Below are 57,671 nucleotides of genomic sequence, written 5' to 3'. Positions count from 1 at the left end.
AGCGCGCCAAGGACCTCGGCATCCCCGACACCGAGTCGGTCGTCACCGACGACATGCTGGCCCAGTAGCCGGCGGGCCCCGGCCGGACCGGCCGGGGCTCGACCGGACGGCTCCGGGCGCGGCCGATAGGGTCGTCGCCGATCGCGGCCGCGCGCTCGCGCGGTCGACCGGAGGCGAGAACCGAGCACAGGAGGTCACTGTGACCGTACGGGTGGGCATCAACGGTTTCGGCCGGATCGGGCGCAACTTCTGGCGGGCGGCCGCGGCCAGCGGCAAGGACGTCGAGATCGTGGCGGTCAACGACCTGACCAGCCCCGAGGTCCTGGCGCACCTGCTCAAGTACGACAGCGTGCTGGGCGTGCTGTCCGAGGACGTCGCCGCCGACGGCGACGGCATCAAGATCGCCGGTACCACGATGAAGGTGCTCTCCGAGCGCGACCCGGCCAACCTGCCGTGGGGCGACCTGGGCGTCGACGTCGTCGTCGAGTCCACCGGGTTCTTCACCAAGGCCGACGACGCCCGCAAGCACGTCGACGCCGGCGGTGCCAAGAAGGTCATCATCTCCGCGCCGGCCACCGGCGACGACCTGACCATCGTCATGGGCGTCAACCACGAGAAGTACGACGGCTCGCAGACGATCATCAGCAACGCGTCCTGCACCACCAACTGCCTGGCCCCGCTGGCCAAGGTGCTGCACGACGCCTTCGGCATCGAGCGTGGGCTGATGACGACGATCCACGCCTACACCGCCGACCAGAACCTCCAGGACGGCCCGCACAAGGACCTCCGCCGCGCCCGCGCCGCCGCGCTCAACATGGTCCCGACCTCGACCGGTGCGGCCAAGGCGATCGGTCTGGTCCTGCCGGAGCTGCAGGGCAAGCTCGACGGCTACGCCGTCCGCGTCCCGGTCCCCACCGGCTCGGCCACCGACCTGACCGTCCAGGTCTCCCGCGAGGCCTCGGCCGACGACATCGACGCCGCCTACCGCGAGGCCGCCGCCGGTCCGCTGGCCGGCTTCCTCAAGTACACCGATGCGCCGATCGTCTCCTCCGACATCGTCACCGACCCGGCCTCGTGCATCTACGACTCCAAGCTGACCAAGGTCTTCGGCCCGATGGTCAAGGTGCTCGGCTGGTACGACAACGAGTGGGGCTACTCCAACCGGCTGGTCGACTCCGTCGAGCTCGTCGGCCGCTCGCTGTAACCCGATGCGCTCCCTCGACGACCTGCTCGCCGAGGGGGTGTCGGGCCGGCGCGTGCTGGTGCGCACCGACCTGAACGTCCCCCTCGACAAGCAGACCCGAGCCATCACCGACGACGGCCGCATCCGGGCCAGCCTCCCGACGCTGCAGGCACTGCGCGACGCCGGCGCCCGCGTCGTCGTGGCCGCGCACCTGGGCCGGCCCAAGGGCGCGCCCGACCCGCAGTACTCGCTGGCCCCGGTGGCCGGGCGGCTCGGTGAGCTGCTCGGCACCGGGGTGCCGCTGGCCGCCGACGTCGCCGGCGACGACGCCCGCGCGAAGGCCGACGCCCTCGGCGACGGCGACCTGCTGCTGCTGGAGAACGTGCGCTTCGAGGCGGCCGAGACCAGCAAGGACGACACCGAGCGCGGCGGGCTGGCCGACCGGCTGGCCGCGCTGGCCGACGTCTACGTCGACGACGCCTTCGGTGCGGTGCACCGCAAGCACGCGTCGGTCTACGACGTCGCGCAGCGGCTGCCGCACGTGGCGGGGCGGCTGGTGGCCGCCGAGCTCGACGTGCTGACCCGGCTGACGACCGACCCCGAGCGGCCCTACGTGGTGGTGCTGGGCGGCTCGAAGGTCAGCGACAAGCTCGCCGTCATCGAGGCGCTGCTGCCCAAGGTCGACCGGCTGCTCGTCGGCGGCGGCATGTGCTTCACCTTCCTGGCCGCCCAGGGCCTCGGCGTCGGGAGGTCGCTGCTCGAGGCCGACCAGGTGGACACCTGCCGCCGGCTGCTCGCCGAGGCCGGCGAGCGGATCGTGCTGCCGGTCGACGTCGTCGTCGCGCCGGAGTTCAGCGCCGACGCCGAGACCGGCGTCGTCCCGGTCGAGGAGATACCCGACGGGCAGATGGGCCTCGACGTCGGCCCGCGCACGGTGGAGGCCTTCGGTCGCGAGCTGGCCGGCGCCCGCACGGTGTTCTGGAACGGCCCGATGGGCGTCTTCGAGCTCGCGCCGTTCCAGGCCGGCACCCGGGGCGTGGCCCGGGCCGTGGCCGCCGTCGACGGGCTGTCGGTCGTCGGCGGCGGCGACTCCGCGGCCGCTGTCCGCGTGCTCGGCCTGGACGAGGCGGCCTACGGGCACATCAGCACCGGCGGCGGCGCGTCGCTGGAGTACCTCGAGGGCCGGGAGCTCCCGGGCCTCGCGGTGCTCGCCGACTGAGGAGGCGCAGATGGCACGCAGCAAGCCGCCGGTCCGGCGCGAGGGCCGGCGCCCGCTCATCGCGGGCAACTGGAAGATGCACCTGACGCACCTGGAGGCCATCGGCCTGGTGCAGAAGCTGGTCTTCAGCCTGAAGGAGCACGAGCTGGAGGCCGCCGAGGTCGTCGTCCTCCCGCCGTTCACCGCGCTGCGCAGCGTGCAGACCCTGGTGGCCGGCGACGACCTCGACGTCGGCTACGGCGCGCAGGACGTCTCGGCGGAGGACTCCGGCGCCTACACCGGCGAGGTCAGCGGGGGCATGCTGGCCGCCCTGGCCTGCCGCTACGTCGTCGTCGGGCACTCCGAGCGGCGCGCGCTGCACGCCGAGGACGACGCGGTCGTGGCCGCCAAGGTGCGCAGCAGCCTGCGGCACGGCCTGGTGCCGATCCTCTGCGTGGGGGAGGGGCTCGACGTCCGCCGGGCCGGCGAGCACGTCCCGCACTGCACCGCCCAGCTCGACGCCGCGCTCGAGGGCCTGTCGGCCGAGCAGCTCACCGGCCCGGGCGAGGGCACCGGCATCGTGATCGCGTACGAGCCGGTCTGGGCCATCGGCACCGGTGAGGTCGCCACCCCTGACGACGCACAGGAGGTGTGCGGCGCCCTCCGGTCACGGCTCGCCGAGCGTTTCGGCACCGAGACGGCAGGGATCGTCCGTATCCTCTACGGCGGGTCGGTGAAGGCCGCGAACACGGCCGGGATCCTGGCCGGGCCGGACGTCGACGGCGCACTGGTCGGTGGCGCGAGCCTGGACGCCGACGAGTTCGCGCAGATCTGTCGGATCGCCGCCGAGGGCAGCTAGCAGCCCCGGCGGCCCAGTGGGGGCGGGTGGGTGGACAGCACGCTGCAGGGACCCACCCGCTCGCGGTCCGGTCGCCGGCTGCCCGCGTGGCTGCGCGGCGCCCCCGGCCGGGTGCTCGGCCTGGCCGTCGTCGTCGTCCTCGTGGTCGTCCTGGCGGTGAGCTGCGGCGGCGGGCGCGACTCGGCCACCGCCGTGCCCGTGCTCGGGGACGGTCCCGACGCCGGCGTCGAGGGCGTGCGCGCGGCCTCGGAGCGCACCGGCGGGACGCTGCGCGTGGTCACCGGCGACGTCGACAGCCTCGACCCCCAGGTCTCCTACCAGCCCGGCGTCTGGAACCTCATGCGGCTCTACACCCGCACGCTGGTCACCTACTCCTCCGAGCCGGGCAGCACCGCCGAGCTGGTCCCCGACCTCGCCACGGACACCGGCACGACGGACGACGGCGGGCTGACCTGGACGTTCACCCTCCGCGAGGGAGCCCGCTTCGAGAACGGCCGGGCGATCACCTCGCGCGACGTCAAGTACGGCATCGAGCGCTCCTTCGCCTCCGACGTCGTCGTCGGCGGCCCCACCTACGTGGTGGGCCTGCTCGACGACCCGGCGAACCCCTACGCCGGGCCCTACCAGGACGAGGACCCTGCCCGGCTCGGGCTGGCCTCGGTCCAGACGCCCGACGACCTGACCATCGTCTTCCGGCTGCGCTACGCCGAGCCGGACTTCCCCCACGTGCTGGCGCTGCCCGCGAGCAGCCCGGTGCCCGTGGAGAACGACACCGGCGCCGGCTACGGCGGCGACCCGGTCTCCTCGGGCCCCTACGCGGTGACCACCGTCGACCCCGAGACCGGCATCGTGCTCGACCGCAACCCGCAGTGGGACCCCGCCAGCGACGTGCTGCGCACCGCGCTGCCCGACCGGGTCGTCGTCCGCACCGGGCTGTCCCAGCTCGAGCGCGACCAGGCGCTGCTCGCCGGGTCGGCCGACGTCGACGTCTCCGGCACCGGCGTGCACCCGGCCACCAGCTCCCGGCTGGCCGAGGGCGGCGGGGGAGAGGTGCCGCTGGCCGACCGGGTCGACGACGTGACCAGCGGCGCGGTGCGGATGCTGGCGCTGCCCACCGACGTGGCGCCGATGGACGACGCGAACTGCCGGGCGGCGGTGGCCGCGGCGGTCGACCGCGGCGCCGTCCAGGAGACGGTCGGCGGGGCGGACAACGCCGTGCGCACCTCCCAGCTGTGGCCGCGGGCGGTGGTCGGCGGGCCCGAGGAGCCCGACCCCGGTCCCGACCCCGGTGCCGCGCGCGCCGCGCTCGCCGCCTGCGGCCGGCCCGACGGCTTCAGCACGGTGCTCGCCGTCCCCGACGCGCAGGCCAGCATCGACGTCGCCGAGGAGGTCGCCGACCAGCTCGGCGCCGTCGGGATCGACGTGGAGGTCCGCCCGCTGCCGGCGGCCGGCTTCTACGCCACCGACGTCGGCTCGCCGGACAACGTGGCGCGCAACGGCTACGGGGTCGTGCTGGTCACCTGGCGGGCCGACTTCCCGACGCCGGGCTCGTTCCTCGTGCCGCTGGCCGACGGCCGGTCGGTGAGCGACCCCGGCAACACCAACTACGCCCGGCTCACCGACCCGGCGCTGTCGGGGCTGGTCGACGCCGCCCGCGCGGCCCCGGACCCGGGCGCCGCCGTGTCGGGCTGGCGCGAGCTCGCCACCGCCGCCCGGGCCACGGACGCCTACGTGCCGCTGGTGGAGGCGCGCGTGCAGCTGCTGGCCGGCCAGCGGCTGCACAACGGCGTGGTCATGCAGCCCTACGCCGGCTACGACCTGGCCACCGCCGGCGTGCGCTGAACGGGGGCCTCCCCGGCACCCGCTACCCTGGGGTCGTGTTCGAGATCGGCCTCAACGTGGTGCTGGTGCTGACCAGCGTGCTGCTCGTGGTGCTCATCCTGCTGCACCGCGGCAAGGGCGGCGGCCTGTCCTCGATGTTCGGCGGCGCGGTGTCCTCGCAGCTGTCCGGCTCCTCCGTGGTGGAGAAGAACCTCAACCGGCTCACCGTGCTGACCGGCCTCGTCTGGACGGTCTGCATCGTGACGCTGGGCATCCTCCTCAAGGTCTGAGCGGCCCCTCCCCGAGGCTGAACTGCGAGAAAAGCCGCGAGATCGTGACCGGGAGTACACGCCCCAGGCCATAGACTGCCCGAGCGGTGCGACCGCGCCGTGGCACGGACGGCACGTCGGTTCTGAGGGGACGCTCGTGGCTGGTGGCAACGCGATCCGGGGGACCCGGGTCGGTGCGGGTCCGATGGGTGAGGCCGAGCGCGGTGAGGCCGCGCCGCGCAACCGGATGTCCTACTGGTGCAGCCAGGGGCACGAGACGCAGGTGGCCTTCGCCACCGACGCCGAGGTCCCCGACCTGTGGGACTGCCCCCGGTGCGGACTGCCCGCCGGTCAGGACGAGCAGGCGCCCCCGCCGGCGCCGCGCACCGAGCCGTACAAGACGCACCTGGCCTACGTCCGCGAGCGGCGCAGCGACGCCGACGGCGACGCCCTCCTCGAGGAGGCCCTGGCCAAGCTCCGGGCCCGCCGCGGCGCCTGAGCACCCCCGCGCGGTGATCAGGTGACCTGATCCCGTCGCGTCCACCCTCACGTCCCACGGTGAGGGGGCACGCGCGACGACCAGGTCGCCTGATCCCGGCGCGCCCCGCCGGTCAGCCGGAGGCGCCGGGCAGCCTGCCGGCCGCCGCCGCGTCGAGCAGCCAGCGGGTGGCCCGGCGGCCGCGGGCACCGGCGGCGGGCAGGTCGAGCGGGTCGGCGCCGCCGAGCGCGGCGGCCACCGCCTCGGCCTTGCCCTCGCCGGAGACGAGCAGCCACACCTCCTCGGCGCTGGTGATCGCGGGGAACCCGAGGCTCACCCGCGTCGGAGGGGGCTTCGGGCAGTTCCGGACGGCGACCACCGGACGCCGGTCCGAGGCCGCCGGCGAGTGCGGGAAGACCGACGCCACGTGGCCCTCGGGGCCCATCCCCAGCAGCAGCACGTCGAACCGGGGCAGCGGACCGTCCTGCGCGGCGGCCGCGAGCTCGCCCGCGTACCACTCCGCGGCGTCCTCGGGGGTGTCGAAGCCGGCGTCGGAGGCGGGCATCGCGTGCACCCGCTCGGCGGGCACCCCGACCCGGTCGAGGAGCGCCTCGCGGGCGCCCCCCTCGTTGCGCTCGTCGGAGTCGGCGGGCACGAACCGCTCGTCGCCCCACCAGACGTCGACCGCCGTCCAGTCGACGTCCTGGCCGGGGGCCGGCTCCTCGGCCAGGACGGCCACGTGCCGCAGCACCGCGGTGCCCACGCCGCCGCCGGTGAGCACCACCGACGCCGTCCCGTGCACCGCCTGCGCGGCGGTCAGCCGGGCCACCAGCGCCGCGGCGGCTGCCCGCGCCAGCTGCTCGGCGTCGGGCTCCACCACGACGTCGGGCACCGGCCCGTCCGCGTGCTCGGCCAGCCGCGCGGCGATCCGCTCGCCGGGTGACAGCGTCACCGGACCGCCTCGGGCGCCGTCGGGTCGGGGCTGTCGTGCTCGCCGGCCAGGGCCACCTCGTCGGTGCCCTCGGAGGTCGGCGGGACGGTGGGCGCCGCGCCGTGGGGGCTGTTGTCGCCGACCGACTCGGCGTCGACCGGGCCGTCCGGGCCGTCCGGGCGGCCGTCCTGCTCGGCGGGGTCGACCCAGACGTGCGAGCGCAGCGACGCCCGGCCGGTCAGGCCGGACAGGCCGGTGGTGACCTCGAGTGCCTCCGCGTAGGGCTCGTCGGGGTCGAGCCGGCGCAGCTCCTCGCCGAGCAGGTCGCCCAGCGAGCGGTCGGGCAGCGCCATCGTCGCGTCGGGCCGGTAGGGCTGGCTGATCACCGCGCCGCCGCGGCGGTCGGTGTGCACCCGCACCTCCTCGTCCTGGTCGAGCTGCAGGACGACCGAGTCGACGCCGGTGTCGCCGGGGTGGCGGGTGGCCTGGACGACGTCGATCTCCGCCCCGGAGCGCGAGGACAGCCAGCCGGCCAGCAGCCGGGCGGTGGCCGAGCCGGGGGCCCCCTCGACCCGGCCGCCGAGCACCCGGACGGCGTCGCCGCGACGCCCGGCCACCGAGTCGACCGCGGAGGTCAGCGTCGCCCGCCAGGCGGTGGCGCGGGTCCAGGCGAGGTCGGTGTCGCCGGGGGCGTAGTCCTGCGCGCGGGTGCGCAGGGCGGCGAGCTGGTCGGGCGCCGAGGTGCTGTCGGTGATCCGCCGGTCGGCGATGACGGCGAGCGCGTCGGCGGCCAGCCGCGCCGGCGGCTGGGTGTGCCACCAGGTGACGACGGGCGCGTCGGCGGCCAGCAGCGGCAGCACCACCGACTCGGCGTGCAGCGCCAGCCGGCCGTACATCCGCATGACCACGGCCTCGCCGGGGCCGAGCCGCCCGCCGATGGACACCTCGGCGTCCAGCCGCGGCACCGGCGCCTCGATCTGCCGGCGCACCACCACCAGGATCCGGCAGGGGTGCTGCTCGGCGGCGACGGTGGCCGCGTCCTCGGCCTCGGTCACCCGTCCCTCGTCGGCGACGACGACCAGCGTCAGCGCCACGCCGGAGAGCACCGCGCCGCCGGTCCGCCGCTGCGCGGCCAGCTCCTTGACCACCGCGGATCCGGTGGTGTCCCACAGCGTCGTCACGTCGTCTCCTCGCGTCGGTTGCCGCCGGTCACGGCCGCCGCCACCGGCGGCCCTCGGCGGCGAGCATCTGGTCGGCCGCCCGCGGGCCCCACTCGCCGGCCCGGTAGGGCTCGGGCGTGCTGCCGGCCCAGAACTCCTCGAGCGGGTCGATCACCGACCACGAGGCCTCGACCTCGGCGTTGCGCGGGAAGAGCGTGGCGTCACCGAGCAGCACGTCGAGCAGCAGCCGCTCGTAGGCCTCGGGGCTGGTCTCGGTGAACTGCTCGCCGTAGAGGAAGTCCATGGACACGTCCCGGACCTCCATCACGCTGCCGGGCACCTTGGAGCCGAACTTGAGGGTGACGCCCTCGTCGGGCTGCACGCGGACGACGAGCTGGTTGTTGCCCAGCTCCTCGGTGTCGGTGTCGGCGAAGGGCAGGTGCGGCGCCCGCTTGAACACCAGCGCGATCTCGGTGACCCGGCGGGGCAGCCGCTTGCCGGTGCGCAGGTAGAACGGCACCCCGGCCCAGCGGCGGGTCTCCACCCCGAGCCGGACGGCGGCGAAGGTCTCGGTGGTCGACGACGCGTCGACGCCCTCCTCCTGCCGGTAGCCCTTCGCCCGCTGCCCGGCCAGCCAGCCCTGCTCGTACTGCCCGCGGACGGCGAAGGTGCCCAGGTCCTCCGGCAGCGAGATCGCCCGCAGCACCTTGAGCTTCTCGGTGCGGATCTCGTCGGCGGAGAACTCGACCGGCTCCTCCATCGCGGTGAGCGCCAGCAGCTGCAGCAGGTGGTTCTGCAGCACGTCCCGGGCGGCGCCGGTCCGCTCGTAGAAGCCGGCCCGCCCGCCGATGCCCACGTCCTCGGCCATGGTGATCTGCACCGAGTCGACGTGGTGGCCGTTCCAGACTGGCTCGAACAGCTCGTTGGCGAACCGCAGCGCCATGAGGTTCTGGACGGTCTCCTTGCCCAGGTAGTGGTCGATGCGGAAGACGTCCTGGGCGCTGAACACCGAGTCGACCAGCTCGTTGAGCTCGCGGCTGGAGGCCAGGTCGGTGCCGAAGGGCTTCTCGACGACGACGCGGCGCCACCGGTCCGGGGTGCTCTCGGCCATGCGGGTGCGCTGCATCTGCTTGAGCACGACCGGGAACATCGCCGGCGGGATGGACAGGTAGAACGCCGCGTTGCCGCCGATGCCGTGACTGCCCTCGAGCTCGCCGAGGGTGGCGGCCAGCTCGTCGAAGGCGTTGTCGTCGTCGAAGGAGCCCTGCACGAAGCGGACGCTGCTGGCCAGCCGCTCCCACACCTCCTCGCGCCACGGGGTGCGCGCGGCGTTGCGGGCGGCGTCGCGGGCCAGCTCGGCGAAGTCCTGGTCGCCCCAGTCCCGGCGGGCGAAGCCCAGCAGCGCGAAGTTGGTGGGCAGCAGGCCGCGGTTGGCCAGGTCGTAGACGGCGGGCAGCAGCTTCTTGCGGGCGAGGTCGCCGGTGATGCCGAAGACGACGAGGGCACAGGGTTCGGGGACGCGGGGCAGCCGCCGGTCCCGCGGGTCCCGCAGCGGGTTGGGGATCATGGACCCTCCTGGAGATGGGTGCGGGACGCCCGGCCGGGACGGCTGTCCCGGCCGGGCGTGGGGTCCCGCGGAGCGGGGGTCAGCCGAGGGCTCGCATCAGCTGGTCGACGCCGGCGGAGCGGTCGGTCAGGTGCAGGTGCAGCAGCGGTCGCTGCCGGTCGGCCAGCGCCTGCCGGTCGCCGGCCGCCTGGGCGGCCTGCAGCGTGCCGAACGAGTACGGCCGGTCGGGCACCGGGAGGTCGTCCGTGACCGCGCCGGTGACCTGCAGGAAGGCGCCCACCTGCGGCCCGCCCTTGTGGTACTGGCCGGTGGAGTGCAGGAACCGCGGGCCCCAGCCGAAGGTCACGGCGTGCTCGGTGCGGCGGGCCAGGGCCGCCCGCAGCTCCCCGGCACGGGCGTCGGCCTCGCGGTCGAGGTAGGCCATGACCGCCAGGTACCCCCTCGGCGGCACCGCGGCCAGCAGCGCGTCGAGCGCCAGCGTCAGCCCGTCGTGCGCGCTGAGGTCGACCCCGTCGAGGACGCCGCCGGAGGCGTACAGCTCGACCGCGCCCACCGTGGCCAGCGGCCGCTCGTCGGGCAGCCCGGACTCGAGGATGCGGGAGGTGTTCTCCTTGCTCTCGGTGACGTTGGGCTGGTCGAAGGGGTTGATCCCGAGCACCCGCCCGGCCACCGCCGTCGCGTACTCCCACCCGAGGAACTGCGCGCCCAGCGGCCCGGCGACGCCGACCGAGGGCCGGCCCTCCACCGGGTCGCCGCCGACCACGGCCAGCAGCGCGTCCGGCGCCGCGGCGCCCGGCGCGTCCACCGACTCCAGGACGACGGGCAGCAGGCCGCGGCCCTCCTTGCCGGTGGACTCGGCGACCAGCTGCTCGGCCCAGTCGCCGAAGCCGGTGATGCCCGAGCCGCCGTCGGCCAGGGCCACCTTGTCGCGGCCGGTGCGGAAGCCCGCGCCCATCGCCACGCCCAGCTCCAGCGCCGGGTTGCCCTCCTCGGCGAGGTGCTCGGCGAGGTCGGCGGCGTCGTCGAGCAGCTCGGCGACGTCGACGCCGGCCAGCGCGGCGGGCACCAGGCCGAAGGCCGACAGCGCGCTGTAGCGGCCGCCGACGTGGGGGTCGGCGAGGAACACCGCGCGGGCGCCCATCGCCGCCGCCGTCTCGGCCAGCGGGGAGCCGGGGTCGGTGACGACGACGAACCGGCGGCCCACCTGCTGCTCGTCGAGGCCCGCCTCGGCGAAGGCGGTGAGGAAGGCCCGGCGGTGGCTGTCGGTCTCCACCGTGCCGCCGGACTTCGAGCTGACCACCACCACGGTGCGGTCGAGGTCGGTCATCGCCGCCGCGACCTGGCCGGGGTCGGTGGTGTCGAGCACGACCAGCGGCACCCCCGCCGTCCGGCAGATGACCTCCGGCGCGAGCGACGAGCCGCCCATGCCGGCGAGGACGACCCGGTCGAGGCCCTCGCCGGCGAGCTCGGCGCGCAGGTCGGCCAGCCGGGCGACCAGCTCGCGGCTGGTCGCCGGTAGGTCGAGCCACCCGAGCCGGATCGAGGCCTCGGGCTCGGCCTCGGGTCCCCACAGCGTGGCGTCCTTGCCCACCAGCCGGGCCGCGACGTCGTCGTCGGCCAGCTGGGCACGGACCGGCTCGGGGACCTCGAGGCCGCTGCAGCGGAACTGCAGGGTCATGCCTTGTCCTCGAGCTCGCTCTTCACCGACGCGGTGAGCTCGTCCCAGGAGTCGACGAACTTCTGCACGCCCTCGTCCTCCAGCACGCGGAAGACGTCGTCGAGGTCGATCCCGGCGTCGGCGACGGCCTTCATCACCGCGGCGGCGTCCTCGTAGGTCTGCTGCACCGGGGTGCCGGCCTCGCCGTGGTCGGCGTAGGCCTTCATCGTCTTCTCCGGCATGGTGTTGACCGTGCCGGGGGCGATGAGCTCGCTGACGTAGAGGGTGTCCGGGAGGGACGGGTCCTTGACGCCGGTCGAGGCCCACAGCGGGCGCTGCGGGCGGGCACCCCTGGCCTCGAGCGCCTTCCAGCGGTCGGAGGAGAAGACCTCCTCGTAGGCCCGGTAGGCCAGCTGCGCGTTGGCCAGCGCCGCCTTGCCCTTGAGCTCGTCGGCGCCGGCCTTCTCCAGCCGCTTGTCGATCTCGGTGTCCACGCGGGACACGAAGAACGACGCCACCGAGGCGATCTGGGTGAGGTCGGCGTCGGCGTCGTCGGCCAGCCGCTGCTCCAGCCCGGAGAGGTAGGCGTCCATGACGGCGCGGTACCGCTCGGGGCTGAAGATGAGGGTGACGTTGACGCTGATGCCGCGCGCGATCGAGGTGGTGATCGCCGCCAGCCCCTCCTCGGTGGCCGGGATCTTGATGAAGAGGTTGGGCCGGTCGACCAGCCACCACAGGTGCGCGGCCTCGGCCGCGGTCGCGTCGGTGTCGTGCGCCAGGCCCGGCGCCACCTCCAGCGACACCCGCCCGTCGCCGGGCTGCCGCTGCGCCACCGGGGCGAGCAGGTCGCAGGCGTCCCGGACGTCGGCGGCGGTGATGGTGCGCAGCGCCTCCTCGACGCTGACCTTGCGCACCGCGAGGGCGTGCACCTGGTCGTCGTAGGAGTCCGACCCGCTGATCGCCGCGGCGAAGATGGTCGGGTTGGTGGTGACGCCGACGACGGAGTACTCGTCGACCATCGACTGCAGGTTCCCGCTGCGGATGCGGTCGCGGGACAGGTCGTCGAGCCACACGGCGACGCCCGCCGCGGACAGCTCGGCCAGCTTCTCGTTCTGTGCCATGGTCAGGTCCTTTCCGGTGAGGTGCTGGAACGGCCACCCCTCAGGGTCCCGCGCCGAGCGTGCGAGGCGTGGGGGGAGGGGTGGTCCTTCATCGGTCGCCGGTGGGGTGGGGGAGGCCGCCGGTCGCCGCCACCGGCCCGGCTGGGACGGCGTTCCCCGAGGCCGCGGCGTCGATGGACTCGCGGGCAGCGGCGACGACGGCCTCGTCGGTGAGCCCGAACTGCTCGTAGAGCACCGAGTAGGCGGCGCTGGCGCCGTAGTGGGTCAGGCCCACGATCCGCCCGGCGTCGCCGACGAACTCGCGCCAGCCCATCGGCACGCCCGCCTCGACGCTCACCCGGGCGCGGACGGTGGGCGGGAGCACCTCGTCCTTGTAGGCCTGGTCCTGGTCGGCGAACCACTCGACGCACGGCACCGACACCACGCGGGTCGGCACGCCGTCGGCCTCCAGCCGCTCGCGGGCGGCCACCGCGATCTGCACCTCCGAGCCGGTGCCCAGCAGGATCACCTCGGGCTGCCCGGTGGAGGCGTCGGCCAGCACGTAGGCGCCGCGGGCGGTGCCCTCGGCGGAGCCGAACTCCGAGCGGTCGAACACCGGGAGGTTCTGCCGCGACAGCAGCAGGCCGGCCGGGCGGTCGTTGTTCTCCAGCACCGTCCGCCAGGCGACGGCCACCTCGTTGGCGTCGGCCGGGCGGACGACGTCGAGGCCGGGGATGGCGCGCAGCGCGGCGAAGTGCTCGATCGGCTGGTGGGTGGGGCCGTCCTCGCCGAGACCGATCGAGTCGTGCGTCCACACGTAGACGACCGGCAGCTGCATGAGCGCGGCCAGCCGCACCGCGCCGCGCATGTAGTCGGAGAAGGTGAGGAAGGTGCCGCCGTAGACGCGGGTGCCGCCGTGCAGCGCGATGCCGTTCATGATCGCACCCATGGCGTGCTCGCGGACGCCGAAGTGCAGGGTGCGCCCGTAGGGGCCGCCGCTCCACATCTTGGTCTGGCGGTTGGCCGGCAGGAACGACGGCTCGCCCTCGACGGCGGTGTTGTTGCTCTCCGCCAGGTCGGCCGACCCGCCCCACAGCTCGGGCAGCGCCGGGTAGAGCGCGGCGAGGACCTTGCCCGAGGCCTTGCGGGTGGCCACGCCCTTGGGATCGGCGTCGAAGGTGGGCAGCGCCTCGGCGAACCCCTCGGGCAGCCGGCGCTCGCGCATCCGCTCCAGCAGGCCGGCGCGCTCGCCGTGCTCCCGCGCCCAGGCGTCGAAGCGCTGCTGCCACTCGGCGTGCGCCTGCTTGCCGGCGTCGACCACCGAGCGGGCGTGGGCGAGCACCTCGTCGTCGACCTGGAAGCTCTGCTCCGGGTCGAGGCCGAGGACCTCCTTGGTGGCGCGCACCTCGTCGTCGCCGAGGGCGGAGCCGTGCGCGGCGCCGGTGTTCTGCTTGTTCGGCGCGGGCCAGGCGATGATCGTCCGCAGCACGACGATCGACGGGCGGGACGTCTCGGCCTTGGCGGCGGCGAACGCCGCGTCGACGGCGGCCAGGTCCTCGCCGTCGTCGACGTGCTGCACGTGCCAGCCGTAGGCCTCGTAGCGCTTGCCGACGTCCTCGGTGAAGGCGACGGTCGTGTCGTCCTCGATGGAGATCCGGTTGTCGTCGTAGACGAGCACCAGGTTGCCCAGCTGCTGGGTGCCGGCCAGCGAGGAGGCCTCGCCGCTGACGCCCTCCTCCAGGTCGCCGTCGGAGCAGAAGGCCCAGATGGTGTGGTCGAAGAGGCTCTCGCCCTCGGGGGCGTCGGGGTCGAGCAGGCCGCGCTCGCGGCGGGCGGCCATCGCCATGCCCACGGCGTTGCCGACGCCCTGGCCCAGCGGGCCGGTCGTCGTCTCCACGCCGGGGGTGTGGTTGACCTCGGGGTGGCCGGGGGTCTTGGAGCCCCAGGTGCGCAGCGCCTGCAGGTCCTCGAGCTCGAGGCCGTAGCCGGCGAGGTAGAGCTGCACGTACAGCGTCAGGCTCGAGTGGCCCATCGACAGCACGAACCGGTCCCGGGCCACCCAGTTCGGGTCGGTGGGGTCGTGCCGGAGCCACTTGTGGAAGAGCAGGTAGGCCGTGGGCGCCATGCTCATCGCGGTGCCCGGGTGGCCGTTGCCGACCTTCTGCACCGCGTCCATGGCCAGCACCCGGGCGGTGTCGATGGCGCGGCGGTCGAGGTCACCGAAGCCCTCGGGCAGCGTCGGGCGCGGCTGGCGGGGCGAGCCGGTGGGGGAGTCGGTGGCGGCCTCGGCGGGGGCCTCGGACTCCGTGCTCCTCGCGTCGTTGGCCTGAGTGGTCATGTCGGGCGGTGCTCCTCGAGGTCGGCCGTGTGCGGGGCCGCCCGGGGGACCGGTGTCCCGTGCTCCCGGGCGGGTGACGCGGTGCGGTGCCCGGCCGGGCGCCCGGCCTCCGGGCGTCGGTGACCCGGGACCTCCGTCGTCGTCGACGACGGCCCTACCCGCTGTTCGCGCAGCGTCAACGTGATCGAACCCTAGTCATCCCGGCCCGTCCGCGCGGTGGCCGCGGGATACAGTGGGAGCCGTTCCGTCGCCGGTCTGAAGGGACCTCCGTGCTGCCGTCCTGCCCGGTGGTGCCCTGCCGCCCGTGCGCGCGCGTGGGGGAGGCCGTCCGGTGACGGCCGTCTCCGAGCGGCCGGTCGTCTCCGCCCGCCGCCTGTCCGAGGTCGTGGGCGCCTACGTGGCGCTGACCAAGCCGAAGCTCGTCGAGCTGCTGCTGGTCACGACGCTGCCGGCGATGATGATGGCGGCCGACGGGTGGCCCTCCTGGCGGCTCGTGGGCGCCACGATGGTCGGCGGGATGTTCGCCGCCGGGGCGGCCAACACGTTCAACTGCTGGTACGACCGCGACATCGACCGGCTGATGTCGCGCACGCGCGACCGGCCGATCCCGTCCGGGGCGGTGTCCGCCCGGGCGGCGCTGGTCTTCGGGCTGGTCCTCGCCGCGGCGTCGCTGACGCTCCTGTGGGTGGCCACCACGCCGCTGGCCACGGCACTGGCCGCGGTCGCGATCCTGGCCTACTCCGTCGTCTACACGATGGTGCTCAAGCGCCGCAGCCGGCACAACACGGTCTTCGGGGCCTTCCCCGGGGCGGCGCCGGTGCTCATCGGCTGGGCGGCGGTGACCGGCTCCCTCTCCTGGCCGGCGCTCGCCTTCTTCGCCGTCGTCTTCTGCTGGCAGATGCCGCACTTCTGGGCCCTGGCCAGCCGGTACCGCGAGGACTACGCCCGCGCCGGTGTCCCCATGCTGTCGGTGGTCGCCGGCCCGGCGAGCGTCGGCCGCCAGTCCGTCGCGTGGGCCTGGGCCACCCTGGGGGCGACCCTGCTGATGGGCTCGATCACGCCCGTCCTCGGCTGGGCCTTCGCCATCGGCGGGGGGCTCCTCGGCGCCTGGTACGTGGCCGAGTCCCACCAGTGGCTGGGCCGCATCCAGAGCGCCCTGCCCGACCGGCCGATGCGGCTGTTCTCCGTGTCGATCACGCACATGACGCTGCTGTCGATCGCCATCGCCATCGACGTCCTCGTCTGAGGCCGCCCGGCCCGGCCCGGACGCGGTCGTGCCGCGCCTCGTGCCCCGCGCCCGCCCGCGCGCCGTGGTGCCCGACCTCGCGCTGTGGGGTGAGGTCGGGCACCACGGGGTGAGGGCGGTGCCGGCCGGCGGAGGTGAGGCGGCTCAGTCCCGGCGGCCGGCGATCAGCAGGTGGCTGCTGGCTCCGAGCAGGGACGGCTCCCGCTCGGTGCTGCGCAGGGCCTCCAGCACCCGGGCCCGTGTCCCGTCGTCGTCGAGCAGCGCGTCGACGTCGGCGGCGCAGCCCGCCAGGCCCTCCACGGCCACCGGCCCGTCCGGGACGAGGCCGGCGAGGCGCACCTCCGCGGCCAGCTCCCCGGGCCGGGCCGGTCGAGCGGGTCCCGTGCCGCCGGGTGTCGACCTGCTGTCGTCATCCGGCGCCGTCGGCACGCGGTGCCCGGCGGCTCAGCGGGTGGCGACCGCGGGGACGGCGGGGGTGTCGAGGGGCTGCTCGCTGGCCGGGCCGCGCACCGACCACACCAGGCGGGCGGTCGAGACGGTCACCAGCACCGCGCCCAGCATGTGCAGCAGCACCAGCACGACCGGCAGCCCGGTGAAGTACTGGACGAACCCGACGACGCCCTGCAGCAGCTGGACGACGAGGACGTCGCGCGCGGCCCGCTTGACCCGCCCCGGGGCGTCGGTGGCGTACAGCGCCACGAGCAGCGCGACGGTGAGCCCGACGAGCAGGAACACCAGGTCGGCGTGCACCTGGCTGACGGTGCGCAGGTCGAAGCCGATCCGGTCGCCGGTCGGGACGTCGTTCGCGTCGACGTCACCGCTGTGCGGACCGCTGCCGGTCACGAGCGTGCCGAGCACCAGCACCGCTGCCGTCACCGCGGCGATCCCGCCGACCAGCAGCGCGACCGGGCGGCGGACCAGCGGCTGACCCACCCCGGGCTCCCGGGACCGCAGCCACAGCACGGTCGACAGCGCGATGAGCGCCGTCGACACGAGGAAGTGCACGGCGACCGTCCAGGGGTTCAGCCCGGTGAGCACGGTGACCCCGCCGATGGCCGCCTGGACGGGGATGCCCAGGAAGGTGAGGACGGCGAGCGGGCGCAGGTCGCGGCGCGCGGAGCGCCAGACCGCCACCAGCAGCGCCACGGCGACCGCGGTCAGCACGAAGGTGAGCAGCCGGTTGCCGAACTCGATGACGCCGTGGCCACCCATCTCGGGCGTCGTCACCAGGCTGTCCTCGGTGCACCGGGGGAAGGTCGGGCACCCCAGGCCGGATCCGGTGAGCCGGACGATCCCGCCGGTGACCACGATCGCCCCGTTGGCGACGAGGTTGACCAGCGCCAGTCGGGAGACCGCGGCAGCCGAGAAGGTGGGCAGGACCGGCACACGTCGATGCTATCCCCGCCCCGACCGACCCCAGCCGTGCCCGTGGTCACCGCGGACGTGCGCGCGGCGACGGTGTGCCGGTGAGTCGGTGTCCGAGCGAGGGGTGGACGATCACTGCACCGGGCGCGGGTGGAGGGGCGCGAGCACCGCCTCTCCGGGAGCTCTCCTCCGGCGCTCAGCAGTGGACGACGACCACGTTCCCGGACGCCTCGGTCAGAGCGTCCTCCGAGAGCGGGACCTCCTCGTCCAGACCGATGAACGGCCACGTGAGCCGCAACTGCACGGAGTTCCACTCGGAACGCGGCAGCCAGTACTCGGCCTCCCACTGGCACGGCCCCGTGGTGCGTCCCGCGGTCGGCCACGTGCTCGTGACGGCCAGGCGCTCGTCTCGGCTCACCAGGGTCAGCGAGTAGTCCTCTGCACCCGGCATCGGTACGAGGACGAGGCCGGGTCGTCTGCGGAGGGCGTCGGGAGGTTCGTGGAGGAGGGCCCGGACCCTCAACTGCACGCCGGTGGAGTAGACCTCGGGATCGAGCAGGACCACTGTCCCACCGGCTCGCGTCCACGCGCGTGACGCATCGACGCGGACGGGGAACTCGAGAGGGAGTCGGGTGGCCATCAGGGGTAGTTGATGATCAGCGGGTCGGCGGCATTGCTCTCCGGCCCGCCGAAGACCCGGTGGAACGTGAAGACGATGCTGACCGTCACGGGGCCACGGTTGTCGAACGTCTGGTAGTCGGTGATGTCCCCGCCACGGTTGACGTCGCGGATCTCGCGGGACCCCTGGGGATCGATGATGGTCAGCCGCGTCTCGGTGTAGAGGTTGTCGGCGCTGTAGTCGGTAGCGGCGTAGTCGACCCTGTACTGGCCCCCACTCGACACGTTGATGACCGCGGAGGCAGCACCGTTCGGACCTTCCTGACTGTCGGCACGGGCCGCCAGTGCGGGTGACGTGCCGAACGCCAGGACGGCGAGCATCGCGACAGCGACGACGAGGAACCTCTTCACGACCGGAAATCCCCTGGTCCTCGGTGCGAGGTGTGGTCGTTCTCACCAGACCACAGGCTGGTGAGGACGGTCAAGCAGGCCTCGGCCCAGCACCGGTGTCCGCATCCCGGGAGTGAGCGGACGGCGGTTCCCCTGCGCTCACGGCGACTCCGTGCGGACGCGGAGGTGTCGCCCCCGCCGGCCCGACACCTCGGCAGCGGGTGCCGGGCCGGCGGGGGCGCCCGGTTCGCTCAGGGCGGATCACAGGTCGGAAGGCCGCGGGCGGGCTTCGCGCTGTACCGGGCACGAGCGGCCGCGAGCCGCTCCCGGTGTCGCGGTGTGCATCCGGGTACGGGGGTCCCAGCGGGTGCCCCCTCTCGCGAGAGCGCTCCCGACCGATCCGACTCCCCTTGGACGTGAGGCATGACCAGCCCCTACTACCCGGGCCCCTACGGGAGCCCCTTCGACGACTTCTTCGCCCGCTTCCTGGGTGGCGGGGCGCCGCAGCAGCGGCAGCGCGTGGACATCACCCAGTTCCTCAGCCAGCAGGCCCGCCAGCTGGTCAACGCCGCGGCGCACCAGGCCGTGGCCACCGGCAGCGCCGACCTCGACACCGAGCACCTGCTGTGGGCGATGACCGGCGACGGGACGACCCGGCAGTTCCTCGCCCGCAGCGGCGTCGACCCCGACCAGCTGCGCGGCCAGCTCGAGCCCCAGCTGCAGCGCGGCGAGCCCCGCGACGAGCCGCCGTCGCTGACCCCCGCCGCCAAGCGGGCGCTGCTCGACGCCCACCGGGTCTCCCGTGCGCTGGGCTCGACCTACATCGGTCCCGAGCACCTGCTGTTCGCCCTCGCCGTCCACCCCGACTCCCCGGGCGGGCGGGTGTTGCGGGAGCGCGGCGTCACCCCGGAGGCGCTGCAGCAGGCCGCGACGGGGGCTCCCCAGCCCCGCGGCGGGCGCCCCGGCACCCCCGGGCAGGGCGGGTCGAGCACGCCGACGCTCGACGAGTTCGGCCGCGACCTCACCCAGATGGCCCGCGACGGACGGATCGACCCGGTCATCGGCCGCGAGCAGGAGATCGAGCAGACCGTCGAGGTGCTGTCCCGGCGGCGCAAGAACAACCCGGTGCTCATCGGCGAGGCCGGCGTCGGCAAGACCGCGATCGTCGAGGGCATCGCCGCGCAGATCGTGGAGGGCGACGTCCCCGAGACGCTGCGCGGACGGCGGCTGGTCGAGCTCGACCTGACCGGCCTGGTCGCCGGCACCCGGTACCGCGGCGACTTCGAGGAGCGGGTCAGGAAGATCATCGACGAGATCCGCGAGCACTCCGACGAGGTCATCGTCTTCATCGACGAGCTGCACACCGTCGTGGGCGCGGGCTCGTCCGAGGGCTCCAGCGGCGCGGGCAACATGCTCAAGCCCGCCCTGGCCCGCGGCGAGCTGCACGTCATCGGCGCGACGACGCTGGACGAGTACCGCCGCAACATCGAGAAGGACGCCGCCCTGGAGCGGCGGTTCCAGCCGATCCTGGTGACCGAGCCCGACGTCGAGAACACCGTGCAGATCCTGTGCGGCCTGCGCGACCGCTACGAGGCCCACCACGGCGTGCGGTTCACCGACGACGCCATCCGCGCCGCGGTGGAGCTCTCCGACCGCTACGTGACCGACCGGCACCTGCCCGACAAGGCCATCGACCTCATCGACCAGGCCGGCGCCCGGGTGCGGCGGCGGGTGAAGACCCCCCCGACGGACCTGCGCGGCCTGGAGCAGGAGGTCGAGCGGCTGCAGCGGGAGAAGGACCAGGCCGTCGCCGCCGAGCAGTACGAGCGGGCCTCGGAGCTGCGCGACCAGCTCGCCGGGGCGCAGGCGCAGCTGGAGCAGGCCCGGACCGGCGGCGGGCAGTCCGGCGTCCCGGAGGTGGGCGTCGAGGACATCGCCGAGGTGGTGTCACGGCAGACCGGCATCCCGGTGGCCCAGCTGACGCAGGAGGAGGTGCAGCGGCTGCTCGACCTCGAGGGGCACCTGCACCGGCGGGTGGTCGGCCAGGACGACGCCGTCCGCGTGGTCGCCGAGGCGGTGCGCCGCTCGCGGGTCGGCCTGGGCGACCCCGACCGGCCGATCGGGTCGTTCCTCTTCCTCGGCCCCACCGGCGTCGGCAAGACCGAGCTGGCGCGGGCGCTGGCCGAGGCGCTGTTCGGCGACGAGGACCGGATGGTCCGGCTGGACATGAGCGAGTTCCAGGAGCGGCACACCGTCAGCCGCCTGGTGGGCTCCCCGCCCGGGTACGTCGGCTACGAGGACGCCGGCCAGCTCACCGAGGCCGTCCGCCGCCGGCCGTACTCGGTGGTGCTGCTCGACGAGGTCGAGAAGGCGCACCCCGACGTCTTCAACACCCTGCTGCAGGTGCTCGACGACGGCCGGCTCACCGACTCGCAGGGCCGCACCGTGGACTTCCGGAACACCGTGCTGATCATGACGAGCAACCTCGGGTCGGAGCTGATCCAGGGCCGCAACACCCCGCTCGGCTTCGGCACCGGGGACGGCGCGGCCGCCGACGCCGGCCTGCGCGACCGGCTGCTGCGGCGGCTGCGCGAGTCGTTCCGCCCGGAGTTCCTCAACCGGATCGACGAGATCGTGGTGTTCCAGCAGCTGGAGAGCGAGCAGCTGCAGCAGATCACCCGGCTGCTGCTCGACGAGACCCGCCGCCGGCTGGCGGCGCAGGGCATCGAGGTCCGCTTCAGCGACGAGGCGGTGGCCTGGATCGCCGAGCACGGCTTCGAGCCGCAGTTCGGCGCCCGCCCGCTGCGCCGGGCCATCCAGCGGGAGGTCGACAACCCGCTGGCGCGGCTGCTGCTCGACGGCCGCGTCGGCGCCGGCCGGACGGTCGACGTCGGCGTCCGCGACGGCGCGCTCGACCTGTCGGTCGAGGACGCCGAGCCGGTGGCGGCGCAGGGCTGACCCGGCGGGCGTGACCTGGCTCACCCGGCCCCTGACCAGCGCGGTCGGGGGCCGGGTGGGTTAGGGCGACCTTCCTTGCGGGCCCCCCGAAATAGGACACAATCGTGTTGTGGAAACCGGCGCGGGACAGGTGGGGACGGTGCGGGCCGACGACGTCCGCACCCGCGACCGCGTGACCGCGCTGCTGCTCGAGCACGGTCCGCAGACCGCCAGCGAGCTCGCCGCCCGGCTGGGCATCAGCCCGGCCGCGGTCCGGCGGCACCTCGACGCCCTCGCCGCCCGCGGGCGGGTCGAGGAGCGGGTCGCGGCCGGCGCGCACCGGGGGAGGGGCCGGCCCGCCCGGCGCTTCCACCTCACCGACGCCGGCCGCTCCGGCTTCGCGCACGCCTACGACGACCTGGCGCTCACCGCGCTGCGGTACGTCGCCGCCTCCGGTGGGCCCGACGCCGTCCGCGCCGTCGCCGAGGCGCAGCTGGCCGGGCTCGAGCAGCGCGCCTCCGACGCCGTCGCCCGCTCGGCGGGCGCCCCGGTCGACCGCGCCCAGGCGCTGGCCGAGGCGCTCACGGCCGAGGGCTACGCTGCGTCGGCCTCGGCGATCGCCAGCGGCGGCCAGCTCTGCCAGCACCACTGCCCGGTGGCGCACGTGGCGGCCGAGTTCCCGCAGCTGTGCGAGGTCGAGACGGCGGTGATCGGCCGGCTGGTGGGCACGCACGTCCAGCGGCTGGCCACCATCGCCCACGGAGACGGCGTCTGCACCACGCACATCCCGGGGCCTCCGCGCGCCCGGGCTCACATCGATGCGGGGAACAGAACCACCCCCGCAGGCCCTGTACCCGGTGAGCGAGCGGCGCGGGTCCCGCGCCCCGCCCCGTCCACCAGCACCACCCGCAGCACCCCCACGAGCGACCGGGAGAGGACGCCCGCATGACCAGCACCCAGCAGCCGGTGACCGGCACGCCGCTGACGCAGGACGAGCAGATCGAGCAGCTCGGCCGCTACCAGTACGGCTGGGCCGACGCCGACGTCGCCGGGGCCTCCGCCCGCCGCGGCCTGGACGAGGACGTCGTCCGGGACATCTCGGCGCGCAAGAGCGAGCCCGAGTGGATGCTCGAGCGCCGCCTCAAGGCGCTCCGGCTCTTCGACCGCAAGCCGATGCCCGACTGGGGCTCGGACCTGTCCGGGATCGACTTCCAGAACATCAAGTACTTCGTGCGCTCGACCGAGGCGCAGGCCACCTCGTGGGACGAGCTGCCCGAGGACATCAAGAACACCTACGACAGGCTGGGCATCCCCGAGGCGGAGAAGCAGCGGCTCATCGCCGGTGTCGCGGCCCAGTACGAGTCCGAGGTCGTCTACCACAAGATCCGCGAGGACCTCGAGGAGCAGGGTGTCGTCTTCCTCGACACCGACACCGCGCTCAAGGAGCACCCGGACCTGTTCCGCGAGTACTTCGGCACGGTGATCCCCAGCGGCGACAACAAGTTCGCCGCGCTGAACACCGCGGTGTGGTCGGGCGGTTCGTTCATCTACGTGCCGAAGGGCGTGCACGTCGAGATCCCGCTGCAGGCCTACTTCCGGATCAACACCGAGAACATGGGCCAGTTCGAGCGGACGCTGATCATCGTCGACGAGGGCGCCTACGTGCACTACGTCGAGGGCTGCACCGCGCCGATCTACAAGTCGGACTCGCTGCACTCCGCGGTCGTCGAGATCATCGTCAAGAAGAACGCGCGCTGCCGGTACACGACCATCCAGAACTGGTCGAACAACGTCTACAACCTGGTCACCAAGCGGGCGATCGCCCACGAGGGCGCGACCATGGAGTGGATCGACGGCAACCTCGGCTCCAAGGTCACCATGAAGTACCCGGCGGTGTGGATGACCGGCGAGCACGCCAAGGGCGAGGTGCTCTCCATCGCGTTCGCCGGCGAGGGCCAGCACCAGGACGCCGGCGCCAAGATGGTGCACGCGGCGCCCAACACCTCCTCGACCATCGTCAGCAAGTCGGTGGCCCGGGGCGGCGGCCGCACCAGCTACCGCGGCCTCGTGCAGATCGACGAGGGCGCCTCCGGCTCGAAGTCGACCGTCAAGTGCGACGCCTTGCTGGTCGACACGATCAGCCGGTCGGACACCTACCCCTACGTCGACGTCCGCGAGGACGACGTGTCGATGGGCCACGAGGCGACCGTCTCCCGGGTCAGCGAGGACCAGCTCTTCTACCTGATGAGCCGCGGCCTGTCCGAGGACGAGGCCATGGCCATGGTGGTGCGCGGGTTCGTCGAGCCGATCGCCCGCGAGCTGCCGATGGAGTACGCCCTCGAGCTCAACCGCCTGATCGAGCTGCAGATGGAAGGTGCCGTCGGCTGATGGCCCAGCACGACTCCCCGACCACCACCGGTCTCACCACCGAGTCGGCCACCCTCGCCGGCGAGCTGTTCGGCGAGGGCGTCGGCACCCAGGCCGGCCCCCCGGCGGTGCCCGCATCCGGCACCGGCACCGCCGGGCAGGCCGCCCCGGGCGCGCACTCGCACGGCGGCCCGGCGGCAGCAGGTGCCGCCCCGACCGGCTCGCCGGCCGAGCGGTTCACCTCCACCGACCCCGAGGCCTTCGGGACCGTCACCGGGCGCGAGGAGGACTGGCGCTTCACCCCGATGCGCCGGATCCGCCCGCTGCTCGACGGTGCCCCCTCGGACGCCCACCTGCAGTGGGACACCGACCTGCCCGAGGGCGTGGAGCTCACCAGCGTCGACGCCGACGACCCGCTGCTCAAGGGGCTGCCCGAGCCGGTCGACCGGCTCGCCGCCCTGGCCCGGCAGCGCAGCGGCGGCGCGGCCGTCGTCCGCGTGCCCGCCGAGGCCCAGCTCGACCGCCCGGTCACCCTGGGCCTGTCCGGCACCGGGTCGGACCCTGCCGCGGACACGCCCGTCGTCTGGGGCCAGCTGGTCGTCGAGGTCGGCGCCTTCGCGAAGGTGACCGTCGTCCTCGACCACAGCGGGCTGGCCCGCTACGCCGGCGGCGTCGCCGTCCTCGTGGGCGACGGCGCGCAGGTGACGCTGGTGTCGGTGCAGGAGTGGGCGCCCGGCGCGGTGCACGGCGGCCAGTTCGACGCCGTCGTCGGCCGCGACGCCACCTTCACCCAGGTCGTGGTCACCCTCGGCGGCGACCTGGTCCGACTGGTCAGCAACGTGCAGTACGCCGGCCCCGGCGGGACGGCGGAGCTGTTCGGCGTCTACTTCTCCGACGAGACCCAGCACCAGGAGCACCGGCTCTGGGTGGACCACGCGGTGCCCAACTGCACCAGCAACGTGCTCTACAAGGGCGCGCTGCAGGGCGAGGGTGCGCGCACGGTGTGGATCGGCGACGTCCGCATCCGGCCGCAGGCCACCGGCACCGACACCTACGAGCTCAACCGCAACCTGGTGCTCACCGACGGCGCCCGCGCCGACTCGGTGCCCAACCTGGAGATCGAGACCGGCGAGATCGTCGGCGCCGGCCACGCCAGCGCCACCGGACGGTTCGACGACGAGCAGCTGTTCTACCTGTGCTCGCGCGGCATCGACGCCGAGACCGCCCGCCGCCTGGTGGTGCGCGGCTTCTTCGCCGACGTCGTCCAGCGGATCGGGCTGCCCGAGCTGCAGGACCGGCTGATGCGCTCGATCGAGGTCCGCCTGGGCGCACTGCCCGGCCTCGACGAGCAGCCGGTCGAGGTGGCCTGAGCATGGCCTTCGAGCGGGTCTGCGGGCTCTCCGACGTCCCGGAGAACGGGGCGCTGCGGGTGGAGCTCGCCGACCTCGACGTGGCCGTCGTCCGCTACGAGGACGACGTCTACGCGGTGCAGGACGTCTGCTCGCACGCCGAGGTCCCGCTGTCGGAGGGCGACGTCGAGGAGTTCGACGGCGCCCCGACCATCGAGTGCTGGCTGCACGGGTCGTGCTTCGACCTGCGCACCGGCGAGCCCACCAACCTGCCGGCCACCGAGCCGGTCGACGTCTACCCGGTCCGCGTGGAGGGGGGAGACGTCTACGTCGACACCGAGTCCGACGGGCGCCTCCCGCTCGCGGCCGGCAACTGAGGAGCGAGAAAGTGTCGGTTCTGGAGATCCGCGACCTGCACGTCACGGTCGGTGAGGGCGACGACGCCAAGGAGATCCTCCGCGGCGTCGACCTGACCGTCCGGTCGGGCGAGACGCACGCGATCATGGGCCCCAACGGGTCGGGCAAGTCGACCCTGGCCTACTCGATCGCCGGCCACCCGAAGTACACGGTCACCGGCGGCACGGTGACCCTCGACGGCGAGGACGTCCTCGCGATGAGCGTCGACGAGCGCGCCCGCGCGGGCCTGTTCCTCGCCATGCAGTACCCGGTCGAGGTCCCCGGCGTCTCGGTGTCGAACTTCCTGCGCACCGCCGCCACCGCGGTCAAGGGCGAGGCCCCGAAGCTGCGCACCTGGGTCAAGGACGTCAAGAGCGAGATGGACCTGCTCGAGATGGACTCCGCCTTCGCCGAGCGCAACGTCAACGAGGGCTTCTCCGGCGGTGAGAAGAAGCGCCACGAGATCCTGCAGATGCGGCTGCTCAAGCCGCGCATCGCCGTCCTCGACGAGACCGACTCCGGCCTCGACGTCGACGCGCTGCGGGTGGTCTCCGAGGGCGTCAACCGCACCCGCGAGGAGGGTGACGTCGGCGTCCTGCTGATCACCCACTACACGCGGATCCTGCGCTACATCCAGCCCGACTTCGTGCACGTGTTCGTGAACGGCCGCGTCGTCGACGAGGGCGGCAAGGAGCTGGCCGACAAGCTCGAGGCCGAGGGCTACGCGGCCTACGTGAAGGACTCGAAGGAGACCGCGAAGGCATGACCCAGACCGTCTCGCGTCCCGCTGCCGGGGCGCGGAAGCAGCCCCTGCCGCTGGACGTCGAGGCGATCCGGGCGGACTTCCCGATCCTGTCGCGCACGGTGCGCGACGGGAAGCGGCTGGTCTACCTCGACTCCGGGGCCACCTCGCAGAAGCCGCGCAGCGTCCTCGACGCCGAGCGCGACTTCTACGAGAACCACAACGCCGCCCCGCACCGCGGCGCCCACCAGCTCGCCGAGGAGGCCACCGGCCTCTACGAGGCGGCGCGGGCGAAGATCGCGGAGTTCATCGGGGCCGCCGTCGAGGAGGTCGTGTTCACCCGCAACACGACCGACGCGGTCAACACCGTCGCCTACGCGCTGTCGAACGCCGCCACGGCCAAGGAGCCCTCCTTCCGCCGGTACGCCGTCGGGCAGGGCGACGAGATCGTCGTGACCGAGATGGAGCACCACGCCAACCTGGTGCCCTGGCAGCAGCTGTGCGAGCGCACCGGCGCCACGCTGCGCTGGCTCGGCCTCACCGACGACGGCCGGCTCGACCTCTCCGACCTGGCCACCGTGGTCAACGAGCGCACCAAGCTCGTCGCGGTCACCCAGCAGTCCAACATCCTCGGCACGATCAACCCGCTGGAGCCGATCGTCGCCCGCGCCCGCGAGGTCGGTGCCCTGGTGCTGGTCGACGGCGCGCAGTCGGTGCCGCACCAGCCGGTGGACGTCACGGCGCTCGGCGCGGACTTCCTGGTGTTCTCCGGTCACAAGATGCTCGGGCCCACGGGTGTCGGCGTGCTGTGGGGCCGCTACGAGGTGCTCGACGCACTGCCGCCGTTCCTGACCGGCGGGTCGATGATCGAGGTCGTGCGCATGGAGGGCAGCACCTTCATGCCCCCGCCGCAGCGCTTCGAGGCCGGCGTGCCGATGACCGCGCAGGTCGTGGGCCTCGGTGCCGCCGTCGACTACCTTCAGGCGCTCGGCATGGACACGGTGCTGGCGCACGAGGAGGCGCTCACCGCCTACGCCCTCGAGCAGCTGCAGGCCATCCCCGGCGTCACCGTGATCGGCCCGCCCGACACCGTCGCGCGCGGGGGAGCGGTCTCGTTCACCGTCGAGGGCATCCACCCGCACGACGTCGGCCAGGTCCTCGACGACCTCGGCATCGCCGTCCGGGTGGGGCACCACTGCGCGTGGCCGGTGGTCCGCCGCTACGGCGTCCCGGCGACGACGCGGGCCACGTTCTACGTGCACACCGGCTACGACGACGTCGACGCGCTGGTGGAAGGTGTGCGGGCCGCGCAGCGTTTCTTCGGAGTGACGCCGGAGGAGGCAACCGCCTGATGCAGCTGCAGTCGATGTACCAGGACATCATCCTGGACCACTACCGCAACCCGCACGGCCGCGGGCTGCGGGAGCCGTTCGAGGCCGAGGTGCACCACGTCAACCCGACGTGCGGCGACGAGGTCACGCTGCGCGTGCACCTCGACGGCGACACCATCGCCGACGTCTCCTACGAGGGCATGGGCTGCTCGATCAGCCAGGCGTCGGTCTCGGCGATGTACGACCTGGTGATCGGCCGCTCGGTGCCCGAGGCGCTGGAGACCGGCGAGCACTTCATGACCCTCATGCAGTCCAAGGGCGACCCGGCCGTGGCCGAGAAGCTCGAGGACGAGCTGGAGGACGCCGTCGCGTTCGCCGGGGTGTCGAAGTACCCGGCGCGCATCAAGTGCGCGCTGATGAGCTGGATGGCCCTCAAGGACGCATCCGCGCGAGCCTGGGGAGGACAGGGAGCATGAGCGAGACGACCGAGAACCAGACCCCCGCCGAGCTGCCGGCCTACAAGTCGGCGCTGCTCGAGGACGTCGAGGAGGCCATGCGCGACGTCGTCGACCCCGAGCTGGGCGTCAACGTCGTCGACCTGGGCCTGGTCTACGGCATCGACGTCGACGAGCAGAACGTCGCCGTGCTGGACATGACGCTGACCTCGGCGGCCTGCCCGCTGACCGACGTCATCGAGGACCAGGCCCGCCAGGCCCTCACCGGCGGCCCCGGCCCCGGCCTGGTCGACGACATCCGGATCAACTGGGTCTGGATGCCGCCGTGGGGCCCGGACAAGATCACCGACGACGGCCGCGAGCAGCTGCGCGCCCTCGGCTTCCGCGTGTGAGGGACCCGGCTGCCCCCGGCGCCACGCTCCGTGCGCCGCGGGACCCCGCAGCCGGGCCGCTCCTGTAGGTCACGACCGGTCCGCACCCCCCGGGGTGCGGGCCGTCGTCGTTCCGGCGGCCCGCGGTGTCGGTGGTGTGCCACCGGGTAGTGCGCCAGTGATCGACGCACCGCCTGCCCCCGAGGAGCACCGCATGACCGAGACCTTCCGACTCGGCCGGATCGCCGGCATCCGGGTCGGTGTCAACGCGAGCGTGCTGGTGATCGTCCTGATCATCGCGGTGGGCCTGGCGACGGGCCGGTTCCCGCTCGTGCTGCCCGGCCGCAGCGGGCTGGCCTACGCCGCCGCCGCGCTGGCCGCGGCGCTGGCCTTCCTCGTCTCGCTGCTGGCCCACGAGCTGGCCCACGCGCTGGTCGCCCGGCGCAACGGGGTCGAGGTGGAGGGCATCACGCTGTGGCTGCTCGGCGGGGTCGCCCGGCTGCGCGGCGGCGCCCGGACGCCGGGGGCGGAGTTCCGCATCGCCGGCGTCGGCCCGCTCACCAGCCTCGTGCTCAGCGGTGCGTTCGCCGCGGCCGCCGTGCTCGCGCGGGCATCAGGCGCCGACGGGCTGCCGGTGGCGGTCCTCGACTACCTGGCCGTCATCAACCTGTCGCTGGCCCTGTTCAACCTGGTCCCGGCCTCGCCGCTGGACGGCGGGCGGCTGCTGCGGGCGCTGCTGTGGTGGCGCCGCGGCGACCCGTGGTCGTCGGCGGTCACGGCGTCCCGGGCCGGGCGGTTCCTCGGGTTCGTGCTCATCGCGCTGGGCGCCCTCCAGCTGGTCACCGGCAGCGGCCTGGGCGGGCTGTGGCTGGGCCTGATCGGCCTGTTCCTGGTCAACGCCGCGAGTGCCGAGGAGCAGCACGCCGCGGTGTCCGGGCGGCTCGCGGGACTGACCGTCGGGCAGGTGATGGGCGGCCCGGTCCTCGTCGCCGACCCCGACCAGCCGGTCGAGCAGTTCCTGCACGAGGTCGCGCTGGTGCACCGGTTCAGCACCTACCCGCTCGTCGACCGGACCGGCGCGCTGACCGGCCTGGTGACGCTCAACCGGCTGCGCTCGGTGCCGGGTGACGCCCGGGCGACCACGCGGCTGGGCGACGTCGCCTGCCCGCTGTCGGAGATCCCGGTGTCCTCCCCGGGCGACCCGCTGCTCGACCTGCTGGGCCGGATGGAGGGCTGCAGCGACGGCCGGGCGGTCGTGCTCGACGGCGGCCGGGTCGTCGGCGTGGTGTCCCCGAGCGACGTCACGCGGCTGCTGCAGCTGACCGACCTCGCCGCCTTCGCCCGCCACCCCTCCGCCGGCGGCGGGGCCGACGTCTCGCGGGTCTCGTACCCCGGGCCGCGCTGACCTCTCCGCGCTCGCCTCGGGTCAGCGCATCTCCGACAGCCGGGCACCGAAACCGGCGACCGGGCGGGACTCGCGCAGCGCGCCGAGCGCGAGCAGCGCCCCGCCGACGACCAGGACGCCGGCCACCGGGAGCGGCAGCTCGGCGGCGGCCAGCCCGACGCCCAGGGCGACGGCGGTGGCCGCCGCGGTGACCAGCGGGGCCCGCAGCGCGGCCCGGCCGGCCAGCGCCATGACCACCGCCGCGACCACCAGGACCAGCACGGGCCGCAGCGCACCGGGCTGCACGACCGCGGCGACCGTCGAGGGCACGGCGGCGGTGACCAGCCCCGGACCCCACGTCGGCCAGGACGGCCACCCCGCGTCGAGCAGCCGGGGCCGGCGGCCAGCAGCAGCCCGGCCGCGGGGGGCAGCGCCCAGCTCTCCACCACCGTCGACCCGGCCAGCGCGGCGCACGTCCAGGCCGCGGCCACGGCCTCGGCCGCGCCCACCCGCCGGCACGCCTCCGCCTCCGACTCCGCGGCCGCCGCTGAGCCCGCCTCGGTCGACCGTCCCCGGTACAGGCCCCACGCCCAGGTCAGCGCGCCCTGCACCGCCAGGTGCGCGGCCAGCTGCCCCCACGCGCCGTCGGCGGCGAGGACCACCAGTGCCGCGGCGGCGCAGACCGCCCCGACGGCGCCCGTGGGACCGCGGACGTCGGCGGCCGTCCCGGGCCGGGCGGCCAGCGAGGCGGCGTAGAGGGCGGTGAGCGCCGCCGCGCACCCGCCCGGGGGGAGGAGGCCGGCCGGCACGGCGAGCAGCGCCGCCGCGGCCAGGCAGCCCAGCGCGGTGGGCGCCGCCGTGGGGCGCTCGTCGCGCCGGACGGCGGCCACCCAGGCCGCGGGCAGCGCGGTGAGCAGCAGCAGCACCACCAGCGCCGCCCAGCGGGCGCCGGCGGTCAGCTGGGCGACGGCGAGGACGACGAGCACCCCTCCGGCCGCCCCGGCGGCGGGCAGCAGCATCCCCCGCCGCCAGCCGGTCAGCGTCCCCGCGGCGACCGAGACCACCAGCACGCCCAGCTCCCCGGCTGCGGGCAGCGCCAGGACCCCGTCGGTGGACAGCGCGGCGCCGACCGCCCCGCCGGCGACCAGGCCCGCGAGCACGGGCAGCGCCCGCGGCGGGCCCGTCAGCGGCTCCACCGCCCGGACCAGCCGCACGGGCAGCAGGGCCGCCGCCACGGCCACGGTGAGCGCGGCCGACAGCCAGCGGTCGGCGCCGTCGGCGGTCGCCGCGGTGACCAGCCCGCCGGCGACCCCGGTCACCCACCAGGTGGCGGCGGTCACCAGGGCCACCCGGGCGAGCACCGGGCGCGCGACGACGGTGAGGCCGAGACCGGTGAGGGCGACGGCCAGCAGCAGCGCCGTGCGGGGGACGCCGGCGGCGACCAGGTCCAGCGAGCGCAGCGCGGCCACCTGCAGCGCCACCCACGCGGCCAGCGGCCAGGACAGCGGCTCCGGGCGCAGCAGCCGCAGCGCGAGCAGGGCCGCCGCGAGCAGCAGCGGGGGTACCGGACCGCCGTCGAGCGGGCGGTCGCCGGCGGCCGCGCCGGTCAGCGCCAGGGCCGCCGCGGCGGCCGCACAGGCCTCCTCGGTGCTGCGCAGGCCGGCCCGGCCCGCCCAGGCGGAGGCGCCGCCGGCCCCGGCGGCGAGCAGCAGCACCCCGGTGCGGGCGGGACCCGCCCCGACCAGCGCCGGCCCGGCCACCCCGGCGGCCACCAGCAGCACCACGCCGACGGCCAGCAGCACCTGCGGCGGCCGCAGCCGGGCCGGCAGCGCCGGCACCGGCGCCTGCTCGGGGACCAGCGGCGGCCGACCGGGGTAGGGCAGGGGAGGCACGGGCGCAGACGCCATCGCCGTCCCCCTCCCCTCGGCCGCCGGGTCCCACGCTAGGGGCCCGGCGGCCGTCCGGCTCAGCGCATCTGGGCCACCCAGGCCACCGCCTCCCGTGCCTGCTGGCGGCGGCGCTCGTAGGTGGCACCGACGACGAGCAGCACCAGCCCCACGGTGGCGAGCGTGACCCAGCGCGGCACCAGCGGCGCGTAGGGGCCGAGCCGGCCGGCGACCACCAGCAGGAGCGTCCCCGCGCCGACGACGAACGGCGCCTGCCGGTGGGTGAGCGTCCCGGCCACGGTGAGCGCGGCCGCGGCGACGACCACTCCGGTCAGCCGGACCGCCGTCGGGTCGGCCACGACCACCACGGCCGAGGGCACCAGCGCCACGGCGAGCGCCGCGCCCTCCGCGGCCCACGACGGCGCGCCGGAGCGCAGCGCCGGGACGGCGAGCAGCAGCAGCCCGGCTGCCGCCGGCAGCGTGTAGACCTCCGGCGTCCGGATCTCCGCCCCGGCGGCCGCGATCCAGCCGGCGACCACCAGCTCGGCCACGGCCAGCGCCGCCACGAGCCGCTGCCGGGTCACCAGCGCGTAGACGCCGGCGGCCGCACCGGCGACGGCCAGGTCCACCGCCACGAGCCCGTGGGCCCCTGTCGGCCAGGTCAGCAGGCCGGCGACGAGGCCGGTGGCGCCGCCGACGGATGCCGCGGCGGCCTCCTCCGGCGAGGGCGCCCGCAGCGCGGCCACCCCGAAGGCGACCGCGGCGACTGCGGCGAGCAGCAGCCCGGCGGCCTCCGGCCGGAGCAGCGTGCCGGAGGCGAGCCCCCCGGCCACTCCGGGCGCGGCCAGGGCCGCGCCGGTGGCCACGGCCCGCAGCTCCGGGCGCAGCACCGCGGCCAGCGCCGCGGGCACGGTGGCGGCCAGGGCCAGCAGTGCCAGCAGGTCGGTCCGGCCGGCCTCGGCGACCACCCCGCCACCGGTGGCCACCAGGGCCGCCCCGGAGGTCAGCAGGGCGGCGAGGACGGCCGGCGCCGAGCGCACCGGCGCCGCGGCGGCCAGCAGCACCAGGCCGAGGCCTCCGGCCGCGACCGGACCGAGCACGCCGACACCGCTCAGCGAACCGCTCAGCGCCACCGCGGACAGTCCCGCGGCGACGGCCGCCACCAGCCGCGGGTCGGCCGGCCGGAGCTCCCGCAGCAGGGGCACCGCGACGGCGCCGGCCACCCCGAGCAGGACCGTGGCCGTCCACGACTGCACCGGGTCGAGCGACCACGCCAGCGCGAGCCCGCGCAGCGCCACGGCCACCGCCCAGAGCGCGGCCAGGCCGAGCGCCAGGGGGTGCAGCGACCGGCGCAGCAGGAGCACCACGAGGACGTCGGCGAGCGCCGTCCCGGCGACGACGGCGACACCCGCGACCCGGCCGTCCTGCCCGTCGGGCAGGAGCAGCAGCCCCACCGGCTGGGCGGCCAGCAGCGCCACCACCGGCCACGTGACCGTGCTGCGGGTCGACCGGCCCAGTCCCACGGCCACCAGGGCGACCAGCGTGCAGCTCAGGGCCGCCCACAGCCGCCCGGGGACGGCGTCAGCACCCCACAGCCTCAGCGCGTGGGCGGCGCCGAGGTCGACGGCGAGCAGCGCCGCGCCGGCGGCCGCCAGTGCCTCCTCGGTGGCCCGCAGGCCGCGGCGCGCGGTCCACGCCGACGCGCCCGCCGCCGCCGCGGTGACCGCGGCCATGACCGCCGCCTGGAAGGTCACCCCCAGGCGGGTCCAGGCCACCGCCACGAAGGCCAGCGACGCGGCCACCACGAGCAGCGCACCGAGACCGACGAGAACCTGCTGCGGGCTGACCCGCCGGCGCGGGACCGGGGCCGGCGCGGGCGGGGCCACCCGCGGGGCCGTCGGCGGGGGAGCGGGGACGGCCGGCGGGAGGGGCGGGGCCCACGCCGGTGGGCGCGGCGGCGCCGCCGGCGGTGAGGCCACGACCGGTGGGGAGGCCACGACCGGTGGGGAGGCCACGACCGGTGGGGAGGCCACGACCGGGCCGCCCACCGCCGCGGCGCGGAGGGTGGCGACCAGCGCGTCGCGCTCGCGGCGGAACTCGTCGATCGTCGCGCCCAGCCGGGCCACCACGGTGGCGGCCTGCGCGACGGCGGGCAGCCCGCACGTGCCGCACGGAGCGGGTGCCGGCGCGGCCGGCGTGCCGCAGACGGGACAGGGCGGTGCCCAGGTCGGCGTGCTCACGACCCGGATGGTGGCGCGCGACCGGCGCCGGCGGAACAGGTCTCCCTCCCCCTGTGGACACGCGGGGCTGCTGTGGACGTCACCCGCCAAACCGCTCGGGTTCCGCCGTCCGAGCGCCTACCCTGGGATCAGTGATCACGACGACCGGCCTCGAGCTCCGCGCCGGCGCCCGCATCCTCCTCGGCGACGTCACCCTGCGCGTGCAACCCGGTGACCGCATCGGCCTGGTCGGGCGCAACGGCGCCGGCAAGACGACCACGCTCACCACGCTGGCCGGTGAGCGGCTGCCGCACGCCGGCAAGGTGGAGGTGACCGGCGAGATCGGGTACCTCCCGCAGGACCCGCGCAGCGGCGACCTCGACATCACCGCCACCGACCGGGTGCTGTCCGGCCGCGGCCTCGACGTCCTCAAGGCCCAGCTCGTCAAGGCGCAGGTGGCCATGGCCGAGCCCGCCGACGACGCCGAGCGCGACCGCGCCGTCCGCCGGTACGGGCAGCTCGAGGACCAGTTCGCCGCGCTGGGCGGGTACGCCGCCGAGAGCGACGCCGCGCGCATCTGCACCGCGCTGGGCCTGCCCGACCGGGTCATGGGCCAGCCGCTGCGCACGCTGTCCGGCGGGCAGCGGCGGCGGGTGGAGCTGGCCCGCATCCTCTTCTCCGACGCCGAGACGCTGCTGCTCGACGAGCCGACCAACCACCTCGACGCCGACTCGATCACCTGGCTCAAGAGCTTCCTCGCCGCGCACAAGGGCGGGCTGGTGGTCATCAGCCACGACGTCGAGCTGCTCGCCGCCGTCGTCAACAAGGTGTGGCACCTCGACGCCAACCGGGCCACCGTCGACGTCTACAACCTCGGCTGGAAGGCCTACCTCGCCCAGCGGGAGACCGACGAGCGCCGGCGCAAGCAGGAGCGGGTCAACACCGAGCGCAAGATCGACGCGCTGACCGCCCAGGCGGACAAGATGCGGGCCAAGGCCACCAAGGCCAAGGCCGCCCAGAGCATGGACAAGCGGGCGCAGCGGCTGGCCGCCGGCCTGGACGAGGTCCGCGTCGCCGACCGGGTGGCCCGGCTGAGGTTCCCGACGCCGGCGGCCTGCGGGCGGACGCCGCTCACCGCGGAGGGCCTGTCGAAGAGCTACGGCTCGCTCGAGGTGTTCACCGACGTCGACCTGGCCGTCGACAGGGGCGCGCGGGTCGTCGTCCTCGGGCTCAACGGCGCCGGGAAGACGACGCTGCTGCGGATGCTCGCCGGCACCGAGCTGCCCGACACCGGCGAGGTGCGGCCCGGGCACGGCCTGCGGATCGGCTACTACGCCCAGGAGCACGAGACCCTCGACCACGACCGGTCGCTGCTGGAGAACATGCGCGCCGCCGCGCCGCAGAGCACCGACACCGAGCTGCGGCGCATCCTCGGGGCGTTCCTGTTCTCCGGCGACGCCGCCGACCAGCGCGCCGGCACCCTCTCCGGCGGGGAGAAGACGCGGCTGGCGATGGCCACCCTGGTCGTCTCCGGGGCCAACGTGCTGCTGCTCGACGAGCCGACCAACAACCTCGACCCCGCCAGCCGCGAGCAGGTGCTCGACGCGCTGCGCACCTACGCGGGTGCGATCGTGCTGGTCACCCACGACGAGGGCGCCGTGCGCGCGCTCGACCCCGACAAGGTCATCCTGCTGCCCGACGGCACCGAGGACGCCTGGAGCGAGGACCTCGCCGACCTGGTCGAGCTGGCGTAGTCACTGCGGTCCTTCCGGACCGCACCGCGGCCAGGTGCCCGGAAGGACCCCGGTGCCCCCCACGCCTCGCAGGCTCGGCGCGGGACCCTGCACCGGGGCCGATCGACGCGCGGAGCCCGGCCACGGCGTCTCCACCAGGACCCTCCGGGCCCGCGGTGGAGACGCCGTCCTGCGCGGGGCGGCTTCCATCCCGTACGCGCCACGTGCCGTCCCCTGTGCCCGGAGCCCCGCCAGCTGCGGCCGTCGCGGGGGCTCACCTGGGATTACTCCGTTCGCGTGGCCGAGGGGCCACCCCTGGGTGATCATCGACGCGGGAGTTCGCTGTCACGGGGACGGCGGCACCACGCGGACGAGCACCCGACGGGCCGGCGTCGACCGGCGCGGACGGCGGCGACGGAGGGGAGTCATGGCCGACTCGAGTACGGCGGACCTCGGCAAGGGCAAGCGCATCACGGGCGGGGACCGCACGTCCCTCGCCGACGAGCTGAAGAAGCGCTACGACGGCGGGGAGAGCATCCGCTCGCTGGCCACCTCGACCAACCGGTCCTACGGCTTCGTGCACCGGCTCCTGTCGGAGTCGGGTGCCACCCTGCGCAGCCGTGGCGGGGCGAACCGGAACAGCAAGAAGACCGCGTGACGGCGGCGGAGGTCGACGGCCGGGTCCGCACCACCCGCGACGGCGCCGTCCTCACCGTCACGCTCGACCGCCCCGACCAGCTCAACGCGCAGACGCCGGCCACCTGGTCGGCGCTGGCGGAGGTCGGCGCCTCCCTCGACGACGACGTCCGCGTGGTCGTCGTGCGGGGCGCCGGCCGCTCCTTCTCCGCGGGGCTCGACCGCAGCCTGTTCAGCACCGACCCGTCGACGCCCGGCGGGCTGGGCGAGCTGGGCGCCATGCCGGCCGAGCTCGCCCAGGAGCGCATCCGCTCCTACCAGGCGGGCTTCCGGTGGCTGCGCTCGCCCGGGATCGTGTCGGTCGCGGCGGTGCAGGGCCACGCGATCGGCGCCGGGGCGCAGCTCGCGCTGGCCTGCGACCTGCGGGTGCTCACCGAGGACGCCTCGCTGCGGCTGCCGGAGGCCGGCCTCGGCCTGGTGCCCGACCTGACCGGCACGAGCACGCTCACCGAGCTGGTGGGCTACTCGCGGGCGCTGGAGATCTGCCTGACCGGCCGGGCGGTGGGGGCGGCCGAGGCCCTCGCCACGGGCCTGGCCAACGCGGTGGTCCCGGCGGCCGGGCTCGACGGGGCGGTGGCCGGTCTGGTCGCCGCGATCACCGCCGCGCCGGTGGGGGCCAGCCGGGAGACCGCGGCGCTGGTGCGCTCCGCCGTCCGCAACGACCCGGAGGCCCAGGACGCGGCCGAGCGGGCCGCGCAGTCCCGGCGGCTGGCCGAGCTGGCCGGCACCTGAGCACGACGCCGGAACAGGGGACGGCCGGCGGTTGTTGTCGAGGCCGCCGGCTGTCCCCGTCGCCGGGGGAGGAGGTCGTGCCATGAGCGGTCCCATGGGTCCGATGACCTCCATGGCGGCGATGCGCTCGTTCCGCCGTGACCCGTCGGTCACCTCCCGCGAGCTGCCCGAGGGCACGGTGCGCCGGATCCTCGGCATCGCCCGGCCCTACCGCCGCGAGCTGACGCTCTTCCTCCTGCTGGTGGTCGGCTCGTCGGTCATCGGCGTCCTCACGCCGCTGCTGGCCGGTGACATCGTCAACCGCATCGCGCGGCTGGACGGGACCGCCGGTGGCGTCGTCCGCATCGCCCTGTTCATCGCCGGTCTCGCGGTGGTCGACGCGGCCATCTCGCTGGCCACCCGCTGGTACTCCGCGCGGATCGGCGAGGGCGTCATCTACGACCTGCGCGCCCGGGTGTTCGAGCACGTGCAGCGCATGCCGGTCGCGTTCTTCACCCGCACGCAGACCGGTGCGCTGGTGAGCCGGCTGAACAACGACGTCGTCGGCGCGCAGCAGGCGTTCACCTCGACGCTCTCGGGCGTGGTCTCCAACGTCATCGGCCTCGTCCTCACCGCCGGCGTCATGTTCACGCTGTCGTGGCAGATCACCCTGCTGTCGATCGTGCTGGTGCCGCTGTTCGTGCTGCCCGCCCGCCGCATCGGCAAGCGGCTGCAGGAGATCACCCGGGAGTCCTACGGCCTCAACGCCTCGATGAACGCGACGATGACCGAGCGGTTCAACGTCGCCGGCGCGCTGCTGGTCAAGCTGTTCGGCCGGCCCGACGTCGAGGCGCAGTCCTTCCGCGGGCGGGCCGCCCGGGTGCGCGACATCGGCGTGCTGTCGGCCATGTACGGCCGCACCTTCTTCACCGCCCTGACGCTGGTGGCCGCCCTCGCCACGGCGCTGGTGTACGGCCTGGGCGGGACGCTGGCGTTCGCCGGGTCGCTGTCGCCGGGCGACGTCGTGGCGCTGGCCCTGCTGCTGTCCCGGCTGTACGGGCCGCTGACCGCGCTGTCCAACGTCCGCGTCGACGTCATGAGCGCGATGGTCAGCTTCGACCGGGTCTTCGAGGTGCTCGACCTCCCGCCCATGATCGCCGAGGCGCCCGACGCGGTCCCGGTGCCCGCCGACGACCGCTCCGTGGAGTTCGACGCCGTCTCCTTCAGCTACCCGGCCGCCGCCGACGTCTCGCTGGCCTCCCTGGAGGACGTCTCGCTGCCCGAGCACGGCGGACCGACGGCGGTGCTGCACGACGTGAGCTTCCGCGTCGAGCCCGGGCAGATGGTGGCGCTCGTCGGGCACTCGGGGGCGGGCAAGTCCACGGTCGTCAACCTGGTGCCGCGGCTCTACGACGTCACCTCGGGTGCGGTGCGCGTGGGCGGGGTCGACGTCCGGCACGCCACGCTGGCCTCGCTGCGGGACGCGATCGGCGTCGTCAGCCAGGACGCGCACCTCTTCCACGACACCATCCGCGCCAACCTCCTCTACGCCCGGCCCGAGGCCACCGAGGAGGAGCTGTGGTCGGCGCTCACCGGCGCGCGGATCGCCGCGCTCATCGCCTCGCTGCCCGACGGGCTGGACACGGTGGTCGGCGACCGCGGCTACCGGCTCTCCGGGGGGGAGAAGCAGCGGCTGGCCATCGCGCGGGTGCTGCTCAAGGCGCCGGGCATCGTCATCCTCGACGAGGCGACCGCGCACCTCGACAGCGAGTCGGAGGTGGCCGTCCAGCACGCGCTCGACACCGCGCTCGCCGGCCGGACGTCGCTGGTCATCGCCCACCGGCTGTCGACCATCCGCAGCGCCGACCAGATCCTCGTGGTCGACGACGGTCGCATCGTGGAGTCGGGTACTCACAGCCAGTTGCTGGCGCTCGGACGGCGTTACGCCGACCTCTACCGCACCCAGTTCGCCGACGGCGAGCGTCGAACGGTCGGTGCGGCGTAGCAACTAGCGTTCCTGCTGCCCCAGCAGCACCAGGAGGAACTCCGTGACGTCCGCACACCCGCACGACACCTCGATCCGCGCGCTCTACGCCGCCTTCCTCGACGGCTGGAACCGGCGCAGCGGCGCGGCCGTGGCGTCCGGGTTCGCCGACGACGGGGACATGGTCGGCTACGACGGCACCCACCACCACGGCCGGCTGGCCATCGCCGCCGACTTCCGGCAGATCTTCGGCGGCCACCAGACGGCCACCTACGTGGCGGTGATCCGCAGCGTGCGGCCCGTGGCGCAGGGCGTCGCGGTCCTGCTGGCCCACGCCGGGATGATCCCGCCGGGGACCACCGACGTGGACCCGCGCTTCCACACGGTCCACACGCTGGTCGCCGTCGAGGAGGGCGGCCGCTGGCGGATCTCGCTGCTGCAGGCCACCCCCGCGGCGTGGCACCAGCACCCCGAGGCTCGCGAGGCGCTCACCTCCGAGCTGCGCGGCCTGCTCGCCACCGCCACCTGAGCCCACCGGGCCGCCACTGCCGGGGTTCCGCGTCCGTCGCCGGCGCTGCAGCACCGGCAGTGCGGCGCAGGATGCGGCGGGCTCAGCCCAGGGCGGCGTCGTAGCGGTCGAGGAGGACCGCGGCGACGCGCTCGTCGGGCAACAGGGGCGCGGTGACGACGTCGGCGCCGGCCTCGGCCAGCCTGCCGTGGAAGTGGCCGGGCGCGAGCAGGTAGGAGGCGACGACGACGCGCTCGGCACCCGCCTCGCGCGCCGCGGCGACGGCGTCGGTCACCGGCGGCTGCGCGGCCGAGCCGTAGCCGGTGGTCACCGGGCCCGCCCAGGAGCGCTGCAGCAGGTCGGCGGTGTCCTCGACGTCGGCGACCGAGCGTGGGTCGCTGGACCCGGCCGCGGCGAGCACCACGGCGGTCAGCGGGTCGCGCGGGTCGGCGCCGGCCTCGGTGAGCCGGTCGTGCAGCACCCCGGCCAGCCGCGGGTCGGGGCCCAGCGGGCGGGCGGCGACCGCGGAGTCGTGCGCGGCCACGGCGCCCGCGATGTCGACGTGCACGTGGTAGCCGCCCGACAGCAGCAGCGGCACGACGACGGCGGGCCGGCCCTCGGCGGCCAGTCCTGCGACGACGTCGACCACGGTGGGCGGCTGGACGTCGACGAAGGCGGCCGTCGTCACCAGGCCGGGGCGCAGCCGGCGGGCGGCCAGCGCCAGCTCGGCGACCAGCCGCCGTCCGGTGGGGTGGCGCGTGCCGTGGGCGCACGCGACGAGCACCGGTGCGCTCACGGCACGCGCAGCCTGCCGCCGTCGACGGCGACCATCGTGCCGGTGACGTAGGAGGCGGCGGGGGAGAGCAGGAAGGCCGCCACCCGGCCGAACTCCTCGGGCTGCCCGACCCGGCCCAGCGGGATGCCGGCCTCGGTGCGCGCGCGGGCGGCGGCGGGGTCGCCGGAGGCGGCCTCGATCTCGGTGACCCGGTCGGTGGCGATGGTGCCGGGCATCAGCCCGACCACCCGGATCCCGCGCGGGCCCAGTTCGTCGGAGAGGCCCTTGGCGGTCATGGCCAGGCCCGGGCGCAGCCCGTTGCTCACCGCCAGGCCCTCCAGCGGGGAGCGCACCGAGGTGGAGAGCACGAAGCCGATCGCGGCGCCCTCGCCCAGGTGCGGCACCAGCGCCCGGACCAGCCGCAGCGGGCCGAGCAGCACGCTGTCGACGCCGGCCCGCCAGGCCTCCTCCGGCGTCCCGAGCACCGTGCCCGTCGCGGGGCCGCCGACGCTGACCAGCAGGCCGTCGACCCGGCCGAGCCGCTCGAGCGCCGTCGACACCAGGGTCTCGGCGGCTCCCGGGTCGGCGAGGTCGGCCACCACCCCGGACGCGCCGTCGCCCAGCCCGGCGACGGCGGCGTCCACGGAGGCGGCGGACCGGGAGCTGACGAGGACCCGGGCCCCGTCAGCGACGAGGGCCCGGGCGGTCGCCAGGCCCAGCCCCCGGCTCGCGCCGGTGAGCAGGTACCCGCGACCGCCCAGGCCCAGGTCCACGCGGGTCAGCCCTGCCGCAGCGAGCGCAGGACGTACTGCATGATCCCGCCGTTGCGGTAGTAGTTCGCCTCACCGGGGGTGTCGATCCGGACGCGGGCGTCGAACTCGGTCGTCCGACCGTCCGATGCCTGGGCCTGCACCTCCACCGTGCGCGGGGTCTCGCCGTCGTTCAGCGCGGTGATCCCGGTGATGGTGAACTCCTCGTCGCCGGTCAGGCCGAGGGAGTCGCGGTCCTGGCCCTCGGGGAACTGCAGCGGCAGCACGCCCATGCCGATGAGGTTGGAGCGGTGGATCCGCTCGTAGCTCTCGGCGATGACCGCCTTGACGCCGAGCAGCGCCGTCCCCTTGGCCGCCCAGTCGCGCGACGAGCCCGAGCCGTACTCCTTGCCGGCCAGGACGACCAGCGGGACGCCGGCCTCGGCGTAGGCGACGGAGGCGTCGTAGATCGTCGTCGTCTCGCCGGTGAGGTGGTTCTTGGTGACGCCGCCCTCGGTGCCCGGCACCAGCTGGTTGCGCAGCCGGATGTTGGCGAACGTGCCGCGGATCATCACCTCGTGGTTCCCGCGCCGGGAGCCGTAGGAGTTGAAGTCGCGACGCTGTACGCCGTGCTCGGACAGGTACCTCCCGGCCGGGCTGTCGGCCTTGATCGACCCGGCGGGGGAGATGTGGTCGGTGGTCACCGAGTCACCGAGCACCGCCAGCGTCCGGGCGCCGGTGATGTCCTGCACCGGGGCCGGTGCGTCCTGCATGCCCTCGAAGTACGGGGGCTTGCGGACGTAGGTGCTCTGCGGGTCCCACTCGAAGGTGTCGCCGGTGGGGGTGGGCAGGGCCTGCCACTGCTCGGTGCCGGCGAAGACGTCGGCGTAGTCGTTGCTGAACATCTCCGCCGAGACGGCCTCGTCGATGACCCTCTGCACCTCGTGCGGCGAGGGCCAGATGTCGTGCAGGAAGACGTCGTTGCCGTCGGAGTCCTGGCCCAGCGGGTCGTTGTTGAGGTCGACGTCCATCGACCCGGCCAGCGCGTAGGCGATGACCAGCGGCGGGGACGCCAGGTAGTTCATCTTGACGTCGGGGTTGATCCGGCCCTCGAAGTTGCGGTTGCCCGAGAGCACCGAGACGACGGCGAGGTCGGCCTCGTTGACCGCCTTGCTGACCGGCTCCGGCAGCGGGCCGGAGTTCCCGATGCAGGTGGTGCAGCCGTAGCCGACCAGGTAGAAGCCGAGCTTCTCCAGGTACGGGGTGAGCTGCGCCTTCTCGTAGTAGTCGGTGACGACCTTGGACCCGGGGGCCAGCGTCGTCTTCACCCACGGCTTGGTGCTCAGGCCGCGCTCGACGGCGTTCTTGGCCAGCAGCGCCGCGCCGATCATGACCGACGGGTTGGACGTGTTGGTGCACGAGGTGATGGCGGCGATCACGACGGAGCCGTGGTCGACGGTCGTCTCGGTGCCGTCCTCCATGACCACGCGGGTCGGCTTCGAGGGCCGCCCGGTGACCGGGTCGTCCTCGTAGTGGTGCGGCTGCCCGGCCTCGCCGTTGCCGCCCTCGCTGCCGGGGGCCGAGGTGGCCGGGTCGGAGGCCGGGAAGGACTCCGCCGAGGCCTCGTCGACGCGGGACTCGACGCCGTAGGGCTGGGTGTTCTGCGGGACGCCGGGCTTGCGGTCGTCGCCGCCGGTCTCGTCGGCGGACACGTAGTCGGCCAGCGCGGCGCGGAAGGCCTGCTTGGCGTCGGTGATGGCGACCCGGTCCTGCGGCCGCTTGGGGCCGGCGATCGAGGGCACGACCGTGGACAGGTCGAGCTCGAGGTACTCGGAGAACGCCGGCTCACGCGACGGGTCGTGCCAGAGGCCCTGCTCCTTGGCGTAGGCCTCGACGAGCGCGACCTGCTCGGCGGAGCGGCCGGTCAGCCGCAGGTAGTCGATCGTCTCGCCGTCGATGGGGAACATCGCCGCGGTGGAGCCGAACTCCGGGCTCATGTTGCCGATCGTGGCGCGGTTGGCCAGCGGGACGGCGGACACGCCCTCGCCGTAGAACTCGACGAACTTCCCGACGACGCCGTGCTTGCGCAGCATCTCGGTGATGGTGAGGACCAGGTCGGTGGCGGTGGAGCCGTCGGGCAGCTCGCCGGTCAGCTTGAAGCCGACCACGCGCGGGATGAGCATCGACACCGGCTGGCCCAGCATGGCCGCCTCGGCCTCGATGCCGCCGACGCCCCAGCCGAGCACGCCCAGGCCGTTGACCATGGTGGTGTGGCTGTCGGTGCCCACGCAGGTGTCGGGGTAGGCGACGACGCGGTCACCCTCCTGCCGCGGGAAGACCACGCGGGCCAGGTGCTCGATGTTGACCTGGTGGACGATGCCGGTGCCCGGGGGGACGACCTTGAAGTCGTCGAAGGCGCCCTGGCCCCAGCGGAGGAACTGGTAGCGCTCGCCGTTGCGCTCGTACTCGATCTCGACGTTGCGCTCGAAGCTCTCCGGGGTGCCGAACACGTCGGCGATCACGGAGTGGTCGATGACCAGCTCGGCGGGGGCGAGCGGGTTGATCCGGTTCGGGTCGCCGCCCAGGTCGGCCATGGCCTCGCGCATGGTGGCCAGGTCGACGATGCAGGGGACGCCGGTGAAGTCCTGCATGACCACGCGGGCCGGGGTGAACTGGATCTCCTGGTCGGGCTCGGCCGACGGGTCCCAGTTCGCGATCGCGCGGATGTGGTCGGCGGTGATGTCCGCGCCGTCCTCGGTGCGCAGCAGGTTCTCGAGCAGGACCTTCAGGCTGAAGGGGAGCTTGCCGGAGCCCTCGACCGCGTCGAGCCGGTAGATGTCGTAGTCGGTGCCGTCGACGCTGAGCGTCGACCGGGCCCCGAAGCTGTCCTTGCTGGCTGCCACTGCTTGCGCCTCACCCTCGAGTGTCCATCGGGCTTGAATGCCACCCTCCATCATCCCAGGCCACGTGGGCGGGGCGCTGGGAAGGCGACCCTTCCCCTCCCTGGTGAGCTGCGTCTCACCGTCCCGAGACGGTGCCGCGCCACTCCGTGGCACACGGTTGGATGGCGCCGACCCGGGTAACGCCGGACGGGTGTCCATCGGCCCCCGCCTCACGGTGGTCGGCGGCGCCGAGGGTGCGGGCGGCCCGGACCGCGTCGTGACCGGTCGCTACCGACTCGCCGTGGCGCTCGGCCGCGGCGGGATGGGAACGGTCTGGCGCGCCGAGGACCTGATGCTCGGGCGCGACGTCGCCGTCAAGGAGCTGACCTTCCCGCCCGGCGCCACGGCCGCCGAGCGCGAGGTGCTGCGCGAGCGCATGCGGCGGGAGGCGCGGGCCGCCGCGCAGCTCGACCACCCGGGCCTGGTGACCGTCCACGACGTCGTCGAGGACGGCGCGACCACCTACCTGGTGCTGCAGTACGTCCCGGCGCGGACCCTCACCGAGGTCGTCGAGCAGGACGGGCCGCTCTCGCCGCAGGAGACCGCGCGGCTGGGGCTGGCCCTGCTCGAGGCGCTCGGGGCTGCGCACGAGCGCGGCATCGTCCACCGCGACGTCAAGCCGTCCAACGTGCTGGTCACGGGCCGGGACGGCGCCTCCGGCCGGGTGCTGCTCACCGACTTCGGCATCGCCTCCGTGCCGGGACAGGACGGCCTGACCGCGACCGGGATGCTGGTCGGCTCACCCGGCTACATGTCCCCGGAGCGGGCACGAGGCGGGGACGCCGGCCCCGCCTCGGACCTGTGGTCGCTCGGCGCGACGCTGTTCACCGCGGTGGAGGGCCGGCCACCCTTCGAGGGGCCCGACGCCGTCACCACGCTGGCCAGGGTGGTGTTCGGCGAGCACGCCCCCTACCGCCGCGCCGGCCCGCTCCCGCCCGTGCTCGAGGGGCTGCTCGACCGTGACCCGACGGCTCGCACCACCGCTGCGGCCGCGGAGCGCGCGCTGGCCGCGGTCGCCGCGACGCCGGAGCGGACGGAGGCCGAGGCCGCGTCCCCGCCGCCCGGCGCGGTGGCCCCGGACGCTCCCGCTCGCACCGCCCTGCTGCACCGGGAGGCGGACCTCCCCACCGGGGCGGGCGGCACGTCGACCGACGGCCTGCGCGTCGTCGTCGCACCCCGGCGGGCCGGAGGACGCCGGGCCCGGCGGCTGGCGGCGGCCGGTCTGGTGGTCGTGGCCGTCGTCGGCGCACTGCTCGCCCTCGTGCTGACCAGGACGGGCAGCACCCCGACCGGCGCCGCCCCGGCCGACGCGGATCCCCCGGCCGCCGTCCTGCCGGCCCTGCCCGCGGACGCCGACACGCCGGACGAGCAGCTGGACGCGACCGTCACCGCGGTCGAGGAGGCGCTCGCCTCGGACCCCGGCTCGGTGGGCACCGTCGCCGATCAGCTCGTCACGGGACTCCGGGAGGTGCAGCAGCGGGACGGGCCCGCCCGGCGCTGGGCCGCGCTCTTCGCCTCGGACGCGACGGCGGCCGCCGCGACGGAGGGGACGCTGGCGCCCGCCGTCGCCGACCGGGTCCGGCAGGTGCTCGCGGAGGTGGCCCGGCCCGACCGGCTGGTGGACCTCGTGGAGACGGTCGGCCACGACCGGCAGACCCTCGGGCCGGCCGGGCCGCGGCTGTTCGACGCGCTGGTGGCACTCGACCACGACGTGCCGGCGGACCAGACCGCCGACCGCGCCGCCGCCCTCGTCACCGACGTGACCGACGCGGCAGCGGCCGGGGAGATCGGCGGGACCCTGCGCGACGTGGCGCTGCCGCTGCTGCGGGAGCTCGCCGACCCCCGCCCCCAGCAGGCGCTGCGGGCCCTCCTCGACGACGTCGAGCGCGACCCGGGCCAGGTCGGGCCCGCCGCCGACGAGGTGCTGGTCTCGCTGCGGGCGGCCGCCGAGCTCCCGGTCTTCGAGCAGGGCGCCGAGGTGGGCGGGCTGCTGGCGCTGCTCCGCGACCAGGGCCGGGTCACCGCGGCCTTCCGCGACGAGGCCGTGCCGGTGCTGACCCCGCTGGTGCGCTGACCGGCCGGGGCTCCCTACCGTGGGGAGCGTGACCGGTGCCGTCCCCGACCCGCTGCCGGACTGGCTGAGCGGCGCCCGGCGGGTCACCGTGCTCACCGGCGCCGGCATCTCGACCGACAGCGGCATCCCCGACTACCGCGGCCCCAACGGCGTCTGGACCCGCGACCCGGACGCCGAGAAGCTCGTCACGCTGTCCTACTACCTGGCCGACCCGGAGATCCGGCGCAAGGCGTGGCGGGTGCGGGCCGACGTCCGCGCGGCCGACGTCGCCCCCAACGCCGGTCACCGCGCGCTGGTCGACCTCGAGCGGCAGGGCCGGCTGCGGGCGCTGCTCACCCAGAACGTCGACGGGCTGCACCAGGCGGCCGGTTCCTCGCCGGAGCACGTGCTCGAGCTGCACGGCACCGTGCACGCCGTCGAGTGCCTCTCCTGCGGCGACCGGACGTCGATGGACGACGCGCTGGCGCGGATCGACGCCGGCGATCCCGACCCGGCCTGCCTGGTGTGCGGCGGGATCCTCAAGTCGGCGACGGTCAGCTTCGGACAGGCCCTCGACGAGCGGGTGCTCGACGCCGCCGCGCAGGCCGCCGCCGACTGCGACGTCCTGCTCGCCGTCGGCACCTCGCTGGTCGTCTACCCGGTCGCCGGGCTGGTGGAGGTCGCCGCCGCGCACGGCGCCCGGGTGGTCATCGTCAACGCCGAGCCGACGCCGTTCGACGGGCTGGCCGACCTCGTCGTCCGCGAGCCGATCTCGACGGCGCTGCCGCGGCTGGTGGGAGCGGGGTGAGCCGGGCGGAGCTGGAGCGGCGCTACCGCGAGCTGGTGCTGGGCGAGCTGCCCCGGCGGGCGCGGGCGGGCCGCTGGGTGGTCACCAACGACCACTGCTTCGGCCGGATCGTGCTCGACCACGCCGTGTCCGGGCGCTGGTACGACCACCTCGACCGGCGCCGCTCGCCGGCGTTCGCCCAGCTCACCGACGAGCAGCTCGCCGGGGCGGTGGCGCTGGCCGAGCGGGTGCTCGCCGAGGGGGACCCGCTGCTGCGCGAGCTGGACGCGCGGAGCCTCGCCTGGCGCGGGAAGCCGCCGAAGCGGTGACGCTGGCCGTCGTCCACCTGGCGCTGACGGCGGCCTACGCCGGCTTCCAGTGGACGGTGCGCGGGCTGGTGTACCCGCAGTTCGCGCAGGTCCCGCGGACGGCGTTCGCCGGCTACGAGCGGGCGCACCAGCGGCGGGTCAGCCGGGTGGTCGGGCCGCTGTTCGCCGGGCAGGGGGTCACCACGCTGTGGCTGCTGCTGGCCCGCCCCGACGGCGTCCCGCTGCTCCCGGTGCTCGCCGGCGCGGGGTGCCTGGCCGTCGTCCTCGGGGTCACCGGACTGCTGGCGGTGCCGCTGCACCGGCGGCTGGACGCCGGGTTCGACGACGACGCGTTCCGCGCGCTGCTGCGGGTGGACACCGTGCGGGTGCTCGCCGCCACCGCGGGCACCCTCGCCGCCGGGTGGCTGGTCCTCGGCTGAGCGCGTCCTCCCTCACCGCAGAGCGTCCTGCCGCACCGCCCGCCGTCGGGCAGGACGCTGCACGATCAGGTGACCCGATCCCGGCGGACACCGCTAGCGTGAGGTGGACCACGTCGAGCGGCTGACCGGGCGGGCCGGCCAGCCTGGCAACCGGGAGCCCGGCATGCGCGTCCCCCTGACCACCCGCGACTTCCTCGACCGCGCCGAGCTCGTCTACGGCGACCGCATCGGCATCGTCGACGAACCGAACCAGCCCGCCCCCTCGCTGGGGGAGGTTCCCTACCGCGAGGTGGCCCGCCGCGGCCGCGCGCTGCAGGCCGGCCTCGACGCGCTGGGGGTGGGGGAGGGCGAGCGGGTCGCGATCGTCAGCCACAACGCCGCCCGGCTGCTCGAGGTGCTGCTCGCCGTCCCGTCCTCGGGACGGGTGGCGGTGCCGGTCAACTTCCGGCTCAACCCGGAGGAGGTCTCCTACATCGTCGGCCACAGCGGCGCGCGCGTGCTGCTGGTCGACCCGGAGCTGGAGACCTCCCTGAAGGGCGTGCAGGCCGAGCACCGCTTCGGCACCGGCGAGGAGTACGAGCAGCTGCTCGCCTTCGACACCGAGCCGCGGCCGTGGAGCGAGCCCGACGAGGACGCCACCGCCACGATCAACTACACCAGCGGGACGACGGCCCGGCCCAAGGGCGTGCAGATGACCCACCGCAACGAGTGGGTCAACGCGGTCACCTTCGCCATGCACATGCAGCTCGGCGACCGTGACGTCTACATGCACACGCTGCCGATGTTCCACTGCAACGGCTGGGGCCTGCCGTTCAGCGCGGCCGGCGTCGGGGCCCGCCAGGTCGTGATCCGCAAGATCGACGGCGCGGAGATCCTGCGGCGGGTCGAGCAGCACGGCGTGACCGTGATGGCCGGGGCGCCGGCGGTGTGGAACGCCGTCCTCGACGCCGCGTCCGACTGGGACGGCGAGGTGCCCGGGCGCGACCGGGTGCGGATCATCGTGGCCGGCGCCCCGCCGCCCTCGCGCACCATCGCCCGCGTCGAGGCCGAGCTGGGCTGGGAGTTCAACCAGATCTACGGCCTCACCGAGACCGCGCCGCTGGTCACCATCAACCGGCCGCGCGCGGAGTACGACGACCTCGACCCGGAGGAGCGCGCCAGGCGGCTGTCGCGGGCCGGCGTCCCGGCGCTGGGCACCCGGCTGCAGGTCAGCGGGTCCGGCGAGGCCCTGGTGCGCAGCAACACGGTGCTGGCCGGCTACTGGGACAACCCCGACGCGAGCGCCGAGGCGCTCGAGGGCGGCTGGTTCCACACCGGGGACGGCGGCAGCCTCGACGAGGGCGGCTACCTCACCATCTCCGACCGCAAGAAGGACGTGATCATCACCGGCGGGGAGAACGTGTCCTCCATCGAGGTGGAGGACGCCGTCTTCAGCCACCCCGCCGTCGCCGAGGTCGCCGTCATCGGCATCCCGGACGAGAAGTGGGGCGAGCTGGTCACCGCGCTGGTCGTGCTCGCCGAGGGGCAGAGCGCCACCGAGGAGGAGATCATCGCCCACTGCAAGGCCCGGCTGGCCGGCTACAAGGCCCCCAAGCGGGTCGAGTTCCGCGACGAGCTGGCCCGCACCGCCACCGGCAAGATCCAGAAGTTCAAGCTCCGCGAGGCCTTCTGGCAGCCCGGCGAGCGCCAGGTCCACTAGGACCCCCCTGGCCCCTCCGCGGGGGTGAGCCCGGCTCACCCCTGCGGGGGAGGCGGCCTCAACCCTCCCGCGCAGGGGGTCGATCCCGGTCCGGGAGGCGCCCACGCCGGGTGCCCGGGGAGCACGTGCGGCCGGCACCGGCCGGCCGCACCGGGAGGGGCCGGACGTGGGCACGCGAGCGCGCACTCGACACCGACAGGGCCGCCTGGCCGCCCGCGCGGCCGGGACGGTCCTCGCCGCCGTGGTCGGGCTGGGCCTGGCTCCCGGCGTGGCCTCGGCCGCGCCCAGCGACGACGAGATCGCCGCCGCCGAGGCCGCCCGCGACGACGCCGCGGCGCAGGTCGGCGTGCTCAGCGCGCAGCTGGCCGAGGCCGAGGCCGCCGCGGCGACCGCGCACCAGAACGCGCAGATCGCGCTGCAGGACTACGAGGAGACGCAGGCCGCCGCCGACGCCGCCCGCGAGGCCGCCGACGCCGCCGCGGCCGCTGCGACGCAGGCGGAGGCCGACCTCGGCACCGGTCGCTCGCAGGTGGCCGCCTTCGCCCGAGACAGCTACGTGCGCGGCAGCACCGCACCGGGCGCGGCCGCGCTGCTCAGCGCCGACGGGCCCGCGCAGCTGGTCGAGCGCGCCGCGCTGCTCGAGGCCGCCGGCACCCACCGGGTCGACGTCGTCGGCGAGCTGACCGTCCTGCAGGCGCAGGCCGCCGCCGCCCACGACGAGGCCGACGCGGCGTCCACGCGGGCGGAGTCGCTGCAGGCCGAGGCCGCGGCCGGCCTCGCCGGCGCGCAGGCCCAGGAGATCTCGGCGCGGGAGCAGACCGCCGCGCTCGCCGAGCAGCGCGACGCCGTGGCCGCGCAGGCCGCCGCCGCCGAGCAGCAGGTCGCCGGTATGGAGCAGGAGCAGGCCGCCGCCGAGGCCGCCGCCGCGGCCGCGGCCCGGGCGGCCGCCGCCCGGGCGAGCGCCGCCCCGGCGGCTGCCTCGTCCGCGCCGGCCCCCGCGGCCGCACCCGCACCCGCGCCGGCCCCGGCGCCGTCGCCCGGCTCGGGTGGCTCCTCGGCGCCGGCGCCGGCGCCCGCCCCGGTCCCCAGGACCCCGCCGTCCGACCCCACCCCGCCGTCGGTCACCACGGCCGGCGCGCCGACGACCTCGGCCGTGGAGACCGCGACCACCGCCGCGCTGTCGCAGCGCGGCCTGCCCTACAGCTGGGGCGGTGGCGGCAGCAACGGCCCCAGCTACGGCATCCCGCCGGACACCGGCGTCTACGGCTTCGACTGCTCGGGGCTGACCCAGTACGCCTACGCGCGGGCCGGCATCCAGATCGGCGGCACCAGCCGCGACCAGTGGTGGCGCTTCCGCGGGTCGACCGTCGCCCGCGCCGACCTGCGCGCCGGTGACCTGGTCTTCTGGGGCTCGGGCAGCTCGTACACGTCGATCTACCACGTCGCGCTCTACCTCGGCGACGGCAAGGTGGTGCACGCCCCGCAGAGCGGCGACGTGGTCAAGGTGACGTCGATGTGGTTCGGCAGCGACTACTTCGGAGCGGTCCGGCCGGCCGCGTGAGCCGCCCGCGCACGGGGGCGGACCGGGGGAGTGGGGCGTCGGGCAGCCACGGGGGGAGCTGCCCGACGCGACGCCCACGCTAGCAGCCGGAGCACCCCGGACGCAGCGTCCGGCGCACGGCTCGCCGATCGATCGTGGATCCCCGCGGAGTGCCCCGGGACGGCGCCCGGCGCGGCGTCCCGCACGGCGGACGTCCCCCCAGGTCGTGGTGGGACACTGGCCGGGGGGACGGGCAGCGAGCTCGCTCCCGGCCTCCCCGTGGACCGACGGAGGGCCACGGACCGGCACGACAGGGAGCCCCGTGACCAGCGCTGCCAGCACCCCGCTCGAGAAGACCGCCGGTTCCTCCGCGGTGGGCTCCGGGGCTCCCGTCCCGCCGTCGGCGGACGCCGCCCGGCTGGAGCGGGCGCTGTTCGAGATCAAGCGCGTGATCGTCGGCCAGGACCGCCTGGTCGAGCGGATGCTGGTCGCCCTGCTGGCCCGCGGCCACGTGCTCCTCGAGGGCGTGCCCGGGGTGGCCAAGACCCTCGCGGTCGAGACGCTGGCGCGGGTCGTCGGCGGGAGGTTCGCCCGCCTGCAGTTCACCCCCGACCTGGTGCCCGCCGACATCCTCGGCACCCGCATCTACAAGGCCGGCCAGGACGCCTTCGACACCGAGCTCGGCCCGGTGTTCGCCAACTTCGTGCTCACCGACGAGATCAACCGCGCCCCGGCGAAGGTGCAGTCGGCGCTGCTGGAGGTCATGGCCGAGCGGCAGGTGTCCATCGGCGGGGTCACCCACCCGCTGCCCGACCCGTTCCTGGTGCTGGCCACCCAGAACCCCATCGAGTCCGAGGGCGTCTACCCGCTGCCCGAGGCCCAGCGCGACCGCTTCCTCATGAAGGTGCTCGTCGACTACCCGAGCCCGGAGGAGGAGCGCGAGATCATCTACCGGATGGGCTCGACGCCGCCGGTGGCCGAGACCGTGCTGGGCCCCGAGGACCTGCGCCGCATGCAGCGCACCGCCTCGCAGGTGTTCGTGCACCACGCGCTCGTCGACTACGTCGTCCGGCTGGTCGTGGCCACCCGTCAGCCGCGCGAGCACGGCATGGACGACGTCGCCTCCTGGGTGTCCTACGGCGCCAGCCCCCGCGCCTCGCTCGGCCTGATCGCCGCCGGCCGCGCCCTGGCGCTGGTCCGCGGCCGCGACTACGTGCTCCCGCAGGACGTCCTCGACGTCACCGCCGACGTGCTGCGCCACCGGCTGGTGCTCTCCTACGACGCGCTGGCCGACGGCGTACCGGCCGACCACGTGGTCAGGCGGATCCTGCAGACCGTGCCGCTGCCGCAGGTCACCCCGCGCCAGCGCGCCGGCGGCTACGGGCCCGCGGCGCCGGGCGGCCCCGCCGTCCCGCCGCCCGGGGCGCCGCAGTACGGCCCGCCGCAGTACGGCCCGCCGCAGGGCGCGCCCTACGGCCCGGGCTTCCCCCCGCCGGCCGTGCCCAACGGCCAGCCCGCCCCGCAGCAGCCGCCGTCGGCGCAGAACGGCCAGCACGGTGTCCAGCCCGGTGGCCAGCCCGCCGGCAACGGGCACGTCCCCGGCAACCCCCAGGCGTGAGCTGGCGTCGCGGCCGGTCCCGCGCGTCCGCGGACCCGGCACCCCCGGCGGGCGGCGGCGGGCCGGCGACGCCGACGGCGACCGCGGCCACCCCGGGCTCGGGCGTCGACCCCGGCGCCGGGGACGATCCTGCCCTCACGCCCGGGTCCGGCGAGGCGCCGCCGCACTTCGGCGAGGGCCCCGCCGACGTCCTGCTGCAGCGCCTGGAGCTGACGGTGCGGCGGCGCCTCGACGGGTTGCTGCAGGGCGACCACCTGGGCCTGGTGCCCGGCTCGGGCTCCGAGGCCGGCGACTCGCGCACCTACCACCCCGGCGACGACGTCCGGCGGATGGACTGGCCGGTGACCGCGCGCACCCAGGTGCCGCACGTCCGCGAGACCGTCGCCGACCGGGAGCTGGAGACCTGGGCGGTGGTCGACCTGTCGGCCAGCCTGGACTTCGGCACCGGGCTGTGCGACAAGCGCGACCTGGCGATCGCCGGGCTGGCCGCCGTCAGCCACCTCACGGTGCGCGGCGGCAACCGGCTGGGCGCCGTCGTCACCACCGGCGAGCGGGTCGACCGCTACCCGGCGCAGGCCGGCCGGCTGGCCGCCGACCGGCTGCTGCGCGCCGTGGTCGCCACCCCGCGTGCCACCAGCGGACGGCGCGGCGACCTCGCCGCGGCGCTGGAGACGCTGCGCCGCCCGCCGCGCCGCCGCGGACTGGTCGTGGTGGTGAGCGACTTCCTCGGCGACACCGACTGGGAGCGCCCGCTGCGCGGCCTGGGCGCCCGGCACGAGCTGCTGGCCATCGAGGTCGTCGACCCGCGCGAGCTGGAGCTGCCCGACGTCGGCCTGCTCACCGTCGTCGACCCCGAGAGCGGGCAGACCCTCGAGGTGCCCACCGGCGACGCGGAGTTCCGCGCCCGGTTCGCCGCGGGCGCGGCCGAGCAGCGCCGCGCCGTCGCCGCGGGACTGCGCCGCGCCGGTGCCGGGCACCTGCAGCTGCGCACCGACCGCGACTGGCTGATGGACGTCGTGCGGTTCGTCGCCGACCGGCGGCGCGCCGGCAGCGGCGGGGCGTCGCGGTGAGCGCCCCCACCCGCCGTAGCAGAGAGGCCCGCCCGTGAGTTTCCAGTCACCGCTGTGGCTGACCGCGATCGTCCCCGTGCTCGCGCTGGCGGCGCTGTACGTGGTCAAGCAGCTGCGGCGGAAGGTGTACGCGGCGCGCTTCTCGCAGACCGGGCTGGCGCAGAGCCTGCTGCCCAGGCGGGCCGGCTGGGTGCGGCACGTGGCGTTCGGCCTGACGCTGGCCGCGCTGTTCGGGCTGGTGCTCTCCCTGGCCCAGCCGAGCACCGAGGTGCGGGTGCCGCGCGAGACCGCCACCGTCGTCCTGGCGCTGGACGTCTCGCTGTCGATGCAGGCCGAGGACATCGACCCGAGCCGGTTCGAGGCGATGAAGGACGCCGCCACCGACTTCGTCGAGATCCTGCCGCCGCGGATCAACCTGGGGCTGGTGTCGTTCTCCGGCACCGCCTCGACGCTGGTGGCGCCGACCACCGACCGCGAGCAGGTCAGCGGCGCGATCGCCAACCTGGAGCTGTCGGAGGCCACCGCCATCGGCGAGGCGGTCTTCACCTCGCTGACCACGATCAGCACCTTCCAGTCCTCGCTGGACGTGGCCGAGGAGGAGGAGCTGCCGCCGGCGCGGATCCTGCTGCTCTCCGACGGCTACAACACCGTGGGCCGGGAGAACACCCAGGCGATCGCCGCGGCGCAGGGGGCCGGTGTCGAGGTGTCGACCATCGCCTTCGGCACCGACTACGGCTCCATCGAGATCGGCGGCGAGGTGACGCCGGTGCCCATCGACCGCGACGCGCTGCGGCAGATCGCCGAGGAGACCGGCGGGCAGTACAACGAGGCCCGCACCCGCGCCGAGCTGGAGGCCGTCTACGACGACCTGGGCAGCCAGATCGGCTACACCACCGAGCCGCAGGACGTCTCGTACTGGTTCGTGCGGGTGGCCACCCTGCTGCTCGCCTGCGGGCTGGGCCTGGCCGCCTGGCGCCTGCAGCGCCTCTTCTAGAAGGACCTCCCTGCCCCCCACCACTCGCAGGCTCGCGGTGGGCCCCTGCAGGGAGGCCGCCCACCTCACAGGAAGGGGGTCCACCCGGTGGCCGTGGACCTGCCGGCGCTGGTGGCCGACCTGGCCGCCGAGTCCGCCGACCTCGACCGGGTGCTCGCCGCGCTGGACGGCGCGGCGTGGGCCACGCCCACCCCGGCCGCCGGCTGGGACGTCGCCGACCAGGTCGCCCACCTCGCCTGGTTCGACGAGGCGGCCACCCGCGCGGCGGTCGACCCCGCCGGCTTCCGGGCCGAGGCCGACGCGCTGACGGCGCACGGGGAGGGGTTCGTCGACGTGCTCGCCGCCGCCCACCGCGGCCGCGCACCGGCGGACCTGCTGGCCTGGTGGCGCGCCGCGCGAAGGGAGTACCTGCGGGTCCTCGGCGGCCTGGACCCCGCGACGTCGCTGCCCTGGTACGGCCCGCCGATGAGCGCCGCCTCCTCGGGGACCGCCCGGCTGATGGAGACCTGGGCGCACGGCCAGGACGTCGTCGACGCGGTGGGGGCCACCCGGGAGCCCACGGACCGGCTGCGCCACGTCGCCCACCTCGGCGTCGCCACGCGGGGCTGGAGCTCCCGGGTGCACGGCGAGGAGCCCCCGGACGGGCCCGTCCGGGTGGAGCTGGCCGTACCCGGCGGCGGCACGTGGACCTGGGGGCCGGCCGACGCCGCCGACCGGGTCACCGGGCCGGCGCTGGACTTCTGCCTGCTGGTCACCCAGCGCCGGCACCGCGCCGACCTGGCACTGCGCGCCACCGGCCCGGCCGCCGACCACTGGCTCGACGTCGCCCAGGCGTTCGCCGGACCGCCGGGCGCGGGGCGGCAGCCGTCGTCCCCGGCCGGTCCGTAGCCACACACGACGGCGCCGCCCGGGGGACCTCGTCGTCCCCCGGCGGCCCCGGGCTCGTGGGTGCCGGCTAGACCGTGAAGCCGCGCTGGCGGCGGACCAGCTTCTTCACCATGAACACCGTCTGCAGGATGGTCAGCAGGTACAGCGCCGGCCAGCCGATCGACAGGATCGCCGACTGCACGCCGATGCTCTGCTGGCTCCAGGCGAAGATCAGCACGGCGAAGGTGACGACGGCGCACACGGCCGGCATGACGTAGGCCGACCCGCGACCCCGCTCGGCCGCCGCCTGGGCCGCCCAGTTGTCCTTCTCCACCCGCGCGAAGAACTGCACCCACGCGGTCACGAAGTGGCCCATGCGGACCCACATGTAGAGCTCGGCGGGGGCGACCAGCAGCGCGTAGAAGATGTCGACCGCGCTCTTGTCGTGCATCGACAGGGCGATGCGCAGGTTGAGCAGCGTCGCGACCGCCGGCGGGATCAGCCAGATCGGGTTGAACACGAACGCGTCGATCGACAGCGCCGCGGCCAGCAGCAGCAGGAAGCCCATCCGCGCGCTGATGTTGAACAGCATCGCGATGTTCTCGTACCAGCGCAGCCGCAGGTTGGGGTGCAGCGGCTGGCCCTTGGTGTCGCCGCGCTGGCCGGGCCAGAGCAGGTCGATGCCGCCGAAGTTCCACTTCACCTGCTGGCCGTGCAGCGCGCGCAGCGTGGTCATCGGACCGACGAACGCCCGCGCCCGGGCGCTGATCTTGGTGTTGAAGCCGGCGTCCTTGATCTGCAGCGAGAGCTTGGAGTCCTCGACCTCCGAGTCGCGCACCCAGGGCGCGGACTGGTGGTGGCGGTACATGACGGCCTCGAGCGCGCGGACGCTGAAGAGGCTGCACTGCCCGCCGAGGACGGCCATGTTCCGGCCGCGGACGAGGTTGTCCATGTTGAACCCGGCGAACTGGGCGCGCTGGCCGGCCACCAGGAACCGCGCCATCGCGCCGTGCACCCGGCCCTTGTCGAAGGTGTAGATGGCCGAGAGCCCGCCGATGCGCGGGTCGGTGACCATCTCCTTCTCCATCCACTCGACGCAGCGCCGGTCGAGGGTGGTGTCGCCGTCGACGCCGAGGATGTAGTCGTAGCCGCGGCTGACGAAGTAGCCGAAGTTCAGCGCGCCGACCTTCTTGTCGGGGTTGTCGCCGATGTCGTGCACGTGGACGACGGTCGTGTAGGTCTCGCCCTTGACCACGCGGCTGTGCTCGCCGGCGTACTGCCCGGCGATCTCCGGGGTGTCGTCGTCGGTGTTGTTGATGACGACGTGGATCGCGTCCGGCGGCCGGGTCTGCGACAGCAGCGAGGTGAGGACGTCGGCGATCGTCGACTCCTCGTTGTAGGCCGGGATGATGCAGCTGATCGTGGCGTGCCGCTGCGCGTCGCGGACCGCGGGACCGCCGAACTCCTCGGGCACCAGGGAGCTGATGTCGGGGATCTCCTGGCCGCCCCGGGCCAGGAGGTGCACGCGGTCGGTGGAGCGCCGCATGCCGGGGACGACGAGCTGGGTCACGAGTGGTCCTCCTGGAGGAGCGGGAGCTGGAGAGTGTCGAGGACGGTCTGGCGGAACCAGCGCTCCGAGCCGGGCTCGGTCTCGACCAGCAGGTCGAACTGGACCTCGAGGGTCAGTGCCTCGGCGGTCGGGGCGGCGCCGGGCAGGGTGAGCGCGGTCGAGTAGCTGTAGGGCGGCATGAGGGCGAACTCGCCGCGGTCCTCGGCGGCCAGCGCCCGGGTGGTGCCGTCGTCGACGGTGACGGCGAAGCGGGTGACCAGGACCTCGTTGTCCTCGTCGCCGCCCTCCACGTGGGCGGCCAGCTGGACGGTCTTGTCGTCCTCGGCCGTCCAGGTGGCCGCCTGCCCGGTGGTCCAGTAGTCGATGACCACGGTGCGGTCCCCGGCGGACAGGGCGTGGGTGAGTGCGCCGGTGTCGAGGTCGCCGGCCGGGCGGGCCGGCGTGGTGGGCGCGGCCGGGACGGTCGCGGTGGCCGGGGCGGCTTCGGTGCGGACGGCGGCCTGGGTGCTCGCGGCCCGGGTCGGGGCGGCGGCCTCCTCCCGGGCGGTGAGGTCCGGGCTCATGCTGACGTCGGGCAGCTGGCAGCCGGTCAGCAGCGCCGCCGACAGTGCGAGTGCTGCGGCTCCGGCGGCGCGGGCGCGGAGCACGGGTGTACCTGGAGGCACGGGTTCCCCCTCGTGAGGCGATCGGGTGACCGCAGGGGACCGGCTCCGTTGCCCACGCCCGGCTGCGACGGGGTGAAACGTAGATCGGACGGGTGCGTCCACATCAGCCCCTGCACCCCGTACGGGGGAGGGCCGTGACCCACCCGGACGGGCGACGCCGGGCCGGCGGATCAGGCGGCCGGGGCCAGGTGGCGCGGGACGCTGATCTCGGTGCCGTCGGGTCGCCAGGTGCGCCACCGACCATCCGGTCGTCGTTCGACGCGGAAGCCGTGGTGGACCTTGGTGTGGTGCCGCTCGCACAGCAGCGCCGAGTTCGCCAGGTTGGTCTCGCCGCCGTCGAGCCAG

49 protein-coding genes and 1 pseudogene (1 of these 50 running past the window's edge) are annotated in these 57,671 nt (G+C 75.0%); 33 read left to right on the top strand and 17 right to left on the bottom strand.

Features of this window, described 5'->3' with window-relative positions; genetic code table 11:
- From whiA to BMZ33_RS13170, 7 genes are all read left to right on the top strand, one after another.
- On the top strand, nucleotides 1-68 hold the final stretch of the coding sequence (whiA, locus tag BMZ33_RS13200) for a DNA-binding protein WhiA (protein WP_425283686.1). It extends 907 nt beyond the left edge of the window; 68 of the gene's 975 nt are visible here — the last part of the coding sequence; its start codon lies off the left edge, out of view; the stop codon is at nucleotides 66-68.
- Between the two features lie 131 nt (nucleotides 69-199).
- Nucleotides 200-1,204 carry a type I glyceraldehyde-3-phosphate dehydrogenase gene (gene gap, locus BMZ33_RS13195; protein ID WP_091111164.1) on the top strand — a complete coding sequence of 335 codons (1,005 nt, stop codon included), beginning with the start codon at nucleotides 200-202 and terminating at the stop codon, nucleotides 1,202-1,204.
- 4 nt (nucleotides 1,205-1,208) lie between these two features.
- The gene (locus BMZ33_RS13190; RefSeq protein ID WP_091111162.1) at nucleotides 1,209-2,402 is read left to right on the top strand and encodes a phosphoglycerate kinase; all 1,194 of its coding nucleotides are present in this window, start codon (nucleotides 1,209-1,211) and stop codon (nucleotides 2,400-2,402) included.
- A 10-nt stretch (nucleotides 2,403-2,412) separates the two neighbouring features.
- Complete coding sequence (tpiA, locus tag BMZ33_RS13185; protein ID WP_091111160.1) at nucleotides 2,413-3,240, top strand: triose-phosphate isomerase; 828 nt, start codon at nucleotides 2,413-2,415, stop codon at nucleotides 3,238-3,240.
- Between the two features lie 30 nt (nucleotides 3,241-3,270).
- Entirely contained in the window at nucleotides 3,271-5,082 is a 1,812-nt protein-coding gene (locus BMZ33_RS13180; RefSeq protein ID WP_169064280.1) for an ABC transporter substrate-binding protein, read from the top strand.
- A 35-nt stretch (nucleotides 5,083-5,117) separates the two neighbouring features.
- Nucleotides 5,118-5,351, top strand: a complete 234-nt coding sequence (gene secG / locus BMZ33_RS13175; protein WP_091111157.1) for a preprotein translocase subunit SecG — start codon at nucleotides 5,118-5,120, stop codon at nucleotides 5,349-5,351.
- Between the two features lie 136 nt (nucleotides 5,352-5,487).
- Nucleotides 5,488-5,829 carry an RNA polymerase-binding protein RbpA gene (locus BMZ33_RS13170; protein ID WP_091111155.1) on the top strand — a complete coding sequence of 114 codons (342 nt, stop codon included), beginning with the start codon at nucleotides 5,488-5,490 and terminating at the stop codon, nucleotides 5,827-5,829.
- A 112-nt stretch (nucleotides 5,830-5,941) separates the two neighbouring features.
- Here BMZ33_RS13170 and pgl read toward each other — a convergent pair whose 3' ends face one another.
- The 6 genes from pgl to tkt all read right to left on the bottom strand — a co-directional run bounded on the left by pgl (nucleotide 5,942) and on the right by tkt (nucleotide 14,561).
- On the bottom strand, nucleotides 5,942-6,760 hold the full coding sequence (gene pgl, locus BMZ33_RS13165) for a 6-phosphogluconolactonase (RefSeq protein WP_091111152.1): 819 nt from the start codon (nucleotides 6,758-6,760) through the stop codon (nucleotides 5,942-5,944).
- A complete protein-coding gene (locus BMZ33_RS13160; RefSeq protein WP_091111150.1) occupies nucleotides 6,757-7,920 on the bottom strand; it encodes a glucose-6-phosphate dehydrogenase assembly protein OpcA in 1,164 nt (387 codons plus the stop codon). Before BMZ33_RS13160 ends, pgl begins: the two co-directional genes overlap by 4 nt.
- 28 nt (nucleotides 7,921-7,948) lie before the next feature.
- The gene (zwf, locus tag BMZ33_RS13155; RefSeq protein ID WP_091111147.1) at nucleotides 7,949-9,466 is read right to left on the bottom strand and encodes a glucose-6-phosphate dehydrogenase; all 1,518 of its coding nucleotides are present in this window, start codon (nucleotides 9,464-9,466) and stop codon (nucleotides 7,949-7,951) included.
- A 79-nt stretch (nucleotides 9,467-9,545) separates the two neighbouring features.
- On the bottom strand, nucleotides 9,546-11,144 hold the full coding sequence (locus BMZ33_RS13150; protein ID WP_091111145.1) for a glucose-6-phosphate isomerase: 1,599 nt from the start codon (nucleotides 11,142-11,144) through the stop codon (nucleotides 9,546-9,548).
- A complete protein-coding gene (gene tal, locus BMZ33_RS13145; RefSeq protein WP_091111143.1) occupies nucleotides 11,141-12,244 on the bottom strand; it encodes a transaldolase in 1,104 nt (367 codons plus the stop codon). Before tal ends, BMZ33_RS13150 begins: the two co-directional genes overlap by 4 nt.
- An 88-nt stretch (nucleotides 12,245-12,332) precedes the next feature.
- A complete protein-coding gene (tkt, locus tag BMZ33_RS13140; RefSeq protein WP_091111140.1) occupies nucleotides 12,333-14,561 on the bottom strand; it encodes a transketolase in 2,229 nt (742 codons plus the stop codon).
- 331 nt (nucleotides 14,562-14,892) lie between these two features.
- Here tkt and BMZ33_RS13135 point away from each other — a divergent pair, with 331 nt between their 5' ends.
- Entirely contained in the window at nucleotides 14,893-15,807 is a 915-nt protein-coding gene (locus BMZ33_RS13135; RefSeq protein WP_091111137.1) for a heme o synthase, read from the top strand.
- 144 nt (nucleotides 15,808-15,951) lie between these two features.
- Here BMZ33_RS13135 and BMZ33_RS13130 read toward each other — a convergent pair whose 3' ends face one another.
- The 4 genes from BMZ33_RS13130 to BMZ33_RS13115 all read right to left on the bottom strand — a co-directional run bounded on the left by BMZ33_RS13130 (nucleotide 15,952) and on the right by BMZ33_RS13115 (nucleotide 18,201).
- The gene (locus BMZ33_RS13130; RefSeq protein WP_091111134.1) at nucleotides 15,952-16,146 is read right to left on the bottom strand and encodes a hypothetical protein; all 195 of its coding nucleotides are present in this window, start codon (nucleotides 16,144-16,146) and stop codon (nucleotides 15,952-15,954) included.
- A 105-nt stretch (nucleotides 16,147-16,251) separates the two neighbouring features.
- Nucleotides 16,252-17,193, bottom strand: coding sequence for a COX15/CtaA family protein (locus BMZ33_RS13125; RefSeq protein WP_169064278.1), 942 nt, complete (start codon nucleotides 17,191-17,193; stop codon nucleotides 16,252-16,254).
- A gap of 175 nt (nucleotides 17,194-17,368) precedes the next feature.
- On the bottom strand, nucleotides 17,369-17,623 hold the full coding sequence (locus tag BMZ33_RS13120; protein ID WP_136697290.1) for a hypothetical protein: 255 nt from the start codon (nucleotides 17,621-17,623) through the stop codon (nucleotides 17,369-17,371).
- A gap of 188 nt (nucleotides 17,624-17,811) precedes the next feature.
- Nucleotides 17,812-18,201: a hypothetical protein gene (locus tag BMZ33_RS13115; RefSeq protein WP_091111128.1), complete on the bottom strand. Its 390-nt coding sequence runs from the start codon at nucleotides 18,199-18,201 to the stop codon at nucleotides 17,812-17,814.
- 402 nt (nucleotides 18,202-18,603) lie between these two features.
- On the opposite strand from BMZ33_RS13115, the gene BMZ33_RS13110 reads away from it, so the two are divergent.
- The 10 genes from BMZ33_RS13110 (at nucleotide 18,604) to BMZ33_RS13065 (ending at nucleotide 29,533) form a co-directional block, all read left to right on the top strand.
- A complete protein-coding gene (locus tag BMZ33_RS13110) occupies nucleotides 18,604-21,138 on the top strand; it encodes an ATP-dependent Clp protease ATP-binding subunit (protein WP_091111125.1) in 2,535 nt (844 codons plus the stop codon).
- Between the two features lie 139 nt (nucleotides 21,139-21,277).
- Nucleotides 21,278-22,066, top strand: coding sequence for a helix-turn-helix transcriptional regulator (locus BMZ33_RS13105; protein ID WP_169064277.1), 789 nt, complete (start codon nucleotides 21,278-21,280; stop codon nucleotides 22,064-22,066).
- On the top strand, nucleotides 22,063-23,505 hold the full coding sequence (gene sufB / locus BMZ33_RS13100) for a Fe-S cluster assembly protein SufB (RefSeq protein ID WP_091111120.1): 1,443 nt from the start codon (nucleotides 22,063-22,065) through the stop codon (nucleotides 23,503-23,505). The genes BMZ33_RS13105 and sufB overlap by 4 nt, the downstream gene beginning before the upstream one ends.
- Nucleotides 23,505-24,854 carry a Fe-S cluster assembly protein SufD gene (gene sufD, locus BMZ33_RS13095; RefSeq protein WP_091111117.1) on the top strand — a complete coding sequence of 450 codons (1,350 nt, stop codon included), beginning with the start codon at nucleotides 23,505-23,507 and terminating at the stop codon, nucleotides 24,852-24,854. Before sufB ends, sufD begins: the two co-directional genes overlap by 1 nt.
- A 2-nt stretch (nucleotides 24,855-24,856) precedes the next feature.
- Entirely contained in the window at nucleotides 24,857-25,210 is a 354-nt protein-coding gene (locus tag BMZ33_RS13090) for a non-heme iron oxygenase ferredoxin subunit (protein ID WP_091111115.1), read from the top strand.
- Nucleotides 25,211-25,221: 11 nt separating this feature from the next.
- Nucleotides 25,222-25,995, top strand: coding sequence for a Fe-S cluster assembly ATPase SufC (gene sufC / locus BMZ33_RS13085; protein WP_091111112.1), 774 nt, complete (start codon nucleotides 25,222-25,224; stop codon nucleotides 25,993-25,995).
- Nucleotides 25,992-27,323, top strand: a complete 1,332-nt coding sequence (locus BMZ33_RS13080; RefSeq protein ID WP_091111109.1) for a cysteine desulfurase — start codon at nucleotides 25,992-25,994, stop codon at nucleotides 27,321-27,323. Before sufC ends, BMZ33_RS13080 begins: the two co-directional genes overlap by 4 nt.
- Complete coding sequence (gene sufU, locus BMZ33_RS13075; protein ID WP_091111106.1) at nucleotides 27,323-27,778, top strand: Fe-S cluster assembly sulfur transfer protein SufU; 456 nt, start codon at nucleotides 27,323-27,325, stop codon at nucleotides 27,776-27,778. The genes BMZ33_RS13080 and sufU overlap by 1 nt, the downstream gene beginning before the upstream one ends.
- A complete protein-coding gene (locus BMZ33_RS13070; RefSeq protein WP_091111104.1) occupies nucleotides 27,775-28,149 on the top strand; it encodes a metal-sulfur cluster assembly factor in 375 nt (124 codons plus the stop codon). The genes sufU and BMZ33_RS13070 overlap by 4 nt, the downstream gene beginning before the upstream one ends.
- 193 nt (nucleotides 28,150-28,342) lie before the next feature.
- On the top strand, nucleotides 28,343-29,533 hold the full coding sequence (locus tag BMZ33_RS13065) for a site-2 protease family protein (RefSeq protein WP_091111101.1): 1,191 nt from the start codon (nucleotides 28,343-28,345) through the stop codon (nucleotides 29,531-29,533).
- 1,945 nt (nucleotides 29,534-31,478) lie between these two features.
- Here the strand turns inward: BMZ33_RS13065 and BMZ33_RS13060 are convergent.
- Nucleotides 31,479-33,638 (bottom strand): SCO7613 C-terminal domain-containing membrane protein, encoded by a 2,160-nt coding sequence (locus BMZ33_RS13060; RefSeq protein ID WP_091111098.1) that lies wholly within the window; start codon nucleotides 33,636-33,638, stop codon nucleotides 31,479-31,481.
- 131 nt (nucleotides 33,639-33,769) lie between these two features.
- Here BMZ33_RS13060 and BMZ33_RS13055 point away from each other — a divergent pair, with 131 nt between their 5' ends.
- From BMZ33_RS13055 to BMZ33_RS13035, 5 genes are all read left to right on the top strand, one after another.
- Nucleotides 33,770-35,371, top strand: coding sequence for an ABC-F family ATP-binding cassette domain-containing protein (locus BMZ33_RS13055; RefSeq protein ID WP_091111096.1), 1,602 nt, complete (start codon nucleotides 33,770-33,772; stop codon nucleotides 35,369-35,371).
- A 406-nt stretch (nucleotides 35,372-35,777) separates the two neighbouring features.
- Nucleotides 35,778-36,008 (top strand): helix-turn-helix domain-containing protein, encoded by a 231-nt coding sequence (locus tag BMZ33_RS13050; RefSeq protein WP_073420258.1) that lies wholly within the window; start codon nucleotides 35,778-35,780, stop codon nucleotides 36,006-36,008.
- Entirely contained in the window at nucleotides 36,005-36,778 is a 774-nt protein-coding gene (locus BMZ33_RS13045; protein ID WP_091111093.1) for an enoyl-CoA hydratase/isomerase family protein, read from the top strand. The genes BMZ33_RS13050 and BMZ33_RS13045 overlap by 4 nt, the downstream gene beginning before the upstream one ends.
- A gap of 82 nt (nucleotides 36,779-36,860) precedes the next feature.
- Nucleotides 36,861-38,762, top strand: a complete 1,902-nt coding sequence (locus BMZ33_RS13040) for an ABC transporter ATP-binding protein (RefSeq protein WP_169064276.1) — start codon at nucleotides 36,861-36,863, stop codon at nucleotides 38,760-38,762.
- A 43-nt stretch (nucleotides 38,763-38,805) separates the two neighbouring features.
- Nucleotides 38,806-39,270: an SgcJ/EcaC family oxidoreductase gene (locus tag BMZ33_RS13035; RefSeq protein ID WP_091111088.1), complete on the top strand. Its 465-nt coding sequence runs from the start codon at nucleotides 38,806-38,808 to the stop codon at nucleotides 39,268-39,270.
- A gap of 82 nt (nucleotides 39,271-39,352) precedes the next feature.
- Here BMZ33_RS13035 and BMZ33_RS13030 read toward each other — a convergent pair whose 3' ends face one another.
- The 3 genes from BMZ33_RS13030 to BMZ33_RS13020 are packed head-to-tail and all read right to left on the bottom strand — an operon-like array spanning nucleotide 39,353 to nucleotide 43,676.
- Nucleotides 39,353-40,045: a sirohydrochlorin chelatase gene (locus BMZ33_RS13030; protein ID WP_169064275.1), complete on the bottom strand. Its 693-nt coding sequence runs from the start codon at nucleotides 40,043-40,045 to the stop codon at nucleotides 39,353-39,355.
- Nucleotides 40,042-40,797, bottom strand: a complete 756-nt coding sequence (locus tag BMZ33_RS13025; RefSeq protein WP_091111085.1) for an SDR family oxidoreductase — start codon at nucleotides 40,795-40,797, stop codon at nucleotides 40,042-40,044. The genes BMZ33_RS13030 and BMZ33_RS13025 overlap by 4 nt, the downstream gene beginning before the upstream one ends.
- Before the next feature lie 5 nt (nucleotides 40,798-40,802).
- Nucleotides 40,803-43,676 carry an aconitate hydratase gene (locus tag BMZ33_RS13020; RefSeq protein WP_169064274.1) on the bottom strand — a complete coding sequence of 958 codons (2,874 nt, stop codon included), beginning with the start codon at nucleotides 43,674-43,676 and terminating at the stop codon, nucleotides 40,803-40,805.
- A 190-nt stretch (nucleotides 43,677-43,866) separates the two neighbouring features.
- On the opposite strand from BMZ33_RS13020, the gene BMZ33_RS13015 reads away from it, so the two are divergent.
- From BMZ33_RS13015 to BMZ33_RS12970, 10 genes are all read left to right on the top strand, one after another.
- Entirely contained in the window at nucleotides 43,867-45,789 is a 1,923-nt protein-coding gene (locus BMZ33_RS13015) for a serine/threonine-protein kinase (RefSeq protein WP_169064273.1), read from the top strand.
- A gap of 28 nt (nucleotides 45,790-45,817) precedes the next feature.
- Nucleotides 45,818-46,576, top strand: coding sequence for an SIR2 family NAD-dependent protein deacylase (locus BMZ33_RS13010; RefSeq protein WP_091111078.1), 759 nt, complete (start codon nucleotides 45,818-45,820; stop codon nucleotides 46,574-46,576).
- On the top strand, nucleotides 46,573-46,884 hold the full coding sequence (locus BMZ33_RS13005) for a hypothetical protein (protein ID WP_091111075.1): 312 nt from the start codon (nucleotides 46,573-46,575) through the stop codon (nucleotides 46,882-46,884). Before BMZ33_RS13010 ends, BMZ33_RS13005 begins: the two co-directional genes overlap by 4 nt.
- Complete coding sequence (locus BMZ33_RS13000) at nucleotides 46,881-47,303, top strand: DUF1772 domain-containing protein (RefSeq protein ID WP_091111073.1); 423 nt, start codon at nucleotides 46,881-46,883, stop codon at nucleotides 47,301-47,303. Before BMZ33_RS13005 ends, BMZ33_RS13000 begins: the two co-directional genes overlap by 4 nt.
- 103 nt (nucleotides 47,304-47,406) lie before the next feature.
- Nucleotides 47,407-49,002: an AMP-binding protein gene (locus BMZ33_RS12995; RefSeq protein WP_169064272.1), complete on the top strand. Its 1,596-nt coding sequence runs from the start codon at nucleotides 47,407-47,409 to the stop codon at nucleotides 49,000-49,002.
- Nucleotides 49,003-49,168: 166 nt separating this feature from the next.
- A complete protein-coding gene (locus BMZ33_RS12990) occupies nucleotides 49,169-50,563 on the top strand; it encodes a C40 family peptidase (protein WP_169064271.1) in 1,395 nt (464 codons plus the stop codon).
- A gap of 301 nt (nucleotides 50,564-50,864) precedes the next feature.
- Nucleotides 50,865-52,160 (top strand): AAA family ATPase, encoded by a 1,296-nt coding sequence (locus BMZ33_RS12985; protein WP_169064270.1) that lies wholly within the window; start codon nucleotides 50,865-50,867, stop codon nucleotides 52,158-52,160.
- Nucleotides 52,157-53,230, top strand: a complete 1,074-nt coding sequence (locus BMZ33_RS12980; protein ID WP_169064269.1) for a DUF58 domain-containing protein — start codon at nucleotides 52,157-52,159, stop codon at nucleotides 53,228-53,230. Before BMZ33_RS12985 ends, BMZ33_RS12980 begins: the two co-directional genes overlap by 4 nt.
- A gap of 34 nt (nucleotides 53,231-53,264) precedes the next feature.
- Entirely contained in the window at nucleotides 53,265-54,224 is a 960-nt protein-coding gene (locus BMZ33_RS12975; protein ID WP_091111070.1) for a VWA domain-containing protein, read from the top strand.
- Between the two features lie 87 nt (nucleotides 54,225-54,311).
- A complete protein-coding gene (locus BMZ33_RS12970) occupies nucleotides 54,312-55,112 on the top strand; it encodes a TIGR03084 family metal-binding protein (protein WP_091111067.1) in 801 nt (266 codons plus the stop codon).
- 67 nt (nucleotides 55,113-55,179) lie between these two features.
- On the opposite strand, the gene BMZ33_RS12965 is transcribed toward BMZ33_RS12970, so the two are convergent.
- From BMZ33_RS12965 to BMZ33_RS24125, 3 genes and pseudogenes are all read right to left on the bottom strand, one after another.
- Nucleotides 55,180-56,661, bottom strand: a complete 1,482-nt coding sequence (locus tag BMZ33_RS12965; RefSeq protein WP_091111065.1) for a glycosyltransferase family 2 protein — start codon at nucleotides 56,659-56,661, stop codon at nucleotides 55,180-55,182.
- The gene (locus tag BMZ33_RS12960; protein ID WP_091111062.1) at nucleotides 56,658-57,308 is read right to left on the bottom strand and encodes a hypothetical protein; all 651 of its coding nucleotides are present in this window, start codon (nucleotides 57,306-57,308) and stop codon (nucleotides 56,658-56,660) included. Before BMZ33_RS12960 ends, BMZ33_RS12965 begins: the two co-directional genes overlap by 4 nt.
- 188 nt (nucleotides 57,309-57,496) lie before the next feature.
- Nucleotides 57,497-57,671: pseudogene (locus tag BMZ33_RS24125) on the bottom strand (endonuclease); the annotation flags it as partial.

The organism is Geodermatophilus dictyosporus (genome assembly GCF_900115505.1).
Classification (GTDB): domain Bacteria; phylum Actinomycetota; class Actinomycetes; order Mycobacteriales; family Geodermatophilaceae; genus Geodermatophilus; species Geodermatophilus dictyosporus.
The sequence above is the reverse complement of the archived record's forward strand: the minus strand, read 5'-3'. Positions and strand labels throughout refer to the sequence as shown.

What these genes read in the sequence shown, in the direction of transcription:
- BMZ33_RS13150 (WP_091111145.1), bottom strand. Translation starts at nt 11,144, where the DNA reads ATGACCCTGCAGTTCCGCTGCAGCGGCCTCGAGGTCCCCGAGCCGGTC.
- BMZ33_RS13070 (WP_091111104.1), top strand. Translation starts at nt 27,775, where the DNA reads ATGAGCGAGACGACCGAGAACCAGACCCCCGCCGAGCTGCCGGCCTAC.
- tal (WP_091111143.1), bottom strand. Translation starts at nt 12,244, where the DNA reads ATGGCACAGAACGAGAAGCTGGCCGAGCTGTCCGCGGCGGGCGTCGCC.
- tpiA (WP_091111160.1), top strand. Translation starts at nt 2,413, where the DNA reads ATGGCACGCAGCAAGCCGCCGGTCCGGCGCGAGGGCCGGCGCCCGCTC.
- BMZ33_RS13040 (WP_169064276.1), top strand. Translation starts at nt 36,861, where the DNA reads ATGAGCGGTCCCATGGGTCCGATGACCTCCATGGCGGCGATGCGCTCG.
- tkt (WP_091111140.1), bottom strand. Translation starts at nt 14,561, where the DNA reads ATGACCACTCAGGCCAACGACGCGAGGAGCACGGAGTCCGAGGCCCCC.
- sufB (WP_091111120.1), top strand. Translation starts at nt 22,063, where the DNA reads ATGACCAGCACCCAGCAGCCGGTGACCGGCACGCCGCTGACGCAGGAC.
- BMZ33_RS13065 (WP_091111101.1), top strand. Translation starts at nt 28,343, where the DNA reads ATGACCGAGACCTTCCGACTCGGCCGGATCGCCGGCATCCGGGTCGGT.
- zwf (WP_091111147.1), bottom strand. Translation starts at nt 9,466, where the DNA reads ATGATCCCCAACCCGCTGCGGGACCCGCGGGACCGGCGGCTGCCCCGC.
- BMZ33_RS13080 (WP_091111109.1), top strand. Translation starts at nt 25,992, where the DNA reads ATGACCCAGACCGTCTCGCGTCCCGCTGCCGGGGCGCGGAAGCAGCCC.
- BMZ33_RS13190 (WP_091111162.1), top strand. Translation starts at nt 1,209, where the DNA reads ATGCGCTCCCTCGACGACCTGCTCGCCGAGGGGGTGTCGGGCCGGCGC.
- BMZ33_RS13090 (WP_091111115.1), top strand. Translation starts at nt 24,857, where the DNA reads ATGGCCTTCGAGCGGGTCTGCGGGCTCTCCGACGTCCCGGAGAACGGG.
- BMZ33_RS13120 (WP_136697290.1), bottom strand. Translation starts at nt 17,623, where the DNA reads ATGCCGGGTGCAGAGGACTACTCGCTGACCCTGGTGAGCCGAGACGAG.
- BMZ33_RS13050 (WP_073420258.1), top strand. Translation starts at nt 35,778, where the DNA reads ATGGCCGACTCGAGTACGGCGGACCTCGGCAAGGGCAAGCGCATCACG.
- sufD (WP_091111117.1), top strand. Translation starts at nt 23,505, where the DNA reads ATGGCCCAGCACGACTCCCCGACCACCACCGGTCTCACCACCGAGTCG.
- BMZ33_RS13110 (WP_091111125.1), top strand. Translation starts at nt 18,604, where the DNA reads ATGACCAGCCCCTACTACCCGGGCCCCTACGGGAGCCCCTTCGACGAC.
- sufU (WP_091111106.1), top strand. Translation starts at nt 27,323, where the DNA reads ATGCAGCTGCAGTCGATGTACCAGGACATCATCCTGGACCACTACCGC.